The sequence below is a fragment of the Rossellomorea sp. FM04394 genome (genome assembly GCF_041889765.1).
Lineage (GTDB): Bacteria > Bacillota > Bacilli > Bacillales > Bacillaceae_B > Rossellomorea > Rossellomorea aquimaris_B.
Map to the genome: position 1 here is coordinate 3289949 of NZ_CP168654.1, position 57671 is coordinate 3347619.

Genomic DNA, 57671 nt, shown 5'->3' on the forward strand with positions numbered 1-57671 from the left:
GTGAATATCGGGCTGACCTCATTCTTGTCATAAATATACTGTCTTTACTATTAGAATAAGTAACATTTCTTTGTTCTTCATCTAATTTGAACAGTTTCTCAACCTCTGCATTTATCATAGAAGTAGTATAAGGATTTCCATCTTTTAATGCTGATAAGATAGGAATTACCAACTCTTTTTGAGATGGTAGGGAATCAGCTATGTATTGATCATATTCAATTACATGAGGAACTGATTGACTATTAATAATCTCTATTAATGCCTCTTCATTCTCTGGAATACCATTTGCTCTAATAATTTCGTGTATTTGATTTGCAGACATTCCTTTTTCATTTAGTCTTTTAATGAAGGACAAAACTCTAATTGATTCTTGATTAAAGTATTTGTTCTTTCCTTCTTTAACCATTGGAATATACTCTTTAAACTTCTTTATCCAACTTCTCCCTGTACTTTCAACCCAGCCAACCGTTTCAGACAACTTCTTCTGATTTATATAACCTTTTTTCACAAATAGCAGCCCCTACTAATTTTAGTTATATTTTACCATAATAATAGACTATGTAGACTCTATTACAATGGTGTTTTGTTAAAATACAGTATAGTAACTAGATGTCTCCAGGTTATAAACAACCTTCCTACCAAATTTAACCACCCTTGAAGAAAAATGGTGTCTGATCATTAACGCTTCATCGTACCGAGGGTCTGACCCCATTATTACGTCCTTTTCACCGTACGAAGACACTTCGGAATCATTATCTGTCCTCTTTCACATAATTCTCCATCCAATTTAAATAACCCCTACTATGTTGCCAAGCAGATTAATGAATTGGGGTTATATCCTCGGTACGTTATAGCATTAATGTATCTAGGGACTGACCTAAAAGACGTGTAAAACGGGGTCAGACCCTCGGTACATTAAAGCATTACCGTATCGAGGGTCTGACCCCAATATTTACTAATATTTCAGACTTCACTTTATGACTCAATAAAAATGCACTCCTATTATTCTTTAACGATATTAACCTTTAAATCTTGTATCATTGTTTCTTTTATACTTTTTTCACCTAGAAGCCAATATCAATTCCTACAAATCCCAGTTTGGAGTTTTCAACATATAATCTTCCCTAATAATTAAATCATAAATTAGATCCTCCCCACCTGTTTCGTTTAATACGTGTTCCATCGCATCTTCAAATGAAGTACCGTGTGTAAGCATTAATTGCCTTCCTTTATCTAGAAATTCTTCATAACTATAGTGCATGTTACTTTGAAGTTCTCGTATAGTACACTTTGCTACTAGAGGGTGTTGATAATTAGATGTTGAAAACCCTTCAACAATCCTGTAGTTCCCTTCTGTGCTCCTTTCAGCTCCTTCTAAGCTACCCGATTGTTCATTCCAAGGTGGCAGTTGACCAAACTTCTTTTTATAACTTTCTAGTAATATTCCTTCAACTAATTTTACATCTCTTTTAAATTGTTCATCATTAAAATATGAAAGCTCAACTTTTACTCCTTTGAAGACTTCTTCAACATTTTTACGTATCACGGGTTGGCAAATAGAAGGCATCGTTAGTATAGAATATCCAATTTTCTCATTGTAATTAAAATAATTAATTATCTTTTCATATTTGCAACTAGTCGGACGTGTGCGTATAATGCCGTTGTGTTGTTTAAACCTTTCAGCTAAGTTAACTGCTAGTCCTATATATAAAATTTCTTTTGTTTCAAAATTCCAAAAACTATATATACCAGAAGAAGCCCATCCCCAGTCTAATAAAATCGGACTGCACAAATCATTTAAAGCTTCTACTATAGATGTGGCATCATCTTTAGTATAAGCATCTTGTATGATAGTACCAAACCTCGCTCCAAAGATATAACTTGTTGCTGGGTCGTTATTTAATCTAGACCTATTAATTATATCCATTATATCCATAAGACCACATCCTCCTCTTTTAGTTATAAAATGCATTAAATTACTTATTTCTCAAAAATCCCTAACATACCTAAAATATAAAGGTACTATCTTACAATAAAGCAATTGCTACTAAACTTCTTCTTACTAAATATGATATTATATAATTATCCTAAAAACTCATCCAGTATAACCTTTATTTCTTTAGGTGTTTCAACTACTACATTTTGTTGCTCTTCCACCCACATGCAGACAAACCCCATTCCTCTTAAAGGTTTTTCGCAGATGAAACCCTTCAATGTTAAATATTAAGCTACAGCGATGTTAACTGTGTCTTCGTTCATTACAAATTTGTCTGGTTTCTTTTGAATACTATTTTTTATGGGCATACAACTTTTCCCTTTCATTAAAAAATTAATCCGGTCCGTCCTAGTCTAAAGGTATGTATCTTTCTTTTAATCGATGTTATTAGATCATCAATTGATTTTAATATACTAACATAAACTCCGACACTAATATGTAAAAATAATCCAAATGCCTCAATAGATAAATTTCATTCTGCTTTTAAATACTAAATTTCAAGTAGCGTTAGACCGACCCAATTATATTCTAGTAGAATGTGATGTAAGGTGTCTTTCTTTTTTAGGTTGGATAGGGCTAGCTATACTTCTTACCGCTCTTATCCCTGATTCTGACTTCCTTGGATGCAGAAAAATTTTATCAGCAGGGGTTTTCGAATCTCCTATTTATTTTCCTACAAAAAACCCCTTTTACAAAACGAACGAAAGGGGCTGCCTATCACAATTATTTTACCTATTCCTCAACACTCTCCTCCGTAACCAACTTCAACGGTACCGGAATCTTTTCTTTCACTTTCTTCCCCTGCAATACATCAGACCCAGCCTGAACGACCAACTGACCAATCTTCTCAGGCTGCCGAGCAACAGTCGCAGATAGGTTACCATTCCGAATGCTAGTCATCGCATCTTCATTCCCATCAAATCCAACAAACATGGGGGTCTGACCCTTGGTACATTAAAGCATTACGGTATTGAGGGTCTGGCCCCCAGTACATTGATACTTCAACACACCTAAGGTCAGACCCCATTACCCAGTCTTTAAACCGTAGCAAGTGGAATCCCGAACTTTTAAAAGCACCCTGGATAACACACTATTTAATTTCTATGTAATCTTTAATTGGTTTCTGAAGTTCATTATTATGAAAAGCGTTAACAAAGTTGGCCTGAAAGTAAATTAGATTCTCTGAATAATATCCAAATCCTTTCCAAACTGAATACCCTAAATATAGGAGTAACAGAATGATTAATACCGTAAATAAATTGTGACCATATATATATATTAGTATGCATACAGTTATTATAGATAATACAATTGAGACCAAAAGCGCTCCCAAACCATGGATGGTAGATAACATATATCTATATCGCTCAGAAACATAATCTCGATGATCTTTATCGCTTAATATTAATTGTTTTTGCCAATGAAACTCAAACATAAAGTATGCCTTATGATGGTCAAACCTATTTTTTTCAATGCCTTTAATTCCTTCTGGATGTTCAATGATATCGAACAATTTTTCCATTATTTTCGAAGATTGTTTGCTGAATATCCAATTAACTGAAAAATACATTTGGTGCATTAAATAGCCCAATACAATTCCAACAAACCCTAAAGAAATCATTATTCCAAGTAACTGAGTAACAGTAAATTCATTCCCTAAAAACAAGTTATTACCGTATGAAAGATAGCAGACATAGCTAAAAACAATAAACACCCATCCAGGAATACCCCATCTAATCAAATATTTCGTCTCAAAATTCATCATACTTACTCTCTCCTTTGTCTAATATACTTTATACGACAAAAGAACCATTTCACCTTCTTTACCTCCTACAAAATTATTAGGATTAGTTCTCCGATACATTAATGCTTTAACATACCGAGGGTCTGACCCCAATTTCAAGGCTTATAGTCTTCCTCAATAGCGCACGGTTGTAAAAAATACTTTCTAATGAATAGTATCGTTGTACGGTGCATTACATAAATCTATTATTATTTATCGAGAGTATTCAACATCAGCGCCAATTAATTAAGATTATCATCCTTGTAATAAAAAAACTGCCTGTATTTGTTTTATGATTTAAAGAATAACTGATTACTAAAGCTCTTTGGATATCCCTTTTTACAAAACCAAAGGGTATTTTCCTTTTGGCTAGTTCCTTAATAGACCAGTGCTTTATCAACTTACTGTCCTTTTTCAGGAGCAAGATACAAGGCATAGAAACAACTAACCGTTAGTTTCGTAGTTATTTATCCTTCGAAGTTTCAATCTAAATAGGATATTATTAAATATAAAGATACAAAGGGAGGGATTGATATGGAAGAAATTCAAGAAAAAATGCATCTTCGCTTAATAGAGAAAAAATTACAAAGTTTTTCGGGATTTGTTTTTGAAGAACACGCAAGGTTTTTATTGAAAATTATTGATTCTAGATTTACGTTTACAAGGCTTCGCATAGATGGAAAGATTGATGGTTATAAAAGAATCGCAACGAAGAAAAAATTTGGTAAAGAGAAAGTTATTGAGATTTATTCAATGTATGGTAAAGAGGCGTGGACTAACCCAGACTATAAAAAAATAGCCAATGACCTTGATGATGCAATAGACTATGCAAAGAAAAGAGAGTATCGTATTAAAAAATGGAGTCCGGTTATAAACTTTGAATTAGAAACAGAATTCAGACATCAAATGGAAGAAAAATGTGAAGAGTTAAATATTAATTTTGAAGAAATTAATCCAACCATACTTACCACTAAGCTAACTACACCAGATAAAATATTTACTGCTGCCTGCTATTTCAATGCAACTGATTCTCCTACATTGCCTTTTTCAACCTATTCATGTCATCAACTAGGTAAAAGAGCCTTAGAAAGTATTTATGAAAACCAAGGTAAACCTAATACTGATGAAAAATTCGAATTGTTGAAAGAAATTGTTTCCACAATTCTTAAATTCTCATTCTTAGATAATAAGGTGAAATATAATATAGAATTTTACCCAACAGTAGGTAAAAAAACCAATATCAATAAGGATTTTATTTATAGTTATAAATTATTCGATCGCTCCTTTTTACCAGTAGAAAACGTAAAGCCGGGAAATTATTTCTCCAAAGATAAGGATGGTTATATTATTTTACAAATACCAAACTTAGTTCCTATATATTCCCTTTGTATTGAACTTGAAAAACAATTAGAGAAAAGTGGAACTTTCAATATATCTGAGGCATTAGAAACGTGTTATAAATATTCACAAGGACTTTCCTTTAAAAAAATAACTTAAAAAAATACGAAAAAATGTATTCTAATTAATTCATACTTTTCATCGGTAACTTTATCTATTTTTCTTAGTTTCTGCTGTTCATTAATAACTGACAAAAATAATCTATTTCTATTTAATAAACGGTGTAAGTGGCATCATCCACTTTACCAAACCTTAATTCACCACTGTAAAAAATCCTTGTCACTTGGGTTCACAAAAGGGAAAATTTGATCATATATAGGAATATCGGGGTCAGACCCCCGTTCCATTAATGTATCACTGTTACGAAGGTCTAACCCCAATATCCTCCTGTACGTCAAACTGCTCATCCATAAACACAATCAGCTCGTCTCGACAACTCGATCAAGCTGAATCGCTCCATCGCCACGTAATCCATCAGTGTCATCAGCAAGCCTCGCCCCCACCTGCCAACGAAACGTCCAATCAGCGCCTCCAGCCTATCTACATCCTTAACGTCTCTAATGGCGGGGGTTTTGATGTTGTTGTTCTCTAAAATCTATTCTTTCTCTAAGTTCTTAAGTCTGTTTGCAGGTCATTTCCGCACCCGATTCACATGCTTTTCGCCGCAAGAAGACCTTCCGGAATCTGGTCAATTCCGGAATCTCAAATTCGTTTTTCACAAATATTCCTACCCAATACAAATAATCCCCACAAGTGACATTCTTCCTCAACCTATACGTAATTACATGCCCATACTCATACTTCTCAGACACCGACCATTTACTCGAAGGCTGAATCCGCGAATGCAAATACTCATTAATCTTGTTCCCTCTGTAAAATATCACATCTCGAAACTTTCTAATTGATCTGATATACTTGCTTTCCCCAAGAACCATACACCCGACCTGAGCCTCTTCATTCAAAAGAATCCACGCATACAGGAGAATACTTTCTAGGGGATAGTATTTATTTAAGTCCAACCCACTTTGTATTAATTGTCTTGATCCACTCATTTGTTTCACTCCTGTATCAATCTGTATTCAACTTTTATATAGAGAGGTGGGCTGGGAAAGGATACCCTTGGAGTGCAAACCGGAGACGGTTCTTACTTTACTTTTTGGGCAAATCCTTGGGGATCGTCTAAATGAAAAGGTAGTGACGGAACCGTCCCCACCTACTTTGAAACCAAGCATAAAAATACTATTTGGAGCATAGATTAGAAACTTAAAAATTATGAATACACAATTTTACTTTTGTTCGAGACAACTAAAGTGTGACATACATAAACAACTTACCTGTGACTCTAGGAAAAGTATAAGAAAAGGCCCAGAGCATCTTATCTGTTATCGCTCTTGGCCTTATAAGCATTAATCTTCTAGTCCATCCATGTTTCAAAGAATATTTAATTTAGTGATAAATTAAGCATTAAAAACTAATATCGTCAACATGCTTACTCAAGTTATCAAAATGTTTATGTTTATTAATTTGGTCTCTTTCTTTCTTAGCTTTTTGATTTAACTTTTGCTGCCTGTATTTCTCATTTGCTTCGTTTACCGCAAGAACTAATGTGTCTCTATGATAACTCTTTACTTCTTCAATTGTTGTGCCATTCAAGAAAATCTTTTCACCACGGACTTCTGCAATACCTGGTCGATGCATCATGGTAAATCGAGGAGGGTGATTCCAACTGGCAATAAAATATTTTGACCAATCATATTCAGGTCTTTTATTGAGTTCAAAAGGAATGCTATACAAAGCTGACCCTCGTGATCCATCCTTTTTGGGAATAGTTACTTCATCTACAATAATCCCTAGAATTTTCACATCAACATCTTCATCTTGACCTTTCTCACTGATTAAAAGTTCAGATTTAGATACACCAAGTCTTTTCGCTAGTCTTTCTTTTGCATCCACACTATTGTTTTTCTTCTTTCTTGAGATTCCAAGTATGGTTGTTAAAAGATCAGTGTAACTTAGCTCAAATTTCTTACTATTAATGTCGTGATTTAAGTCAACGTATAAGTTTCCCTTAAGAAATTCAGGTGATACTGAATTCCAGTCTCCACCAACATATATTGGAATGAATTTTTTAATATGTTGGTTCATTGATACGGATGTAGCCATTAATTTTGCTTCGTAGCCGCTTCCACCTAGTCGACCATCAGCTTTTCTTTTATAGCCCTCAGAACAGACCACTAATACATAATCGGATTCTGTAATCGCCTTCTCCATATAAAGAGCTAATTCGTCCCCTGGTTTTAAATCCCATTGATCCAGCTTAACTTCAAGACCATCCTCTTCTAACATTCCAGCGATTTGTTTGACAAATTGTTTATGCTCATCACTTTCCCAAGAGTATGATATGAAAATCTTTTTCAAATTACCCACCTCATTTTAAAATTAATTAGTGATAATTATAACGGTTTTCAATAAGAATTAGGAATATTTTTCAATATTAAATACAAAAAATGGGGTCAGACCCTCAGCTCATTATCGCTTCACTTTGTCGAGGGTCTGACCCCTAAATCATTTGGAGCAACCGCAAACAAGAAAAGCTGAATTCTTTTCTCCACTAATTTTATCAACAAAGTCACCAAAAATACAAACAGGGACAAGGCGGTAGCCTTGTCCCTGTTTAACACTATTCGCAGTGAACCTAACACTCTCTCACCTTATATGTGCCAGTCCCCCCGCTGTTCTTATCTAAGCACGCAATAATGCTCCATTTGGCTCTTTTAACTCCTGCTCTACTATTTGATTCACCTTAGAGAAGTGGTCCAGAAATTGTTGTGCCAGCTCTTGTTCCTCCGTGCCACTTTTCAATGAAACGATGTCGCGCAGAATCTGAGCCATCCACGAATTATCAAAATAACGATACTTACCTGTATTCCAAGTCGTTTTTTGAGGGGATTTTTCATTGACATAGTACTTCCAAAAAGACATCTGCTTCGATTCCTCGTCTGAAAGTTTGAGTCTGTAATGGGAATGGGCAGGAATATTTCCATCTTCACAAAGTTTACCGATGAAATGATCCTTCACCATATAGACACCTAATATCCGTCTGTCTTTTTCAAGCATGCCGGGATCGACAGCTGTCAGCAGGACCGCACTGTTTTGGTGTAAGCGACTGGGCTTGTTTGGCTTGCCCTTATTATTACCACTTTTAATTTCACCAGAGGAAACCGTCCAATCTGAAAAGGTGCTACTCTGTTCTTCTGTATCGCACCTGTAAACCATCTGCGATTCGGGATGAAGTTTATGATTTTTCATAAGTTTTTCATGACCCACTCGAAGCTCCTGGTATTTTCTTTGTCGTTCCTTTTCCTCTTGCTTCTGCATTTCTTCCTCTTTGAGTTCCATTTCCTGCTCGTGTAAAATTTTTTCAAGTGAATTGGCAGCACTTTTATCATGTAGTTTCAAGTGTTGTCCAAATACATCCGGGTAAACAAATTTTTTATTTTCCGAGGCGAAATGTATTTCAACTACCGTATCATTATGTTTAACGATACTTCCCATACCAAACCGCTCATGTGTAACTTTCTTATTGATTAAATTCAATATATTAGTCCTCCTTGTATAATAACTCGGGTACTATTGCCTGAAAAGCTCACAAAAACTGTTTGAATTTCCCTTCGAAATAAATAAGATAGATAACTAAACGTTCAATGTAAAAAATCACCAGATAATAATCATACCATTTTTTTGATAAAAATACAACTTCAGTGTTGACAACCTATTTTATTGCGAGGTAAAATGTAGTTTTGTTCAAATCTTGATGACTGGTACACCCCTTAGTTTTTTGGTTTTTCTCGTCAAAATCCCCGGTTGAAGATCACTTTGGAGGAGAAAATGAAGAGCAGGTTTGTTATCTTAAAGATGATTATTTCTGTTGCCTTAATCACCTGAAAAACAGGGCGACCCCCAACTCAATTGGAGCAAACGCAAGCAAGAAAAGCTGAATTCTTTTCTCCACTACTTTTATCAACAAAGAAAAAAACCTCATTCGTCCAAATACACGAATGAGGTTTACCACCACAATTTATTCTGAAGAGTCTTGTATATTCTCCTCCGTCACCAACTTCAAAGGCACCGGAATTTTCTTTTTAACTTTCTTCCCTTGCAACACATCAGCCCCAGCCTGCACAGCCAACGAACCAATCTTCTCAGGCTGCTGAGCAACAGTCGCAGACAGATTACCATTACGAATGCTAGTCATTGCATCTTCATTTCCATCAAATCCAACGACTAAAACGTCACGACCAGAACTCTGGATCGCCTGTAGTGCTCCCAATGCCATTTCATCGTTATGAGCAAACACAGCTTTGATATCTGGGTTAAACGGGGACGGATCCAATTTGACTTTTTGCATTAATCTGGAAAAGCGCCCTTTCAACTAATGACCTTATCAGCCATTGATGATAAAGACCTGAATTCTCCTCTTCACCTAGTAGAAAATACACTCTTCCAAGTCCTCGACCCAGAACTCCTCCGTATGAACTACTCAAACATCATGATTACATCCATCCTGCCTATGAACTGCAAACCGGGGACGGTTCTTACTCTACTTTTTGGGTGAATTCCGGAGATGGTCGAAAGGAAAATGGTGGAATTCAGGCTCAATTGGCTCCATGATTGCTGTTATTATTTTCGGACTTATATTTATACTAATGCACCAAGGTACATTCGATTGGATAAATCTGGTTAGTCGTATAGTTTTTGTCCCTAATTATCTACTTTACTTTAAATCTCTCAGTTCTATATCTCTCACTTCCTTCCCTACCTCACTACCTCTCCCTAACAGGCACAAAAGAACCATAAACACCAATAAACGTCATTTCCTTCCCCATAAATCGGGTTGTATGAACAGTAAAAAAAACATAATCATGATACTCTGAATTACTTTTAATCATTTTCTCCCCTAACGCCTTCAACGTTTTATTCTCTAAAGGTTGGTTCGCACCAACTCTTTCACTGACAACACTCAACAGCCACTCTGGGTACATATCCTCTGTAGGCTTTGTCACATACATGCTGCTCAATAAAACCACCATCACGGCAACACTAACGATGATCCACTTCTTCATCACGATCCCCCCTATAGGAACAGGCAGAATGCTCATCCTGCCTGTTAGTTAATACATATATGTTAGAAGAACACTGGAGATGTATTCAATCAAACCGACATCCCCCCTTAAAATGAAACATACTGGCACTTTATCTAACTCATGTTTAAGATAACCTTCTCCATTTCCCTACTGCACTGTACAGAACGGGTATGAAAACAAGGGTGAGCAGTGTACTGGTGGTCAGTCCGCCGATGACCGTGATGGCGAGCCCTTTCGATATCACACCTGAAGAGGATGTGGATAAAGCCAGTGGGACGAGTGCCAGGATCGTAGCAAGTGCCGTCATCAGAATGGGACGGAAGCGGGTGGTACAGGCTTCAATCACTGCATGCTCTAAGGCCATTCCGCTAATGCGATTGGCTTCTACGCGGTCCAGCATGACCACCGCATTGGTGACGACGATCCCGATTAGCATCAGCATCCCGATCATTCCGCTCATGGATAGGGTTTCATCTGTGATCAGGAGGGCTCCCAGAGAGCCGATTGGGACAAATATCAATGAAGAAAGGATCACAAATGGAGTGATGACTCCCCCGTATGTGATGGTGAGCGTTAAGAACACCAGTCCTATGGCAATCATCATGGCCTGACCAAGGTCACGGAATCCTTCTGTCATCATGTCTTGTCCGCCACCGACTTCCCATTCCACTTCTTCTGAGATGGGTAGTGAGGCCACATCTTTTTCTACTTGTTCCGTGACGGCTCCAACTTCCTCACTGGCACTTTCTGCTGATAATGTGTTCGCAAGTTTGCCGTCTTTATGCTGAATACTTGCTGGAATGAACTGTTCCTCGATCGTTGCGAGTTCGATTAAAGGTTTTGGCCCCTGTGGTGTGAGGATCTCCGTATTTTCCAGTTCTTCTTTGTCACGGATGAGCTCGTTGTATGTTACCACTACCTCAAGCTCTTTGCTGTCAACCTCCATGACACCCGCTGACAGTTCATTCATTTTTTCCTTTAGCTGCTGGTGGATACTATATTGATTGACGCCTAGTTCAACGGCTTCATCTGTTAATTCCAATTTGTATTTCGTTTGAAGCTTTTGTGCTGAGCTGGACACATCCGTTAATTGGTCATGTTCTCGTAGTGCACCTTCCACTTGATCGGCAGCATCGAGGAGAGCCTCTACATTCTCACCGTAGAGGGTGATATCAATCGTCTTTCCAGATGGAGGTCCTTCCTGCTGTACCTCCTGCATTCGAACGGTGCTGTCTTGGTATGATGCTGAGACCAGTTCTGTTATTTCTTCTTCCAGGGCTTTTCGTTCTGATGTCACGGTGTACCCATCTTTTAATTGAATAAAGAAGGTGGCTTTATAATCAGCCGATGCTTTTTGATTTAATTGATTCGTGTTATTGACGGATCCGACAGAGCCTTGAACGTACTCTACGGACGCTTCGTTCATGAGCATGTCTTCTATTTCTTTGGCAAGCCTATCGGTTTCCTCAAGTGTTGTGGACACTGGAAGTTCAATGTCTGTCTCTAGTGCACTTGCCGGACCACTTGGCAGAAAGGACTTGCCGATGACAGGGACCATGAAGAGGGCTCCTGACAATAATACAACAGCACTTACCATGACCATCTTTTTATGGTTCAGTGAACCTTTTAATAACCGGTGGTATGCTTTTTGAATCCATCCCTGCTTCTCTTCATGGCGTCCTTCTTTTAAAAGCGCCAAAGCCAATACCGGGATTAGAATAAATGCTACAAGCAGGGAAAGGACAATGGATGTCACCACGGCAATCGAGAACGGTTTAAAGAACTCTCCTACAATTCCCCCTACAAAAGCCAAGGGCAGAAACACTACAACGGTGGCCACCGTAGACGACGTGACCGCTCCTATGACTTCTTTGGTAGCGTCCAGAATGAGCTCCCGTTTTGACTGCTCTTTTTTCTTATGCATCCATTGGAACATGTTCTCGATGACGACAATACTATCGTCGACAATCCGGCCGATGGCCACTGCCATCCCACCAAGCGTCATGATGTTTAAGGAGTATCCAAAATAGTCAAGAACGGCAATGGTCCCTAATATTGAAATCGGTAATGACAGTATGGCAATGAATGTGGCCCGGAAATTTCTTAAAAACAACAAGATAATCATGATTGTAAATAAGGCACCGAATCCGCCTTCCTTTAATAGGGAGTTGACGGATTTCTCTACCTCTTTCCCTTGATCAGTGATGGTGTATACTTCAAAGTCATACGAATCATTGAAGTCTTCCACCTCTTCTTTTACAAGCTCAACCACCTCAGCCGTATTCGCATCCTGTGTTTTCGTTACATTTAACAAAAGTGCCGGTTTTCCATTATACCTGGTGATGCTGTTCTGTTCGTCAACTTCTTTGATTTCAGCCACATCACTTAAGGAAATGAACGTTGATTTCTGAGGCTGGGGCTGGTTCCCTTGTTGAGGGACAGGGATTTGGATCTTCTTCATCTCTTCAACGCTGGAAATGTCCCCTTCTATACTAACCGGGATCTTTCCTTCTTCATCCAGACTTCCAAGAGGCAGCTCGTGGTTTTTCTCGTTCAACACATTGATGATGCTTGTCACGGTTACCCCGTTCTCAGCTGCTTTTTCTTCGTCTACTTCTACGACCAGCTTGGTTGTGGATGTTCCAGAGACTGTTACGTCACTCACACCTGCAATGGTTTGAAGCTGTGGTGCAAGACTATCCGTTACATCATCTTGTAACGCTGTTAATTCATCATCTGCAAAGGCAATTTGATAGATAGGCTTTGCACTGGCTGATAACCGTTTATACGTAAGAGTGGCATCTTCAGGCAGCGTAAGCTTACTGATGGCTGATTGAATGTCACGTTCCCGTTCATCCATGTCTTCATCAAAGTCATAGCTTACTTGAATCATGGCACTGTTTGCCCCTGTTGTACTCGTTAATTCTTCATAAGGGGCCAGTTGTTCAACCGCTTCCTCGATTGGCAGTGTGATATCCTGCTCCACTTCTTCGGAGGAATGGTTCGGATAACCCACCTGTATCATAAGGGTTGGAATCTCCACGTCAGGGTAGGTTTCCAACTTAATCGTATTTGTTGATAGTAAACCAGCTGCTACCACCAGGATCGTTAACACAAGGATGGCAACACTATTTTTCAAGCTGAAATCAATCCATTTTTTCATCTTCCGCATGTCCCCTTTCGATTATGATTTCACTATAAAAGAGAAATGTGCCCTGAATATGACCAAGAAACATAAAAAAAGGCAGACTCTATAGAAGAGTTTGCCGTTATTTCGGGAGAACGATATGAATAGAAGTTCCTGCTCCAACTTCACTTTCAATGGAGATTTCACCTTCATGAAGGTCAATGATTTTCTTGACAATGGCCAGCCCTAATCCACTGCCCTGTCCTGAAGGGACCCTTGCTTTGTCCACCTTGTAAAACCGGTCAAAAATAGACGGAAGATCCTTTTCAGGAATCCCCATCCCCGTGTCCGAAAAAACAACGTGGATTTTGTTTTGCATCTCCCTTACCACTACTTTAATTTCGCCACAGAGATTGGAATATTTGATACTGTTGGTTAGTAAATTATGCCATACCTGCTCTAATTGCAATCGATCTGCTGTGATTTCTGCTTTTTCAACCTTCTCTAAATTCAACTCAAGTTTTTTTTCAAGCCATTGGGGCTGATGGCTTAAAAAAACGTGCCTGATTTGTTGATCGAGGCGAAAGGTTTCTTTCTCCAGTAATGAATCCTTATTTTCCAACACGGACAGTTTTAATAAGTTCTCACTCAGCTTTGCAAGTCGTTCACTTTCTTTTTGAATAATAGTTAAGTAATGATCCCGCTGTTCTTTTGAAAACTCATTTTCCTTTATCGCAACAGCAAATCCCCTGATTGATGTCAAAGGTGATTGTAAGTCATGTGAAACATTGGATATAAATTCTTTTCGCATCGTTTCCAGTTTCATCAGTTCCGTAGTCATTTTGTTAAAGCTTCTGACCAATTCGCCGATTTCATCTTTTTGCTTAATGGAATTAATTTGCTTGAAGTCACCTTTTGCGATTTTGGTTGTCAACGCGGTCAGCTTTTTGATTGGATTGACTAATTGGTAAGCTGCCAGTAAATAAAGTAAGCTGCCAATCATCAACACATACAGTAATACGGTAATCAGAGCCTCTTTAATAACATCAATGCGATCCATGATTCTTGGCTTGAGAAAGAGCGCATATCTCGTTCCCTCCACTTGAAATGGCAAACCGATTGTCACTTTCTTTAACAACCTTTTTTCCGTGGATTTCACCCGATACACTCCTCCATTCAGCACTTTCCGGACGTCAGAAGAGGCTGCCAATGGTTCATCCGTATGTTTTCCAAACACCTTCACTTCTCCATCTTCTGAATAGAGGGCTATCGTCATGGCTGGTATACCCGCTAAATAGCTTTCAAGGTTCTCTTGTCCCGTCGTTTTCTGTAACTGAATGATCCCCTTTCCAGCCTGGATCATTTCTTCCTCCAACTCATTTAACACACGTTCTTGATAATAGCTGAAAGTGATAAAAAAAGCGGCTGTCAAACTTATTCCTACAACCAAAATGAATGTGACTACAACGCGAACATATAACGTGTTAAACATCCTTCAATACCTCTAAACGATAGCCCAGTCCCCTGATTGTCACGATATCAAAAGCCGTTTGTTGATTTAATTTTTTTCTTATTTTCTTAATATGTGAATCGACGGTTCGATCAAAGCCTTCAAAATCACTTCCCCAAACTTCTTCTATTAACTGGTCTCTTGAGAACACTTGACCAGGATGACTGGCAAGTTTGTACAAGAGTTGAAACTCTTTTAAAGGGAAAAGGACAGGCTCATGATTAACGGTCACTTCCATCCTGTTCGCATCGATGATGACATTTCCAATGGTTACTCTATCTGCCGTATTGATTTTGTATCTCCTCAACAGCGCTTTAACCCGCATCATTAACTCATGTGCATCAAATGGCTTGACAATATAATCATCCGTCCCTTGCTGAAAGCCTTTTACTTTATCTTCGCTCTCACCCTTAGCCGTAACCATTAAAATCGGCAGGTCATATAACTCCCTTATTTCCTTACAAAGCTCCCAGCCGTTTTTATTTGGCATCATCACATCAATGATACATAAATGAATGGTGAGCTCAGATAAAAGATTCGCAGCTTCTACACCATCGTTTGCTTCTACAACTGTATATCCCTCTTTTTTCAAATAGATCCCGATCAGTTCCCTGATGAAATGATCATCATCTGCTACTAAAATGGTGGCCAAGATAACACCTCATTCTGAAAAAGTATCTTTATGTACAACCAGGAGTAAGAAATTTTATATCGATTGTCACCATTATAGTATAGGTGATGAAATAAAAATAATATCACTGCATATTATTCATTTGCTTTATTGCGCACTCAACACAATGTCTGATTCATCTGCATGAGGAACGTTTTCCTGATCAATAGAAGTTTTTATTATGTTTATGGTACATTGGAAATGTGACGTGAGTATGACCCATTAGATCTAAATGTAGTTGTTTCATTGCGCAGGAAGATTCTACAAAGTCTGCTCAAAATCGTGTATCGAGGGTTTGACCCTAAAATCTTCAAATGAAGAACTGCCACTGATTTTTAATCATCGGGATTGTCTGGTGGAATGTCAATGTATGAAACAGCCCAGTAATCATTCTCATCGTAAATTCCTCCAGGCGTTTTCGTATGTATCATTAAAATCCCCTCCTCAAAAAGTTTATTAATGCAATACCAGTTTTTCATTCTATCTGCATTATTATAGATTCCTGAGTTGTTCATCTTTTTGCATCAAATCCGATAGATGAAGAACTATTTGGTAGCTACAATTGATGCCACGTACCAAGGGTCTTACTCCATTATCCAAAAGAAAAAGCCCCTTCCGCACAAACACGCGAAAGGAGCTTCCCACCTAGTCTATTCTTCTGTTGCCTCTATATTCTCCTCCGTCACCAACTTCAACGGCACCGGAATCTTCTCCTTCACTTTCTTCCCCTGCAACACATCAGCCCCAGCCTGAACAGCCAACTGACCGATCTTCTCAGGCTGCTGAGCAACAGTCGCAGACAGGTTACCATTCCGAATGCTAGTCATCGCATCTTCATTTCCATCAAATCCAACGACTAGAACGTCACGACCAGAACTCTGGATCGCCTGCAATGCACCAAGGGCCATTTCATCATTATGAGCGAACACCGCTTTAATGTCTGGGTTCCCCTGGATCAGGTTCTCCATCGTATTCAAGCCTTCGGTACGATCAAAGTTTGCCGTCTGCTTGGCCACGACATCTAGCTTTTCATCCGCGATGTTGTGGAACCCGGCTCCACGCTCACGTGTGGCGGATGCTCCAGGGACACCTTCTAGTTCGGCAACCTTTGCTCCTTCACCAAGCTGTTCGACCATATATTCTCCGGCCATTTCGCCGCCTTTTTCGTTATCCGAGCTGACGAGTGTAGCAACGTCTCCTTTTTCCGCTGAGCGGTCAAGGGTGACAACGGGAATACCCAAGCTGTTGGCAGATTGAACGGCAGTGGAGATGGCCGCTGAGTCCGTCGGGTTGATGAGTAAGACGTTGACGCCCTGCTGGATGAGGTCTTCTACGTCATTGATTTGCTTGGCGGCGTCATTCTGTGCATCAACGACGACGACTTCCATGCCTTGTTTCTTCGCTTCGTCTTCTACCCCGTTTTTCATGGAGACGAAGAATGGGTTATTCAGTGTTGAAACGGATAGTCCGATTTTGATGTCTTCCGGGTTTGAGCTTTTATTTGGCTTGGCCCATTCCGGCGGCTGCAGGGAGCAGGCGCCGAGGAATAGGAGTGACAAACTGATTAGTAGTAACCATGCTTTTTTCATAGTATCCCTCCTACGCTGCTTTCTTTCGGTCGATGAGAACCGCGATGATGATGACGACACCCTTTACGACCATTTGGAAGAAGGATGAGACACCGAGCAGGTTCAGACCGTTGTTTAACGTTCCGATGATGAGTGCACCGATCAATGTTCCGACGATCAGTCCGCGTCCGCCTGACAGGCTTGTCCCGCCTAGTACGACGGCGGCGATGGCATCAAGTTCATAGGATGTACCCGCTGTCGGCTGGGCTGAATTCAGGCGTGACGTCAGGATCGCTCCAGCGAGTGCTGCCAGTAGGCCTGCCAGGGAGTAGATCATCACTTTGATGCGTGGTACTTTGATCCCTGAGATGAGGGCTGCTTTTTCATTTCCACCGATGGCATAGGTTTTTCGGCCGAACGGGGTTTTGTGCAGGATCACCCACAGGATCGCGAACGTCAGGATCATCGTGACGGCCGGGACTGGGATTCCAAGGAAGTATCCTCTTCCGAACAATTGGAATGCATAGCTGTCGCCAAGTCCCGTTATTGGGTTTCCGTCTGTGTATACAAGCGTTAAACCACGGAACATCGTCATGGTTGCAAGTGTTGCGATGAATGGTGCCATTTTTCCTTTTGTGATTAATAATCCGTTGACCATTCCCATCACGGCTCCGAGGATACAGCCGATCAAGATCGCAAGGATCGGGTCGATTCCCGATACCATCATCCCTGCCATGAGGGCACTGGATAAGGCGAGGATCGAGCCGACGGATAAATCAATTCCCCCGGTCAAAATGACGAAGGTCATCCCGTAGGCAATCAGGGCGTTGATCGCAACCTGTCGTAATAGATTCAATAAGTTCAAGGGTTCTAGAAAACTAGGGTTGATGATGGATACGGTCGCAATCAGCACAAACAGTCCGAGGAGTGGACCGAGCTTTTGCATAAGATTGCCGACGTGATTCGTTTTGAGTGCGTTATTCATGTGCGTGACCTCCTGTCGCCAATGTCATGATTTTTTCCTGTGTTGCGTCTTCCTTTGATAGCTCTCCTGCGATGGTCCCTTCATGGACGACGAGGATGCGGTCGCTCATTCCTAGTACTTCCGGCAGCTCGGATGATACCATCACGATCGCGACGCCCCGGTCGGTGAGCTCGTTCATCAGTTGATAGATCTCCCGTTTCGCCCCGACATCGACTCCCCTTGTTGGTTCGTCGAGGATGAGCACCTTCGGACCGATGCCGATCCATTTGGCGATGACCACCTTTTGCTGATTCCCGCCGGACAGGTTCTTTGCATGGGTCCGGGCTGATTCGGTCTTGATCGTCAGCCGTTTGATGAGCATTTCCACAAAGTCCTGCTCGCTTTTATCGTTGATCAAGCCTTTCTTTGTGAAGCTGTAGAGGCTTGGAAGAGCGATATTATCCTTCAGGGAAAAGTCGAGGACGAGTCCTTCATCCTTCCGATCCTCGGTGATGAATCCAAGACCGAGCTTTACTGCTTGATCTGGTGTTTTAATGGTGACCGGTTTCCCGTTCACGAGGATTTCGCCTTCATATCGTCCGTCGAGTCCGAAGATGGTGCGCATGATTTCCGTTCGGCCTGCTCCCATCAATCCTGACACGCCGACGATTTCTCCTGAACGTGCTTCGAAGCTTACTTTCTCAAACAGTCCCTTTTTGGTAAGGTTCCGTACTTCAAGCATCGTTTCTCCTGGTTTGGGATCCCGTGCCGGGAAGCGGTCCGTCAGTTCACGTCCAACCATTTTCTTCACGACCTCATCGAAGTTCGTCTCGGGGATCGGCGTCGTATCCACCGTGCGTCCATCCCTCATGACCGTGATGGTGTCACAAATCGTAAAGATCTCTTCCATCCGGTGGGAGATGTACACGATCGACACGCCTGCTTTTTTAAGCGAACGGATGACGGTAAAGAGCGTCTCGATTTCCCGGTCCGTCAAGGCCGCCGTCGGCTCGTCCATGATGATGACTTTTGCATCCGTCATGAGGGCTTTGGCGATTTCGATCATTTGCTGCTGCCCGACCGAGCACTGTCCGGCTTCTTTTGTGAGAGGGATGGAAATGTTCAGTTTCTTAAACTGCTCATTCGCAACCGCTTTCATTTTTCTTGTATTGATGAGACCGAATTGTGTAACCGGTTCCTTATTGATGAAAAGATTCTCAAGGACGGTCAGCTCCGGCCAGACGTTCAGCTCCTGGTGGATGAAGGCAACGCCGAATTCCTCGGCCTGCTTCGGATTATCAAACATCATTTCCTTTCCGTCGATGGTGATCGTTCCCTGATCCTTCTTGTGAAGACCCGTCAGGATGTTCATCAGGGTCGACTTTCCGGCACCGTTTTCTCCCATCAGGGCATGGACTTCTCCGTGCTGGATCTCGATGTCGACGCCTTCAAGGACCTTGTTCGCCCCAAATGCTTTATGGATATTCTTCATGCTGATCTGCATGCTACTACCCCCTTTGTTTTAAAAAATGACTCCCGCGTGAAGGATACAATTCGCGTACGGTGTGACTTCCCCCGTTCGGATGACGGCCTTCGCTTTATGGGTTTCTTTCTTGAAGTCTTCATGGGATACATACTGGATCCCCTCGAACCATGAGGTCATTTGTTCTTTAACCCCTTTATTTGTTTCGACTTCTTCAGCTAGCGTGACGGTTTCAACAACCATTTCTTCCTTTAACAGTTGGACCACGTCAAGGAAGGATGGCTCTCCCGGTTTCAATGCCAGATCGATTTTGACAACGTCTGACGGAATTGGGAGACCAGCATCGGCTACGACGATTGTATCCGTGTGGCCGAGATCGGCTAGTATTTTTGCAATGTGACTGTTCAAGATGCCATGTCGTTTCATTCTGCCAGCTTCCTTTCCACTTCGTCTCTTGTCGGCATTCCGCCCTGTGCCCCGAATCCGGTCACAGAAAGCGATGCAGCGCGGTTTGCGAATCGAAGACTTTCTTCCATTGATTGTCCTTCAGCCACGGCCGTTCCAAATGCGGCATTGAAAGTATCGCCGGCTCCTGTCGTATCGACGACTTCGACTTTGAAGGAAGGAACGAGGATTTCTTTTGTACCATCATGGTAACGAACTCCGGCTGCTCCTTCGGTGATGATGACTTTATCTGGATATTGTTTCAGTGCTTCTTTCGGCTTCATTCCGTTAAATAGGACATCTGCTTCATGTTCATTTGGTGTCAGGTAGCTGGCACCATCGATGACTTTCTGTGAGATCTTCCTTGCTGGAGCCGGGTTGAGTAGCAGTGGTACTTCAATCTTTTTACAAAGGTCTGCCACGTACTCAACCGTTTCCTCGGGGATTTCCTGCTGGATCATGATGAGATCGCATGTTTTGAGGAAGTCGGCTGTTTTTTCTACGTACTCAGGAGTCACAAGATCATTGGCCCCTTTGACGACGACAATGCTGTTGTCTCCTTCAGCAAGGATGATATGAGCCGTACCGGATTTATGACCTGTAACCGGTTCCACATAGTCCGTATGAACACCGTTACTCTTAAAGTTTTCCAAAATCTCTTTGCCGTACGGATCATCGCCTACACATCCAATCATGTAAACATCAGCCCCAAGCCTTGCTGCTGCAACGGCCTGGTTGGCTCCTTTTCCTCCAGGTACCGTGTCAAAGCTGTCTCCAAGTACCGTTTCCCCTGCACCAGGGCGTTTCGCTGATGTGACCACCAGATCCATGGATGAACTGCCGATCACGGCAATCTTCGCTTTTTTCATCTTTCTTCATCCCTTTCGTGTTGTGTTTCGCTGTATGAGTTCAACCGGAAGCTGAACCGTGGTATCAATGTCTTTTTCTTTTTTTATCAGTTTAATCAGAAGTGCCGCGGCCTGTCTGCCCATTTCGTAAGCCGGCTGCCTGATGGTAGAAAGCGCCGGATAGGAAAGGCTGCTCTGTGGGATATCATCGTAGCCGATGATCTGTACGTCTCCCGGGATCTTCTTCCCGAGCCTCAAGGCCTCATGTAGAATGGCGATCCCGACGATATCATTGCTCGCGATGACCCCGTCCGTATCAGGATAGGTGGCGAACAGTTCCTCTGCCCAACCCTTTGCGTCTTCAAAGGAGAACGAGGTCGTGGACATCACCGTGAAATCAACGTCTGTCCCGCTCAAGTACTCCACGGCTCCACGGAATCGGTCCTGTGCCGGCTTCACGTGTGCCGGCCCCTTCATGACGGTGATCCGCTTCGCCCCTTTTTCAACCAAGGTCTTTGCCGCCAGGCGTCCCCCTTTGCGGCCGTCCGCATAGACAGCCGGATAGTTGTCCGTGGTGCGGTCAAGGAGGACGAGTGGGAGATTCAATTCACTATACAGCTGGTCATGCTCCACATGATTGGTCGCAGAAATCATGCCGACGACATTGTTCTGAACGAAGGTCTGGATATAATCCAGCTCCTTCTGGATGTTCTCGTCACTGTTTCCAAGGAGGAGCCTGAACCCGGCCTCACTCACTTCATCCTCGACCCCTCTCGCCAGCTGCGGGAAGTACGGGTTCGTGATATCCGGAAGCAGCAGTCCGATCAGCCTTGACTCCCGTTTATACAGGGAGCGTGCGACCTCATTCGGGCTGTAATTCAGCTTCTCGATCGCCCCCATCACTTTCTTCCTCGTCTCGGCTCCTACATAGCCGTTATCATTCAGCACCCGGGAGACCGTCGCCACCGACACCCCCGCTTCACTCGCCACATCCTTGATTGTTGCCACGTGCGTCACTTCCTGTTCGTTTGGTTGGTTACTGTGTAACCGGTTACACATAAGGTAACACATAATTGTAATCGCTTGCAACCTTTTCTTCTCTTTCCCCCTCCTTCTACTTTTTCAACGGTTTTTGGGAGTTAGGGTGTAGTTATGGCTATACTGTCTGCTTGAACCGGGGTTCGGTACCCAAAATTCATCTCGAGAAATTTACCAGGTTACCCTAAGCAACTAAATAATATATTGAGGCTGCCTTTTGTTATTCAATACTAAATGACAAGTAGGCGGAGACCGTCCCCACCTACTTGTCATTTCATTTATTCCAATACGCTTTTGCCTCATCTTCAAGAACTTTCAACCTTCTATAATAATCAGGAAATTCGTTTAAATGAGCCAATGCAATTTTCCCGGTAGTAATGGGATCATCCGCCGTAACATTTGTTGGATAGTATTTTTTCCCGTGTTCAAGTTCTGTATTTACGCCCATCCAAAACTCAGTTAAATTAAATTTACTGGTGGTAAAATCGATGCCTAACAGTAATGCTATGGCTGCTGCTTCCTCTTTAGAATAGCTTGTTTTGAAGGAGTTTGGCTGAGTGGCAGTAGGTCTGTACATATTTGTTTCTTCTAGACTTCCACCTGACTTGGCGACATGAACGGCACCATATGGATGGTTGGGAGGAGTATATCCCCTGTAAGCAGGATGACTTACATAGTTATGCATCGCTGGATTGATATCATGATGATATTGATGTGGGCACATGCCGGTAACATGGTACATTTTTTTCATTCCCTTCACCTATATACAAAACCATGATATGCCTGCACACTGGGAAGGTTCTTCTATTCATATGAACGAATGGTCATTCTTCACTTTTGGCAATCAGCCTGTCAATGGTGGCTGATACATCCCGTAAGATCGTTTTCCATTTTTCTTGTAACGAGTTGCTTAATCCTATATGAAATTTTATCTCGTAAGGCTCCACTCCTATAAGGTACCCCTTGATTGTTTCCCTTTGTTGATACAATGATTGAAACAAGTGAAAGTTATGCGCCGATATGTCCAGCGTTTGATATTCATGCAAATGGTCAAGTGGATAAACGGTAAGCTCCCCGGGATTGTTCCCTGAATATACCGCATCCACAATGATGACAAAGGTGGCTTTCTTTATCTCACCCATACAGTAATCAATATCTGACTCTCCAATCAAAAACGATACATGAGGTGTATGATTCAGCTTGGATAGCTCCTCCACCAGGTAAATGCCCACTCCATCATCCATCATCAATTGATTGCCAATACCTAAAACAATTATTTTTCCCATTAAAACACCTTTATCGTTTTCACTTGTTTTCCTGGTCTATAGACATGAGTGGCGCAGGACATACACGGATCAAAGGAACGAAGGATCCTGCCGATCTCTGCAGGGTTATCCGGATCCTGAATGGGTGTACCGACTAAGGCTTCTTCAGCGGTCCCTCTAAAGCCACTATCATCCTTGGTCGAGAAATCCCATGTGGAAGGAGTGATGATTTGATAGAAAGAGAGTTTCTTATCCTGGATCTTTAACCAATGGCCCAGGGCGCCTCTCGTCGTATCCACTAACCCTCTCCCGGATGCCGATTCGGGAAGTTCATATATTTTCTGCACATCTACTCCTGGAATGATTTGCTGTAGTAATGTTTTCATGATTTCCGTGATTTTCTTTGCTTCAAGTGCTCTGGCAATCGTCCGATCCATTGCCGATATTCCGTTGGTATACGCTCCACTCAGAATTAATCTTGCCAACGGTCCGACCTCTGCAGGGAGACCATTGTATCGTGGCGCTTTCACCCAGGAATAGGCTTTTTCCTTGTCCATATCAGGCTCGGTCAATGCTTCAGGTGGCTGAGAGCTATTATTAGTCGATTTATAATAGGAATAATCTATTTTTTCTTTAATGTTATTTTCATCAAATGCTTCCACAGACTCCATTGTTGAGAATAGGGGATCCACATAAAGTGTGCCCAGGTCTTTATAATGGTTAAAAGCTCCGTAGGTTAATAGATTGCCATACCCTCCACCCAATCGAAAATAGTCTGGATAAAAGTGTGCGATGTCATAGACATCGGGGATCATTTTTTCATCAATGAAACGAATGATTTTCTCCAGAATGGAATCAATGTGAGCAACCTTCTCAGCAGTTGCCTGAGTCGTGATCCCTCCAATAAAAACCCCATGATTATGGGGGGCTTTGCCGCCCAGGACCGCCAACATTTCGTGAGCCAGACGACTGAACTGGAGGGAATCAAAGTAGTGCTTCGAGATACGGTCATTGATATTCTTGGGTAATCGAAAATCGACATGGTCCGCCTGGAATAGAGAGTTTTGTTCAATCTTTACATAGTCGGGAACGGTATATTGATAGAAATGGCGGATATGATTCTGTAAAAATTCACAGCAATGGATGATATCCCGCAAATATCTCCCTTGTTCCAATGGTTCAATGTTCAAAGCATCTTCTAGAGCAAGGGATGAAGCCATGGAGTGGGCCGCGGAACAAATGCCGCATATCCGCTGAGTAAAATAGACGGCATCAAAGGGACTTCTTCCTACTAACATTTGCTCAAAACCCCTGAATAAATTTCCTTTTGTTTTGACATCGACGACTTGATTCTGGTCGACCACTACATCAATTTCCATAAAGCCGCTTATTCGTGTCAACGGATTAATGACGATTCTCTTACTCATCCTTCACCACCCTTGTTGTGTCATAGCTGATGAACGGCGCCATGGCATCCGGAAATCCAAACTGTGCACAGCCGATGCATGGCGTATTATCCCCTATCGGCCAATTGACATGACCGTTCCATTGCCTTGTCGGACAATCCACCCTCGTCACGGGGCCTCGGCAACCAAGCTTAAATAAACATGTTTTGTCCCCTAATTTTTCAGCGAATATCCCCCGGTCGAAAAACGGCCTTCTTGGACAGCGGTCATGGATAAGTGTGCTATAAAACATTAAAGGCCGGTCTAAACTGTCTGTTTCCGGCGCCCCATATAATAATAGATGTGCCAATGTCCCCAGGAACCAATCTGGATGGACAGGGCACCCTGGAAGTTTAATCAAGGTTTTGTCAGGCAGGACCTTCTGCAGCCCTACAGATTCCGATGGATTCGGTTTGGCTGCTGACACCCCGCCATGGGTGGCACAAGCCCCCACAGCTAAAATAAAGGATGCCTTTTCCCCGAGCATCCTGGCTGCCTGAAGGCCTGTAAGAGGCTTCCCTTGCCAGCTGCCGATGATATTGTATAACCCATTGTTTTTTAACGCGACGGCTCCTTCAACGGCTAGGATATACTCTTCATCCATCGCCTCCATCAGTTTCTCGATCGCTCGTTCTCCCTCGGCAGCCATTAAGCTGTTGCAATAACGAAGATCGACCATTGAATTAAGCGTGTACTCAAAGTCCGGGTTCTGACCGTTCAACAAGGAAATGATATTACCCGAGCAACCATTCAACTCTAAGTAGATGAGGTTTTTTTTCTTGATCACCTTTCTTTCTAGGTTCTTCAGTGCCGTACTGGTAAGCCTTTCGGCAATGGCTTCATTTGTTAAAGACTCCGGCGGCAAAATTTGTCCTTCCATTAAACCAGCCTCCCTGCAACGGGTAGTGCAGCCAGGATCGATTGTTGACCGGCATGGCAGGAAGCAAATTCCTGCGTATACTCTTTGCCCGCAGTCAAGCCGAAGTGGGTAGCAGCTGCCCAAGCCCGATTAGTTGTCATATCATACACAATGCCATTGACCGCTACATAAGCCGGGTTCCCATTTTTCCCGGTGAATGTGGATAATTCTTCCATTGTAAACGTACGTTGATTGGATGGTGATATAGACGGAGTCGATGAAGGATTTTGTGACTGATTTACATTCCCAAAAGGAACTGAACCTGTATGATGACTGTTCTTAGCTTGATTCGCCAGCCATTCACTAAGAAAATGAATCGTAGAGAGTGCATCCCATAACCGCTGAAGAATTTGCGCTTTCCGCGAAGGATCACTCAAGGTTGATAACGTATAGAGATCCTGCCGGGATTGTGTCACAAGATGATTCACCTGCATTCTGATCATTTCGATGCTATCCATGATGTTTTCCCCCTTGGGCCATTTCCCCTATCCTGTACTTCTGAACGATTAACAAATTCTGGGCAAAAGCTGACCTGACAGGCGATTGAGTCTTCTTGTCGTGCCTGCAGCCGTTCTTAAAAGCAGTTTCCCGGTTTGAACATGGCAGGATGTGATGTGGCCGATCACCCTTGCATCCTTTCCTGTTTCGTGACCCTTCAACATATCAATGGCCTTTTGTTCCTCCTTTGAATCCACGATGATCACCACTTTCCCTTCATTCGCGAGATAAAGAGGTTCATAGCCTAAAATATCACATGCACCTTGAACATCAGCGCGTACCGGAATAGAAGCTTCATCCATTTCAATGGTGAAATGAAAGTCTTCACATAGCTCTACGAGTGTTGTCGCCAACCCACCTCTTGTCGGATCCCGCATGACCCGGATACCTTCGACTCCTCCCAGGAGTTCATGGATCAGGTGGTTCAATGAGGCACAATCACTCCTGACATCGGTGAGCAGCCCAAGCTCCTGGCGTGCACTCAGGATCGCGACGCCGTGATCCCCTATGGTACCGCTGATGATGACGGAATCCCCTTCTTTAACCATTTCAGGTTTCAAGCGATGCTGTTCTCTCATCACACCGACCCCTGTCGTGTTAATGAAAAGGCCGTCCACACTCCCCTTTTCGACTACTTTTGTATCACCCGCAATTATGTTGACCCCGGCTCTCTCTGCTTCCTCCGCCATCGTGTTGACGATTTCTTTTAGAGTCTTAATCGGGAACCCTTCTTCCAGAATAAAACCCGCAGTTATCACATGAGGAACAGCCCCGCTTACAGCCAGATCGTTCACTGTTCCTGTTACAACCAGCTTCCCTATATTCCCACCTGGAAAGATCAGGGGTTTTACTACATAGCTATCTGTTGTGACAGCGATGGTTTGTGACGGGATATCAAGAATCGCAGAGTCAAACTTGGTTTGCTCTGAGTGTCCAAATGATTGGATAAAGACATCTTGTATCAGCCTATGTGTTAATTCGCCGCCTTCCCCATGAGCCAGACTGATTCGCTGCACGGAAGCTACACCTCCCTCATGAATTGATAATGCGCCGCACAGGTTCCTTCTGTCGATACCATACAAGGACCGATCGGATGAGTGGGAGTGCATCCTTTGTTGAACAGCACACACTCTTCCGGAGTAATTAATCCCCGGACGATTTCACCACAGCGGCATTTGGTTTTTCTCGGCTCCCCTACTGAAATATTAAACTTCTTTTTGGCGTCGTACCTCGCATATTTCTCTTTGAGAACCAATCCGCTTTTGGGAATCGTCCCTATCCCTCTCCACGCCTCGTCATGAGCTTCTAAATATTCCTCCAGTAAACGTTGGGCCACGGGATTTCCTTTATCCCTTACAACATATGTATAATCATTGATGATTTTAACCTTTTTTTCCAACTGGTACTCTAGCAGTTTATAAATCCCGCTGAGCAATTGAACGGGTTCAAAGCCGGTAATGACACCCGAAACAGAAAATTCCTCCGCTAAATAACGGTAGCTCTGCTCTCCTATCACAACGGAGACATGACCAGGCAAGAGAAATCCGTCAAGCTTCACTTCGCCTGAATGAAGGAGTGCTCTTAATACAGGCTCCACCAATTTTGTAGTCATCCAGATCGAAAAATTATTTACACCCTTTCTTTCTGCCTCTCGAACGGCAAGAACGAGAATGGGAATGGTCGTTTCAAATCCAATGCCTAAGAAGATGACTTCCTTATCGGGATTTTCCTCTGCTATTTTCACACTGTCTAATGGAGAGTATACAACCCTGATATCCTTTCCTTCTGTCTTAGCTTTAATTAAGGTGGAAGTAGAACCCGGTACACGCATCATGTCGCCAAATGTACAAAGAATGGTGTCAGGCTCTTCGGATAATTGAATCATGGCGTCGATCGACTTTTGATCTGTGACACATACGGGACATCCCGGCCCTGCGATGAGCTGTACATCATCTTTCAATCTCGTTTTTATTCCTGTTTTGGCCAGTGCCATCGTATGGGAACCGCATACCTCCATGAATACTGGAATCCGGCCTTTTTCTTCTTTAAATTTCTTTGCTAAATCAATGACGGCTCCAACAGAATTACGAGTCAGCACCGGATCCGAAAAAAGCTCCATGTTTCCCATCTAACACATTCCTCCATTCTTCTATACTTTCTTTTGCGTATTTCTCATCCACTACGGTAAGGGCCTGCCCTGCATGAAGTAATACATAATCACCGACCCTCACCTCCGGAACAAAAAAAGTCCCTACAAACATCCTCGACCCCATTACATCCACCAGGGCTTCCTGACCTTCCATTTCAATGACTTTTGCCGGTACTCCCAAGCACAAATCCATTCGCCACCTTCATTTTCGTTTATCTTCCTTCAAGCGTATGAGCAGCAATGATGATCTGACCTAATGATAATCCCCCGTCGTGACAAGGGACATTTCTATGGGTGTAGACGTTAAACCCCTCTTTTTGGAGGCCTTCTTGGATCTCCCTTGCCAGGAAAACATTTTGAAATGATCCTCCTGACAGTACGACCGTTCTATTTAATTCAGGTCTGTTCCTGAATAGTTCTAAAACCATCTGTATACAGCAAGACACCAAGGTGGTATGAAATTTCTGAGCGATGGCTGTAATGGGTTGTTGGAATTTATCTTGGATGATTTCATCAATCATCGGGGATAAGTCAATTTGAAACTGATTCGGGCTGTTTCTAATTATATGAAAGGGGTACGTTTCCCCTGTATTTTCAAGTTTCCTTCTATTCATATAATCAGATAATTTGATCGCCGCCTCCCCTTCATACGTGGAAATCGGACATATACCAAGAATGGCACTAACGGCATCAAATAACCGGCCGCAGGTTCCAGCCATCGGCGTATTGATCTGATGGAGGATCATTTGTTCCATAATGTTTATTTCCTTTGCTCTCTCGGGAAAAAGGTTCATACATAATTCCTTCCCATTCTCCGGCCAGTAATGAAGCAGCATCCCAACTGCATTCCTCCACGGTTCTCTCACGGCTTTTTCCCCGCCTGGAAGAGGAGTGTATGTCAAATGAGCAAGTCGTTCATATGATTGTGCGTCTCCATATAAGAATTCGAATCCCCAGATGTTCCCGTCTTCCCCGTATCCCGTACCATCTAGAATGATCCCCATACATGGCTCGTTCAGACCGTTATCTTCCATGCAGGATACATGGTGTGCATGATGGTGCTGAACGGGTATGGTTTTACCCTTGAGTTTTTTTGCAATGGAAGTGGTTGCGTATAGGGGATGCTTGTCGACAGCCACCTTCACTTCTTTAACCCCTAGAAAACCTTTATAATGATGAAGCTGTTTTTCAAATGACGCGATCATTTCTTCATTTTCTAAATCACCCACATGAGGACTCATGACAATGGTATCCCCGTTCCCGACGGAAAATGCATTCTTTTGATTTCCCCCTAACGCAATTATGCGATCCACATCCGATGTGGTCTTAAGTGGCTCAGGAACGTATCCTCTTGCACGCCGTACAAATATTGGATGTTCTCCGTCACACTGAACGACCGAATCATCAATGGGAAAATCGATCCTACGATTATGGGTTAATGTAAAATCACATATGTTTCGTACATGTTCTAAATCGGCATCTTTATATAGAATGGGATGGCCAGAAGGATTGGCACTCGTCATCACGAGACATTCCAACCTATGATCTTTAAATAGAAGATGATGCAATGGAGTATAGGGAAGCATCACCCCGATAGTCGACAAACCCGGGGAGATGGTATGTGGCAAGCCGCACCCTCTTTTTCTATTCAAAATAACAATCGGCATTTCAGGGCTCCTGAGCAAATCTTCTTCGCTACTGGAGATATGACAAAGATCCCTTGCCGCCTCTAATGACTTGACCATAACTGCCAAAGGTTTCTGCGGCCGTCTCTTTCGAATTCTTAACTGTTCAACTGCCCTTTCTTGATACGCATCGCAAGCCAGATGGAAACCGCCGATTCCTTTGATGGCCACAATATTTCCTTGTTTGATCAACTCGACCGTCCGGGTGATGGCTGATTGATGTTCAGCCAATGATTCCCCGCTTTGGTTATAAAGTGTGACGGTTGGTCCACAATCCGGACAACAAATCGGCTGTGCATGGTGCCTTCGATTCAATGGATCCTCATATTCCACCTGGCAGTCATGGCACATAGGGAAATCCTTCATTGTCGTTTGCGGGCGATCATATGGGAGACGATTGATGATCGTATAGCGTGGGCCGCACTGAGTGCAATTAATAAATGTATAGTGATGACGCCGATTACAGGGGTCCATCATTTCCTCCAAACACTGCTCGCAAATCCCCGCATCCGCTGGGATCCAGGGAATAGCCTTCCCGTTTTCCCGGCTGGGAATAATCGTAAATCCTTTATAATGGGCAAGTGGAATGGGATGAATGTTTATATCACTGATTTTCGCCAATTTCGGAGGATGTCTTTTTATTTCATCCACCATATTCCCTAACTGCCCTTCCTCTCCTTCAGCCAGGATGATGACACCATTCAAGTTATTTTGGACCGTTCCATTGAAACGATATTTTTTTGAAAGCTGATAGATAAAGGGGCGAAAACCGACTCCCTGCACTTTTCCTTTCACTGTTACTTTTATGGCTGTGTACATTTTTCATGAGCATCCTTTATCCAATTGACCCAATCTTCCATCCCTTCACCCGTTTTAGCGGATAATGCTTTCAACTGGGCCTGCGGATTTATTTCTTTTAAATTTTTTATGGCTTCCTCTATATTGAAAGATACATACGGCAGGATGTCGATTTTATTCACGATCGTTAAATCGGTACGTCTAAACATGACTGGATATTTGGGGATTTTATCGTTTCCTTCAGGGACACTTAAAACCACCACTTTATAATCTTGTCCTAAATCATATCCAGAGGGGCAAACCAAATTCCCGATGTTTTCAATGAAGAGAATGTCTATCGAATCCAGGTCGAAATCCGGAAGCGTTTTAGCAATCATCCTGGCATCAAGGTGACATCCTCCCACCGTATTAATCTGAACCGTTTTGACGCCCAGCGAACGTATTCTTTCCGCATCCATTTCCGTGGCAAGGTCGCCTTCTATCACAGCCATACGGAACTCATTCCTTAAGGCCTTGATCGTTTCTTCCAACAAAGTTGTTTTGCCCGCTCCTGGAGAACTCATCAAGTTTATGACAAGCGTTTGGTTTTTTTTGAATGTTTCCCTATTGAATGCAGCAGCCAAGTTTTGATCTTTCAATACATCTTCTTGCAGCTTGATTTTCACCATTCATCACTTCCTTCATATGATTCAACCCGAAACGTTTCACCTGAAACAAGTAAACAATCAGGCAGCCCGCATTTTTGACAGAGCGCCACTCTATAATCAGGTGTAAACTCCAGCAAACACGTTTGGCATCTTGCTTTCGCCACTTCACGCATCATTTCTAATTCCGTCGTTTCATCGATAATGCCCAAACCCTGTTTCTGAAAATGGAAAAATGCCAACTCCAGTGCATCAGGCAGTACATTGGATAAATCACCAACAATCACATGGATTTTAGACACTTTCCTGATCCCATTTACTTTGGCATCTTCAGAAACTATCTTAATAATCTCAGACATAAGCGACATCTCATGCATTCTTAACACCTCTCACTTTCATATTTATGCTCGTCTCCATTAAAAAGAACAGCCTGTACCAATCCGCACTTGAGCTAGTTTAAGTGAAGGTAGAAGCTAAGGAGATCATGAATAATACTGTTCGAATCACGCAAAAAAGCCTATCATCGGCTCAGAAAAGCGGATGATAGGCTTTGGAACTGTTATGTTAGGATAGTGCCCCTCATGGATGGGCAATGAATTTCTCTACAAACCTAAATAGAGAAATTGAGCATTTCAGTACCTTGATTTATTTATTGAATTCATTAACTGGAAGAAGTATTGGGGTTCATGGGTCTTATTCAGGTTATACCATGAATGTAAGGCATCTGGTGTAAATACATCTATTTTTTTCAGTACCTCCATGGCAAATTCCAAAGGAGCTATTCCTGATGCAGTAACTAAATTCGCATCAGCTACCGCAGGTCCCGACTCATAGAACGTTTCTCCTTTATAGTGAGGACATACCATTTTAGTATATTCCAAGTTATTACTTGTATGCTTTCGAGTATCTAAGTATCCCATATTCGCGAGGCCGTCCGTTGCACCACAAATGGCAGCCACAATCGCGCCAAGTTCTAAAGCTTGGCCAACCCTTTCCAAAATCGGTTGATGAATGTCTTCACTCCAAGTCGTCCCCCCTGGTAAGATTAAAAGATCTTCCCTTTCAAGAGTACATTCATCAAGGGAGATATCCGGTTTTATGCTCAGTCCCCCCATCGTCGTAATCATTTCTTTAGTAGCCCCTACTGTCATGACTTTTATAGGTGCTGCCTCTTTTTTGAAATATCTTCCTGAGTTTAGTTCAGCTATTAAATACCCGTATTCCCAGTCCGACATTGTATCTAATACATATAGAAAAGCATTTGTTGTTTGCATCCCATAACACTCCCATCACCATTTATAGAGCCATTATAATAAAACTTCCCTGACAAGTAGCGTCAGGGAAGTCATTAAACTTGATGAAATTCTATTAATTCCGACAGAACTTCAAAAAGTCTTTTTTTAAGACTTATTGGCTCAATCACTTTAATCGATGTATTGTACGGTAAAAGTAAATAAGGTACATATGTATGTATGATCTCTTTTTCCAGAAGAAAAACTGCTTGATTGGAGGTCCGTTCTTGTACATAATGTCCTAAAAGCCAATGTTGACAAATATCATCCAATGCACTTTTTCCCCCATGAAGAACCAAAGACATAATCCCTTCCTTATCTTCAATCGTTGGAAGAAGGTTTTTCACGAAAAAGTCACGTGCTGAAAAATTCTCCGGTCGGATAAACGTATTTTCGGTTAGCACCAGACTTTCCATTCGATCCACTCTAAAACTGCGGATATCATTCCGAAGATGACAAAATCCAATCACATACCACTTGTTATTCCAATAGATCATTTTGTACGGATCGACCAATCTAACGTTTGATTGCTTTTCGCCACTTTTATGGTAAAGAATTCTGACTGAATACCCATCAGCTACGGCCTGCTCCAACTCCTTCAGTAAAAGTTCCATAGAGGGTGGACGTAATCGACTTATGACTTCAAGACTGGTTACATGTTGGTTGATCTTTGCTTCCTGCTCTTGATTGGAGTGGTGGCTTAGTTTAGAAATGGCCCTATCGAGTGCTTCCCCTCCATAATACCCGGCTTCTTCTGCAAAAACAGCCGCATGAAAGAGTGAAGTTTGCTCCTCAAAATCAAAAAACAGAGGAGCCTCAACAAAATGGTTCAATAAAGAGTATCCACCGTTATGTCCTGGTTCTGAAACGATCGGTACGCCACTTGTTGAAATGGTATCAATATAACGATACACCGTCCTTATATTCATCTCTAGCTTTTCTGAAATTTGTTGTGCTGTCATTTTTTCACCTGAACGAAGCATCCATAGAATGGCTAACATATTGTCAATTTTAGGCATATGATTCCACCTCTATATTCATAATCATCTTAGAATACCAATTATTTCAAATATGATACTATTGAGCAATCCCCCTTTGGAGGAATAAGCATTTTATCTATATTTTTGAAATTATAAACCAAGCGTTTGGTTACTTATGTATCAGATTTTTTAGTTCTGTTAAATAGACGGAAAAATTCCCGTTAATTAGTAATTTAATAGAAAAATGGCTGAAATAGACGGAAAAATTCCGCCTATTTACTCAAAAAGTACAAAAATAGGTGATTTTTCTATTTATAAGCGGAAAACCTCCGCTTATTTCCCCCGAAAATAAGTTCCATTCACAATATAACCGGAATAACTCCGCTTATTTTACCGTCACCGATTCTCCTATAAAGGGCAAGCTCTCTCACAAAAAAGACAGCCCTCATCTGGCTGTCTTCTCATCCTTATTGACTTGTACCGAACTCTTCCCATATTTCCTCTAAAAGCTGCTTATCCGTCAGCAGTTCATACCCTGTCAGCGCAAGTGCCTTAGCCCCGATGACAAGCGCACGGTCACCCTCGGTGGATTTAGCCGCTTCCCTGAATTCGTTCGTGTGGACGACGAGGGATTCGGGGCCGATTTTGATGTAGGGGTGGATGGTCGGGACCACCCGGCTGACGTTTCCGGCATCGGAGGAACCGAGTCCCTTTCGTTCTGTATCGTCGAAGTATTCCCCCAGTGACTCGATGGAGCGCTGGAATACTTGATCGAAACGGCGGTTGAGCTGAAAGTGATCCACTTCATTTTGGATTTTGATAACATTCAGTTCTGTCCCCGTGGCAAGTGCCGATCCCTCAGCGATGGCTTTCACTTTCTTCGTGACTTCATTGCATGCTTCCCTGGTTGCAGCACGTATATAGAAGCGGGCTTTTGCATAGTCAGGGACGATATTGGGTGCGTCCCCGCCGTGGGTGATGATGCCGTGGATCCTGACATCATCGGTCACGTGCTGGCGAAGGGCGTTAATGCCGTTGAACAGCTGGATCACACCATCAAGGGCATTGATGCCGTCTTCAGGGGAAGCTGCCGCATGGGCAGACCTTCCTTTGAATTCGAAATCAAGAGGGTCCACCGCAAGGGTTTTCCCTGTCTGCGTTGTACGGTTGAACGGATGAACCATCATGCAGGCATCCACTCCTTCGAACAAGCCTGCCTTTACAAAACTGCCCTTCGCACTTCCGTTCGGACCGCCTTCCTCGGCAGGAGTCCCGAACACGACCACTTCCCCTCCTGTTTCATCGAGTACGGACGACAGGGCGATGGCCGCCCCGCAGCTTGCCGTCCCGATGATATTGTGACCGCAGGCGTGACCGAGTCCAGGCAGGGCGTCATACTCAGCCAGGTAGCCGATGACCGGCCCTTCTTTCCCTGAATGTTTGCGTGCCACAAAGGAAGTCTCATGTCCCGCCACTCCCCTTTCAATGGAGAACCCATTGGCTGCAAGGAGGGTGGTCAAGGTTTCTGAAGCAAAGAACTCTTCGTTTCCGATTTCAGGTTTGTCGTGGATCTGATGGCTGGTCGACACGAGTTTCACAGCCAGTTGATCTACTGCCGAGAGGATGTTGTTTTTACGATCGGCAATCGCTGCTGGTTGACTCATCTCTTTTCCCTCCTAATGCAATTCACTGACCGGCACGAATGTCGGGATCAGGGAATCTTTGTATGTTTTCTTGATATGTTCTGCTACGTCATCTTCCTGATAGAGCTCAACGATCTTTTTAAAGGTCTTATTGTCTTTCTCTTTTTCCTGCGCCGCGATGATATTGATGAACGGCTTGGATTCCGCCCCTTCGATATAGATGCTGTCATCAACCGGAATGAACCCTGCTTCAACAGCCACGCCATTATTGATGATCGATGCCGCAACATCCGGGAGTACCCTCGGTGTCTGGGCAGCGACGACCGGTGTGAATTCAAGGTTTTTAGGGTTTTCTTTAATGGCTTCGAGACCCTGTGACTGATCAAATCCTTCTTTCAGTTGTACCAAACCTGCTTCCTCCAGTAGGAGAAGGGCACGGCCAAGGTTCGTTGCCTCTTGAGGAACGGCTACTTTACTGCCTTTCGGTAAGTCTTCTACCGATTTATATTTTTCCGAATAGATTCCCATCGGCGCGATGATCGTCGAGCCGATCGGTACAAGATCCAGATTATGTTCTTCCACGAAAGAATCAAAATACGAAATCGTCTGGAAGGCGTTCAGGTCGATATCCCCATCGGCCAGTGCCTGGTTCGGTCTCACGTAATCGGCAAACTCCACAATCTCGATTTCAATCCCTTCCTTCGCTGCTTTCTCCTTCATATACTCCCAAATCGGCACCCCGGATCCATTCACTCCGACTTTCACGACTTCTTTTTCACCTGAGCCGGATGCACTGTCTCCCGAGCAGCCGCTCAAGATAAGGGTAATTAATAGAATGGCGATACTTGCCAGGCTGATTGATTTTTTCATATTCCTCTCTCCTAACGTCTCCTGATGATTTTTGATAATGTATTCCCTGCTGTCTGCAGTCCCTGCACCATCACGATTAAAATGATGACGGTCACGATCATGACGGATGTTTCAAATCGCTGATATCCGTAAGCGATGGCCAGATCTCCGAGGCCACCGCCTCCGACTGCCCCGGCCATGGCCGATGCACCGACAAGGCCGATGGTCGCAATCGTGATATTCAGGACCAATGTACTCAATGCTTCCGGAATGAGAATCCCGAAGATGATCTGCCACGGCCCGGCCCCCATGGATTCCGCCGCTTCAATGACACCCGGTTCCACTTCAAGGAGGGCGCTCTCTACCAGTCTTGCAATATACGGTGCCGCAAATACGACAAGCGGCACGACCGCTGCCGCCGTTCCGATTGATGTGCCCACTACCAATCTTGTAAAGGGGATGATGGCCACCATCAAGATGATGAACGGGACCGAACGGAACACGTTGATGATGCTGCTCAATATGGAAAAGACGACTTTATTTTCAAGTAAGTGCCCCTTCCTCGTGACCACGACGATGATCCCGAGGGGAAGCCCAATCAACGTTGCAAATAAAAGGGAGAATGACACCATGGCCACGGTATCCCATGTCGCTTCTATAATTCTTGGCCAAAATAATTCCCAATTAACTTGCACGTTTCTCCACCTCGCTTACGAATAATCTGTTCTTCCAATAATCCAGGATCTCTTCTGTTTCGTTCTTACTGCCGATGATCTGTACGATGAGATTCCCGAACGGCTTGCCCTGGAGTTCCGTGATCTGGCCGAACAATACATTGATGTGGGCATCGAATTTCTTTGCCGTTTCGGAAAGGATCGGCGTGCCCGTCGAATCCCCTTTGAAAATGAGGCGGCAGATGCGCCCTTCTTTGCTGTCATTCAATTTGTCAAGAACCGATGCCGGCAGCTGATCATTCATGACACTCTTCACAAAGTTTTTCGTCGTTGGCGTCTGCGGGTTGGAGAAGATATCGAAGACGCTTCCCTCTTCAACGATTTCTCCATTTTCCATGACCGCGACCTTATCACAGATTTCCCGGATGACCCCCATTTCGTGAGTGATCATCACAATCGTAATGCCATACTCCGCGTTGATTCTCTTTAATAAATTCAGAATCGATTCCGTCGTCTGAGGATCAAGTGCGGATGTTGCTTCATCGCAGAGTAGAATCGAAGGCGACGTCGCCAGGGCTCTTGCTATCCCCACCCTTTGCTTCTGCCCTCCTGACAGTTGATCCGGGTAATGCTTCGCTTTATCTTCAAGTCCGACAAACGCGAGCAATTCCTTTACTCTCTCGCTGATCTTTTCTTTTGGCCATTTTGCAAGTTTCAGAGGATAGGCGATATTCCCTGCCACCGTCCGGGATTGAAACAGATTGAAGTGCTGAAAAATCATCCCGATGCGGTGCCGCTCCTGCCTCAGATCGATTGCGGACTGATCTTTCAGGCTGCGCCCCTCTATGAAAATATCACCCGATGATGGTTTCTCTAAAAAATTGAGACAGCGGACAAGCGTGCTTTTCCCCGCCCCGCTGAATCCGATCACGCCATAAATCTCTCCCTTCTTCACTTCGAAGGAAACATTTTTCAAAGCGGTGAATGGGCCATTCTTCGTCTCGAATACTTTCGTAACATTCTGAACTCTGATCATAAGACTTGCTCCTTTCGCTATGTATACTTCTTGTTGACGATCATGGCTCAAATAAAAAAGTGCCCCCCTTCATAAGAAGAGAGGCACAAAAATATGTATATGTCCCGCTCTTCTCATCTTTCAAGTCACATGACTTGATGGAATTGGCACGGTATTCATAAGAACCCGTTGCCGAGGTATCACAGGGCCAGTCCCTCCACCTCTCTGGATAAGAAGATATCGCTTTATTAAGTTAAAGTTATGATGCGTTTTAGCATTAGGGTAATGGTAAAGGATTTGAATTGGTTTGTCAAACCTGTTTTTGAATATTTTGTATTGTGCAGGACTATTCAACTAGGGTCACTATAACCAGTCTTCAATTGGGCTAATACATTCATTTCGTTTCAATTCACTAATTTACTAGAAGAAAATATTTCTATTATTCTGCCCAACCACAAAAAAATAGCAGAAATTAAAAAAGAGACTTAAAGTTAATTTCCATCTTATGAAAATCGGAGAGATCTTAAATTTGGAGCAAGTACCATGCTGATTTCCACCTTCCATTCGTATGTGAATTCGTTCTTACCACAAGTCCGTTATGAAACTTTCCAGATACTTTGCGAGCAATCTTGGATGTTTTATACATTCAAGAAATGGGAATATTACATTCCATTGCCGTCTGATGAACGGCAGGGGTAATTTTTTCACTAAAAACGATAATCAATCAATGAAATTTAAGGAGGCTATTTTTACTATGAGTCGTTTTACCATTCCACGCGATATTTATTTCGAAGAGAATGCACTTGAAGTGTTACGGTCTTTTGAAGGTAAAAAAGCCGCACTTGTTATTGGAGGAGGTTCTGTTAAACGTAACGGAAACCTCACCAAGGTACAGGAACACCTGGCAGCTGCCAATATAGAAACAAAAGTATTGGAAGGTTACAATACAGAGCCGACCTTTGAAATGGTTAAAAAAGGAGCAAAAGACCTGGAGGAGTTCCAGCCGGATTGGATAATCGGCATCGGCGGAGGATCAGCAATGGATTCTGCCAAAGCAATCTGGCTCTATTATGAGCACCCGGACCTTGCTTTTGAAGATGCAATTAAACCATTCGAACTGCCGCGTCTTCGCAATAAAGCGAAATTCGCCGGTATTCCGACGACAAGCGGAAGTGGTTCGGAAGTATCCAACCTTTCTGTTCTTGCCGATGAAACCACGAACGTGAAATATCCAGTTGCTGACTTCGAACTAACACCGGATGTCGCCATTATCGATCCGGATATGATTAAAGAACTGCCGAAGCACATTGCTGCTTATACCGGTATGGACGCATTCACGCATTCAATCGAAGCATATGTAGCGAAACCGCGCACAATGTATACGGATATCCTGTCACTAGGCGCAGCCGAAGTGATCAAAGATAATCTTCTTGCTTCTTATCAGGGAGACCAGGAAGCTGCTAAGAAAATGCACACTATTCAAGCCATGGCAGGCATGGCCTTTGCCAATGCTGTACTCGGTAATGTGCACAGTCTTGCCCACAAAAGTGGTCCAACGTTCGGCATTCCGCATGGCTATGCCAATGCGATTTACCTGCCTTACGTCATCCAGTTTAACCGTGAGGTCGTGGAAGATTGCTTTGCTGAAATCGCCCGCCGTCTTAACCTGAAAGGCAATAACGATACCGAATTGACTGATTCTCTTGTTGAATATATCTATCAATTGAACAAAGATCTCGGTCTTGCTACTACCCTTCAGGACTACGGTGTATCCGAAGAAGAGTTCAACAAGCATGTTGATACAATGGCTAAAAACGCTATGGAAGATCCATGCACAGGCACCAATCCACGTGAGACTAGTGAAGAACAAATGAAAGAGCTATTTAAAGCCGCTTTCTATGGCAAGGAATCTTTAGTGAAAGCGTAAAGATTAATTGAACAAATAAGCAAAGCAGAGCTTAGGGAATTTACCGGGCTCTGCTTTTTACTGGTGAACATGATTCTTCCCCGCCTTCTATTCTTCCTCTTTTTCTTTCCGATTTACGGCATTTTGGGTGATCGTAGGTAGATACGATAAGCAAAGGTAGAGGAAGGACCTTCACTCTACCTTTGCTTATTCCTCTCAACCCCCATAAACAACTATGCTATACTAAAAGAAAAAACACTATTCAGATTATTAAAAGGGGGCCACGGTCATAAAACCAAACATTATCGACATCGTTCAATCCCAGGTCATCGCTTCCATCAAGGAAGAAAAGGACCTCGACAAAGCCATACAGTCAAACGCCAACATCGTGTTCATCCTAACCGGTAATTTGATTACAATGGACGGGTATCTGAAAAAACTGAAGGAAGCCGGTAAAACCACGTTTATACATATTGATTTCATCGATGGGCTGTCCAATACGAAGAGTGCCATTAAATACATAGCAGAAATCTGGGAGCCCGCTGGCATCATCACGACGAGGAGCAACCTGATCAAATATGCAAAGGAAGAAGGATTGATGACGATACAGCGGCTTTTTCTTATCGACCGCAATGCCCTTGACAAAGGAATTGATATCGCACAGAACTGCAAGCCGGATGCGATTGAAGTCCTTCCTGGTCTCATGCCGTCCATCATTGATAAACTGACGACCATGACTACGCTGCCCATCATCGCTGGTGGCCTGATCAGTAATAAGGAAGATATTCTGAATGGACTAAGAGCCGGTGCCCTCGCCATTTCTTCAGGTGATCCGAAGCTCTGGAACCTGGATTTTTAACCAAAAAAAGAGCTCAACCCTTAAGTTGAGCTCCACCTCTATTTATGTTCCTACTTTTTCTTCTTCCTCTTCTGTCTTACTTTTTTTCCGTGTCCATGGAAGAGGAAATGACGTGATTTCATGCTCTTCAAAGAAGTTTCCTATCTTCGTAATGATGAAGGTTACGAATGTCGCAAAGATGACAATGGAATAGAACCCCGCTCCGATACCAATCCCGATTCCCCCAACGTAGAAAATCATCGCAGCCGACGTCAGTCCTTTCACCCGCAATCCATCTTTCAGAATCACACCTGCTCCGAGGAAACCGAGCCCCGATACGATCTGCGCCGCCAGTCGAAACGGGTCCATCACTTTTCCGCTGTCCGGTTGACTGAGCATATTCGCCCCTTCGATGGAGACGATCGTGATCAATGTGCAGGCCACTGATACATACGTATATGTTTTTAACCCAGCCGGTTTATTTTTCGATGTCCTGTCCCATCCGATGATGAACCCTAATACAGCACTCACCAGAATCCGGAAATAGATATCATGCTGCCAGAAAAATTCCGTTGCTTCATTCATGTAATGCGCCATGCCGCCATCCTCCTTAAATGAAAAAGAGATCGCGCCACAAAACGAATGCCTGATTTCCCCACTCCAAAGTGAAAAAACCATACAGTTCGCTTCATAGGTGATCTCTTCTCCTCTTCCTACCAAGCTTCATTCCTCTTAATATTCCTTTTATCATACACCAATCAGCCAACCATTTCAATGATATATCTAAAAATTCTAAATTTTACAGAATGTGCATTGCCACTCAGAATCCCTCATTGTATGATGGAGTTAGTAAGATTATATAGCGGGTAGAGATGAGGAGAACCCTGTGTCAATTCGAGTGTACGATGATCGTGCACTCCATTGCCATGGGGTTCTTTTCATTTATACATAAATACCAATTTAAAAGGAGGAAATGAAGTTGAAAAACAGACCTATCAGCCCTATAGTCGCCCTTCTTGCTTTGGGAATCGCAGGACTTTTATTGCTTCATGGTCACACCGCAAATGCAAAAGAGACCAGCCCGCCTCTTGTCATAACGGAAATCGTCACCAAATCCGCAGGTTCAGGACAGCCCTATGAGTACGTCGAAATCTATAATACAACCTCAGAAGCCATCAATCTACAAGATTATCAACTCCAATACTTCACGAGTAACTTCTCAAGCCCGGCCAACCGATGGCCCATCGAAGACAAAACCATCCAGCCAAAAGAATCCCTTGTGCTCTGGTTAAAGAAATTCGCTTATCCTGATGTACCGCTGTGGGACTTCAACTCCAACTACGACATGTACCTCACTCCCGATGACGTATACGAAATCAAGCTGACGACTTCCGGTCAGGGTTTGCATGACAGCAGCCTTCGCCAAGTAGGGATTGCGGATGCGGAGGACAATATTCTCAGTACTGCGCTCATCAATGATAGGGTAGTCGATGGCATCACAAACCGAAGTATCATTTACAAGGCAACTAGCTCAGCAGCAATGCAGAAGCTCCGAAACGATGAAGAACCGACTCCTGGCACCCTGCTGGCTGAACAAGTGGCCGGTCCTGCGACACCAACCAACCTGACTGCAACACCCGCTAACCAATCGATCACCCTTGAGTGGGAAGCTTCAGAAGGTGCAGTCTCCTATACGATCTACCATTCTGATGGAACGACTACTTCCACGGACACGACCACTTCAATCATGGATGGATTGGAAAACGGGCTGGCATACAGCTTCCGGGTGACGGCTGTCGACTCGGAAGGAAACGAATCCCCGGCCACAAAAGAAGTCCGGGCTATCCCACAGGAGGTCGTGGACAGTGAAGCCCCTGCTACCCCAACCGGACTGAAAGGAACTCCAGGTAGTGATCATGTCAAGTTATTGTGGACCGACAATACAGAGAGTGATCTTGCAGGATACCGCGTCTACATTAATGGAACACTTTACGGTACAGTCGCATCAGACAAAAAGAGTTTGATCGTATCCCCTCTGGAATTGAACAGGGAGTACTCTTTCAAGGTAACGGCACTCGATCAAGTCGGAAACGAATCGGAAGCTACAGCACCCCTCGTCACAGGACCGACAGAAAACGTACCGACACCCGACCTGCTGATCACCGAATTGATTCCGAACACCGATAACTATGCAGGCTATGATGCCTTCGAATATTTTGAGCTTTATAACAACAGTCCGGACCCGATCGATCTGAAGGGGTATCGATTCGCTTCCTATAACTGGGATGAAGAATTCGGGGAAACTCACATACTGGAGCCTTGGGATACAGTGGTGATTTGGACTAGAAATACAGCCATCAGCCCTATCTCCCTTGAAGCATTCAACTATAACTATTTCTATTCGTACAGTAGCAAGTATCTTCAGGAAGAGGATACGATCGTCCTCGGTGATATCGCCGGCCTGGTCAACGGCGGTAATACCCTGACCGTTTATGACCCTGATGGACTCGAAGTCGTCAGAGCTGAATACTCTGGAGAGGACGTTTCTCTAAAACAAACCGTCACTTATACCTATCCAAAAGATAATACCCGGACCATGGAAAAATTGGCAGCTGGCCAATATCCGACACCAGGATGGGTTGTTGAAAATCAAGCACCGGATCGTCCCGTGTCAGATGAAGAACCACCGCATTCACCGACCAACCTTGAGGCAACTGCGGGCAACGGGGAAGCCGTTTTAACCTGGGTCGCTTCAACTGAATCCGATCTATACCGTTATCACATTTACAAAGATGGCGAACTTGAATACTCCATAGATCCATCCGAGACTGAATTTACACTATATACATTGGTCGGGAATCAAACGTACTCGTTACAAGTAAGCGCCGAGGATACATCAGGAAACGTATCGGAGAAATCAGCGCCTGTACTCGTAACACCGGAACACCAGATCATCACGCAGCTGGAACGGTGGGAACATGAAAAAGATCCTGCCTACCAAGGTCTGTGGGATATCAGTTCGGACGGTCCGGTGATCGCTGGACTTTCTCATGGGCTCGTGCCTCAAGGATTGACCTATTATGCAAAAAAAGATTGGCTGCTTACCGTCAGCTACGTCGATGATGGGATTCGGCCGGGTACCATTACCGTAACAGATCGTACAACTGGAGAATTGGTGAAATCCGTTGTCCTTTACAATACGGACGGGACACCGTATACCGGTCATGCAGGCGGTGTGACCGTCAGTCGTGATCATGGCTGGGTGGCATCCGAGAATCACTTATTCAGTTTCAATTTAAGCGACCTGGTACAGGCAGAAAATAACGGAGAAATCCAGTTCACAAGACAGATTCCATTACCGGTCGAAGCCGCTTATACCGTATATGATGAAGGTATCCTCTGGGTCGGGGAATTCTATGAGGCAAACGCCTACCCGACCGATCCCTCTCATCATATCGAGAACCGGGATGGGGAAATGCATTACGCCTGGATGATCGGATTTGATTTGGAAAGGAACAACGACATGCTTAGTGAAGAGCATTGGAATGGCGTCACTCTCAGCACCTCCTACGGAAGAGCCAACGACAGCGTTCTATACCGATATGAATACCCGTTAAAAGAAGACCCTCATGCCCATGTAACCATTGATGGAAAGCAAGTACCCCTCTGGTTCCTTGATGGCCACACGGCAAAACCGCGTCAGAGCATAGAAGCCATTCCGATGCCTGAGGGAATCGTGGAAGTACAAAAAGAGCTCTACGTCGTGTTTGAATCAGGCGCTGATAAATATCGTTATACGACCACCTATCCGATGGACCGGATGCTTAAGATTGATATGAAGAAGTTAATGAAGGATGATAAGGGGATTGAATAGCACGTAAAAGGAAGTGGCGTTCAATTTCAGGGGGTCCGTTTAGGAAAGGAAAACAAATTGTCATCAATAGCAGTTAAATAACAATGTATTTAGCAGTTAAACCTCCAGAACTAAGGGTCTGGGGGTTTATTTTAATATCTTCTTATTCCGTTTGCGCCCCCGTTAGTGAAACAAGCCTATTATTCACAACGACTAAATACTCTTTCAAATTCACCATCTATTATTAGTTGTTAATCACTCTTTCAATCTCCCCGCCTAATCCTCTTCACTAAAATCATATCGCTTGACCAAAAATATCCCCCACTCACCTGTTTGTTCATTTTTCTCAGGAGAGCTTAAGGATGCTTATACTATACGAGAATAGTAAGCTACATCGGCAACTCTGCCGTGTAAATGCGATTCAGGCAACACCGCTACCAAAGTAAATCCGAGTTTTTCAATTAACTTTTTTGAAAGCATATTATTATTATCTATAGTAGCAAATAGGCGTTTAAGGTGTAATGTGCTTTTACTATGCTCAATGACCGCGGAAACCGCTTCATACGCAAAACCGCATCCCCAATGCTCCCTCATGAAGCGATAACCGATTTCGCCAAGATAACCCACTGCAATTTCTGGGATCATTACATCACCGATGAATTCATCAGTATCTTTTAATGCGACCGTCCATTTCGTTTCAGTACGATTCCTAACCATTTCTAACATTGAGTGTTCATCACGAGGGGGATTAATTCCAAGAAATTCTCTTACCTCATCATTGTTCAACATTTTAATCATATTGGGAATGTCTTTTTCCGCTCTCGGACGTAAAACCAATCGTTCTGTTTGAATTTTCGGTGCTTCTTTTTTCACCATGATTTATTCCAGCCTTTCGTACATTATATAAATAATCTATCGATGAGAACGGTATAGAACTTCATCGTTTGTTATCTCTTATGAAATTTATAATATAATTCGATACCCCGGTTATTTGGATTCCTTCTTCAAGTAACTGCCCTTAATCCTTTTTAGATCAACGCCCTCTTAACTTGAAGATTGGGACATAATACATTATTGTCGTGTATCTACATACAAGTAGCTGAACAGCAACAAAAGGTTCCGATGAGGAATACTTTTTAAACGACTAAAAAGAAATGACCACAATTGTACTCATCTAATTTAAAATGTGGTTATTGCTTTCAAACCAATTCCATTCTCCAGGTCCGTACTTAATTTATCCAACCACCGAATATCATCTCCCCCTTTAGCAAGTGGAGAAGTTCCGCACTGAAAATCATTGTCTAAATAGAGGCTGGCTTTCTCTAGCCTTTAAAGAAAAACTGATCAACCAAATCATAGGGCAGTGGATAAGGAACAATAGTAACCGGACGTTCATTCTGCCTTAAGTAATTGGGAGATTCCCTTCATTGGTGGATGAATCCTATACGCACTTTCTAAAATTGGTTCGAAGAATGACAAGGTGTCGATGTAATAATAAGTCATGATTTCTTACGTTTTCGTTCTAAAAATATTGGGGCTATATTTAGTAAGATAGAAACAATTGTCAAGACCCATAGTGCTCTTGCCATACCAGGTACTACATCCGATAAAGCCGCCCAATCTTCCACTCTTACCCACCGAGATACATAACTGTAATCTGCACACAGTGTTAGTGCTGTAAATGATAATCCTAACGCCATAGCGAGCTTATAGTCCTTTCCTGCTGTATACATATAAAGATTTATAAAAGTTGCTACTATTGCAATAACCCCTAATATTACCCACATACCTATTCCCCTCCAGTATATTTTTATTTATGCCATGCAATAATGTTCTTCCTCTTTATTCCCATAATTTCCACTAACCCGCCATTTAACTTAATACCAATTATTTCAAAATAGAGTAGCATACTCAAGAAAAACTTCAAACAAAAAAGAAGCTCATCTTTTTCCGGATAAGCCCCATTAATTGAAGATTTAATTGTTTAAGAAAGAATTTATTAAGAGGTGCTTATGAGTTCTGATTCTTCTACAAAATACTCAGATTTGCTTGGCATAAGAACCAACTTTACTTGCCAAATACTTATCACAAGCATTAATGTAGAGGCAGCAATAATACTGTACCTAACAGGAATAATTTCACCCGTAAAACCAATCATTAAAATGAAAATTACTTGAAGAAAACTTTGAAAGATACCGTATATGCTTGAAATCCTCCCCATCATTTTTACTGGGACATTATTTTGGTAAAAAGTCATAAACCCAGTGCCGGAAAATGAGTTAAAAAACCCTAAAACCATAAATCCAATAGCTACTGACCAAAAGGAAAATGAAAAAGCATAGATCAGATAGCCGACTGAAACCATAAAAAAACCAAGAGATATTAGGACTCTTATTGACAACTTTTTAGCGACCACCGAAACAGTAGTTGCTCCTAAAATAGAGCCCACTCCGGTTAAACTTATGAGTAAGCCATATTCTATCTCAGATAAATTTAATACCTTTTGAGTAAAGACAACCTCTTGAGCATCCATTCCAAGTGCTACAATCATAAAAAATTGAGCTAAGAAGTACATTTTTACTATAAATAGGTTGCTTTGGCTAAATTTAAATACTTCTTTCCAATCATTTTTCAATATTTTTAAACTAATCTTGCGTATTGTTACATCAACTTCAGTATTTACATTTGGTAATAAATACACCATTATAGCTGAAACAACAAAAGAAAAAGCATTAATCCATATTGATATATTAACAGTGGTAAAGAGTAGGAGTGCCCCAGAAATAGCAGGACCGATTAAAAAGGCACTAGAAGTAATCAAACTTCTGAAAGAGTTAAATTGTTTCCGTCCTTTCTCTGGAACAACATTCGTAATATAAGTAATTGCTGCTGGTTCAAAGAAAGCTTTTGAAACAGAGAGAAATAATAGACATAGATATATAAGCCAAATAGAGCTGACGAAAGGAATGATTGCTACCAAAATTGCACGAATAATGTCTGTTCCAATCATTATTCTGCGAATATTCAAACGGTCAATAATACTCCCAGACCAAAATTTCGTTAACAGCGAAGCTATAGGTCCAATAATCCATAACCCGGCTACCGCAGCAGCAGAGCCCGTTAGTTTTAATACTAGAACATTAATGGCAACAAGATAAATAAAGTCTCCTAAGTTTGATATACCCAATCCAAATAGTAATAAAAATGAATTCTTTTTTTGTGAGAAGCTTGGTTGATTAATATGAACACCCCATTTAGTGATCTCTAAATATATTTTTTCTATAAAGAATTGGAAATCACCTGTAAATATTATTATTTGTCACAAATGATTCATAACTAAAAAGGACCCTCAATTTAGAGGGGCCCCTATTCAATTAACCTGCCCTAAAACTGAACAAAGAAAAAAAGCTCAAGTTCAGCTACCCAATCGATCTTCAGCTATAGCCCCCGTTAGCGGAAGATACAAGTGCCTTTCACCTGAATGTTCTTGCAAGCTCAACCATTTCATCTTTTGATAAAGAAGAACTGTCCATTTGCACGTATGTCTCATCTTCTATCCAAGTTAAAAGACCACCAGTTACTATCTTTCCATTTAATTCTTTACCACCGTTAGCCCATTCTTGATAATAAGCAGGAACATCATTTATTTTTATTTTTTCTCCCTCTGAAAACTCTTCTTCCAATTGACTGATTACCCTTTTGGAGACCTTTCTTTCTTCTATTCCTAGTATTAAATTTTCATCATTTTCATCCATATAATGCAATCTAATGCTGCTTAAATTTCCCTCCTTGTAATCGCGGGTTTTTATTTCCAAAGTCCACTCTTTGGGAACCTTCTTTGGAACGAGCACTTTAAAATTCACCTGTTCCTTTACTTCAGCTATTGTAATGCTGTTGTGGTTATACTTCATTTCATTAGCGAAGGCTATTGAGGAGGAAACAGTACCGAGAAGTAAAATTAGCATTAAACTTGAAATAAGTTTCAATCAAAATACCCCGTTTCTCTTAAAATGTTTATACTATATTATCCCCAATACACTATATTCAATAAAAAAAGCGAATTGCATATAGCAACCGCTCCACAGTGAAATTATTTTTAGTTACCCAGTATCCCTTTTTCTGCTTGTTCAGCAAACGCTCCCGTTAGTTGAAGAACATTAAGATATATTTTGAACTATAATCCTAAAGCTGAAACAACTATAATGATTAACAATAAAATGATATTTAACCAGACCATAATTTTAATGATAAACTCAGACCACAACTTCCTACGCAATCCAAAATAAAAAATAACACCATAAATCAAAAGGTTAAAAACTATACGATATTTAGAAACTTCTTCAATTCCTAATCCGAAAAAATCAATGAATGTATTTATCAAAACAGAGATAACAAATAAAAAAAGATATACCTTAAATTTTCTTTCTTTTCTCTGTGACTCACCATTAGTTTCATACATTTTTTTCTTACCTCAACTTATGTTCTATTTCCTTTAGTTTAACAGTTATGTACTTCAACTATCCTGCCTTTAATTGAACATCAGTACCGGACTGACATCAGGAAATTTCTGTTAATATAAACTTATCATAAGCTGAAACCTATAACGCCTCCGTGGACAAGTTTGTAATATAAAATCGGTAGTGCAAATGCCTGCAAGTTACTATGCAAAATCAAGGGTGAAATCCAAACCATTGGTATCAATAAAAAAAGACGATACAAAATACTATGCGCATTGTACCGCAAATCACCTTGCATTTTAGTGGTTTCTCCCTCTCAACCGAACGAGTTATATTCTCTGCAGGAAGTGGATTTTTTTATTATCCAGTTAAATACTCGTTTATGGAAGAGCTTTAATTAGAGATATTACTTCTTTCCAGTTTGCTTTTTTAAATATAATCGCAATCATTATCAAGGAGATAATTGCAACGACAGTGGATGTAAACGAAAAGCTATCTACCAGATAGTTAAGCCCTACCCATGGTGTTAAGAACAATGCTGCTAAAGGAATAGCCCATCCAAAGTAAAGTGGGGTATCTGAAAAATTAATGTAAGCGGTTAATAAAGCGATCACTAAAGTAAGGACCCATGCCATTGTGTAAATTCTCATTAATAATTTGTTTTTCGCTTTAAAAGCAATCCCAAAACACATTATCCAGATGACGAAATATACAATAGTAACAATAAAATTCGTGAAAGTTGCTGGACTTCCAGTTAAAAACACATGAAAATTTTGATTTATTCCATAAGCCATAGTTAGTATGGGTAACCCAAGACACAATATCACTTTATAATTCATTTTTGGTTCTCCCCCTTTTCTCGCATTCTACCGAATGATATCTAGTGTAATTTTACACCAAAAGAGAAAAACCATCCACTGAATTTTAAAAATTTAAACTCTTCTATACTGTTGATACACCCTCTACAATCTTAATGAATAGTAGACCCTGAATTTTAATTTAAGATGAATTTGCAAATAATTTCAATTTTTCTCTTATGCTATGCGAGTTTCCGTTAAATGGTCCTTTAACGGCATAACAACCTGCAAACCGGGAGGGTACTTATTCTACTTTTTGGTCTACAAATGAAAAAAGAAAAAAGCGATTGCTATATAGCAACCGCTTGAATTAATAACACTCTGTACCTTTATCATGAATTAAAACATTTCATCATAATATTTCTTTGGATCCGAAATGTTATTTGACACAAAAAACGCTGCCTGGCTCTTAAACATTTCAATATAAGATTCGTGATCCATAGCCAGTCCTTTTAACTCATAAACGCTTCCCTCAACACTGACTGTATCCATAGTCAAATCTACAAGAACCGTCATATAGATAACTTTATTGTATGAAACGGTTCCTGTTACTTGTTTCTTTGTTAGATCGACCTTTGTAAAATTGTGCTTCACACCTGTTGGTTTAAATATGGTATATCCTACATTTACATTATTCTTCACTGTAAATACCCCATTGGAATAAATTCTTCACAGGCTAAGATGGTCAAATCCCCTTCAAAGCATCCTTGTACCGCTGATAATAAGCTTCCACATTATTTAACAACAACAACTCCGTATACAAATAAACCTTCATATTAAAATCATTAAAATCAATCGTAGTCAGTTCCTGTATCTTTTTAATCCGGTAATTCAACGTGTTCGGGTGGATGAACAGCTCATTGGCTGTCTGTTTTCCCTTCCCATCATTCGCCAGGTACACTTCAAGTGTCTTTAGAAGATCTGTCTGTTTCTTCACATCATTCTTGATCAATACCAGCAGATCATCACTGTAATAATCCTTTGATGTGTTTTTCTCATAGAGGGTAGGCAAGTATCGATAAATGCCCAATTGAGCAAATTCCCGGGGCATCGATTCAGGACGCGGACTGATGAAGTTAGCCGTTTCAATGACTTCTGACGCTTCCAAGAAGCTCTTTCTCATTTGATATAACGTTGTGTATTCCTTACCGATTCCAATCAGGAAGTTGTAGAATTCTTCCTCTCCTGTTTGCTCTTTCACCTTTTCAACTAGATCTCTGGCTAATTCCAGGGAAGAAGACGGTGTGTCTGCTTTGCCGTAGAGAACGAGGATCACTTGGTATTCCGTTCGTAAAGAATAAATATTTGTATGGAAGCTGGATTCTTGGACCAGCTTCTCAAGTTGGTCCAGCATAGGCTTATATTGCGACGATGCAATCGAATAAACCGCTACCGTGAACCGTTCCGGCAGTGTCAGCTTGACAAGGGATGCATCATGACGGAGTTGGCTTTCGCTTCCGTACTCGTGCTGCAGGAGATGCCACAGTACTTCTTCTTTTCTGTCCTTTTTGATATTGACCTTTGCGTACATATCATTGATCAGGTTTCCCAGGTGTGCGGAGATCTCTTCAAGGAAAGCAAGCTCTTCATTTTCGAGAAGGCGGCTGGATTCCTGAACCCAGATGTATCCCATTGTGTTGCCCAGGTACTTGGCGGCAATGACGACGCGTTGGTGAAATCCTAACTCTTCCATCGCCTGTACCCGGATTGGATCCGTATGTTTCTCGAGTTGGTGGACGATGCCCTCTTTTTTCAGTCGGTCGATGATGAAGACCGGACATTTTTTCGTCAGGATCGTCTTTAGCTGTGTTTGATCGAATTTATTAGAAGAGGAACTGTATGAAATCAGTTCGAAATTTTTGTTTTCGATGATGACGGGATTGCCCATTTTTGAGCTGATTAGTTCCGTCGCTTTATGAATATCTTCTGTTTGGAGGATGATATCTATTGCTTCCATAGGAATCTTACCTTTCCACGAATGTTTGTGATTCCTATTATAGCGTTAAATCCCCCAATAAAAAAAGAAAAGCTCACCCTGATCGGGAGAGCTTATCGTGTTCGATTTATTCTTCATCCATAAACGGATAGACAATATCTGTTGTTGGAGCGAAGTTTTCTTTGATGATACGAGGGCTGGTCCAACGAATCATGTTGAAAATAGAGCCTGCTTTATCGTTTGTACCAGAACCGCGTGAACCACCGAATGGTTGTTGGTTGATCACGGCACCAGTTGGTTTATCGTTGATGTAGAAGTTACCAGCTGCACCGGAAAGACGTCGTTCCAAGTGCATGATCGCTTCACGATCTTGCGCAAAGATTGCACCCGTTAATGCATACATAGAAGCTGTATCCACTGAAGTCAGCGTTTCTTCTAATTGTTCATTTTCGTATACATAAATCGTTAATACCGGTCCGAAAATTTCTTCGGTCATCGTTTTGAAGTTTGGATTCGTTGTTACGATGACAGTCGGTTGAACGAAGTATCCAACTGAATCATCATACGTACCACCGGCAATGATTTCAGCTTCTTCAGAATCAGCCGCATAGTCGATGTAGCTTGTGATAGAATCAAAGGCAGCTTTGTCAATGACCGCACCCATGAAGTTTCTAAAGTCTCTTACATCCCCTACTTTAAGCTTCGCCGTTTCTTCCACGACACCATTTTTCACTTCTTCCCACATGCTTGCAGGGATGTAAGCACGAGAAGCTGCTGAACATTTTTGACCTTGGTATTCGAATGCACCACGAACAAGTGCAGCGACAACTTTGTCTGCTTGAGCTGTTTCGTGAGCGAAGACAAAGTCTTTACCGCCTGTTTCCCCAACTAAACGAGGATACGATTTGTAGTTTGTGATGTTTTCCCCGACTGTCTTCCAAATCGTCTGGAACACGCTTGTTGATCCAGTGAAGTGGAATCCGGACATGCGTGGGTCTGTTAACACCACATCTGATACTTGTGAACCACGTGATGGGACGAAGTTGATAACGCCCTTAGGCAGTCCAGCTTCTTCCAGGATTCGCATGAAGTAGTAGTTTGATAGTACAGCCGTTGTTGCCGGTTTCCACACAACCACATTCCCCATGATGGCAGGAGCTGACGGCAGGTTTCCACCGATTGCTGTGAAGTTAAATGGAGAGATAGCTAATACGAAACCATCTAACGCACGGTATTCTAAACGATTCCAGATGTTTTTCATGCTATCTGGCTGCATTTGATAGATTTGGTTTGCATAATCAACGCCAAAGCGTAAGAAATCCGCTAATTCTTGTGCCGCATCAATTTCCGTTTGATACGCTGTTTTGGATTGGCCTAACATCGTAGCCGCATTGATGACATCGCGGTATGGACCTGAGATCAAATCAGCCGCTTTCAAGAAGATGGATGCTCTGTGCTGCCATGGCATATTGGACCAAGATTCTTTCGCAGCCATTGCCGCTTCTACTGCATCGCGAAGCTCTTTTTCACCTGCTTGTGAATAGGTCGCCAACACATGTTTGTGATCGTGTGGCATAACCACTTTTTTCACTGTATCTGTCTTGATTTTCTCGCCATTGATGATGACCGGGATCTCAACCTCGATACCAGCTTGGCGTTCTAATTCAGCTTTTAACGTTTCTCTTTCTTTCGTACCTGGGGCATATGTATTGCCAGGCTCATTTGTAGGTTTTGGGATGTTGTAAATTCCGTTACTCATTCTCTTCACATTCCTTTCTGATTTCATTCTGTCTGGATGTTACTTGCTGAAGATTCCTTTTAATGCAAATGCGATGTTTGCCGGCCGTTCCGCCAGGCGTCGCATGAAATACCCGAACCAATCCTCGCCATAAGGCAGGTAGATGCGGACGGTATATCCTTTTTCTAACAATTCGGATTGCAGCTGGTTCCGCATTCCGTAAAGCATTTGAAACTCGAAGCGGTCATTCGGGATATTGTGTTCTTTCACTAATCCGATGGTGTAATCGATGATCGCTTCATCATGGCTTGCGATCGCAGTATAATGGCCGTTCAAGAGCTGCTTCTTGATGAGATGCTTCAGATTCGCATCCACCTTTTTCTTCTCCTGGAACGCCACTTTACCCGATTCATTATATGCACCCTTCACAAGCCTCAAATAAGGGGAGAACTGATTGAGATCATCCACATCCTTCTCTGAAACATAGAGATAGGATTGAATCACCGTCCCCACATTGTCGTACTTTTGACGGAGCTTCTTGTAAACGTCAAGGATGGCATGGCACCTCGAGGAATCCTCCATATCGAGAGTGACTGTGATTCCGCTTTCTTTCGCCTTCTCGAGAATCAACTCCATGTTTTCCAAGACAAGATCTTGACTGATATCCAATCCCAGGGAAGTCAGTTTGACAGAGATTTCAGTGTTCAGCCCATGATAGGCAATGGCACTGATACTCTGGATACATCCTTGGACATTCTCCCGCACCACCTCTGTGGAATTGACGAACTCACCAAGATGATCGACCGTAACCTGGAACCCCTCTTCGTTCAATTGCGTAATCAATGGAATCGCTTGTGCAAAGGTTTCTCCCCCTACAAGCTTATTAGCCCCAAATCTTGATCCCCACCGTTTGGCCATCTTATCCAACGCCTTATTGTGAGAAAGAAACAAGAAAAAACGCTTACTGATTGCTTCCATGATTACAACACCTCCTTATAGTGACTGTTACCTCAAGTGTGAGGTGATTAAACGAAGAAATGTAAATCTTAAGAAAATTATAGCTGGAATAGTGGCTCGGAAACAACGTGCTCGGGCCACAAATATTTGTGGGTTGAGTTATGGTGGAAACACAAAAGGGGTAGTTGTTTAGGGGTTGGGGTGGTTGCGATGGTTATCTTCCATATTCAGGATTTACATGCCATTCTGACGATTTACATGGCATATTTTTCTTTTATCTGCCGTTATCACTTTTTATCTGCCATATTTTCGTTATATCTGCCATTCTTCAAAATTCGACAATGACTTTCCCAGAGTGGGGACACAAAAAGAAAAGCAGATGGAATAATTTGAAACTTCATGTAATGGGTTTCCGTCTAATTAGTAAACATATGATAAGGGGAGTTTAAAATGAAAAAGAAAAATGGCATGATACCTTCCATCATCTTCGGTTCTATTATTCTGCTGTCTATTCTGGCCTTAACCCTCTTTATCTTCAATGGAGAATCCATCCTTGAGGGTATTAAAGACGGATTCACAGATGGAGGGCCCATATCAGTTCAAGATTAATTTATATTAGTCAAAAGGGAGAATAAAATGACAAATTTCTTCATCATTCTTATGGGATTTTTTATTGTAACTTCAAATATTTTCGGATTTATTTCATATAAGAAAAAGAAGAGTCTATATTCTGCTGCCTTTACTATAGTTCTTCTAGCAGCTTTATTTGCGTCCATCGGAGGAATGTTAGCAATGTTCATCATTCGAGATCCTTTTTCCATATTTTACGGTCTGCAAGTTGGGTACTATTTACTTATAAATAGCCTGATCGTTTTATTCATTGCAATTGTTGTAAGTGTCGTGAAAAAATACAACATTGAAAATTGAATTACTCAAATTATGAGTCTGCGGGACAAATTGGGGGCGGTTCCGCCTCTACCATTTCCCCGAAAAGTAGAATAAGAACCTCCCCGCTTTGCTAGTGTTTAATTAAGCCCCTAACAACTAATTTCTAATCCTTATATCATTTTATCCGTTAACAATCCCTTGACTGAAGGCAACACATAATCAGGCATCCAAACCGTTCCCCTCAAATCCTCCTCGGTCGTGACCCCGCTGAGCACAAGTGCTGTTTTCATCCCGGCTTCGATGCCCATCCGGATATCCGTCTCAAGGCGGTCGCCGATCATCACGCACTCTTCCGGCTTTAGTTCCAATATTTTTAGAGCTGCCTGGATGGTCAGCTTAGAAGGCTTTCCAATCTGGACATCAATCTTTCTTCCCACAACGGCTTCCACTGCACCAATCATCCCGGCACAATCCGGAACATCGCCAACTTCCACTGGACAGGTTCTGTCCGGATTGGTCGCGATCATCTTCGCACCAAGCTTGATCGCCTGATAGGCAAAATTCAAATGATCGTAATGAAAATCCCGGTCCCACGAGAGCACGACGACATCCACCTCGGATGGAACCATTCCTTCCTTGAATCCGGCAAGCGTCAATTCATCCTTGATCGGCTGCTCACCAATCACGTACAATGTGGCATCTGGATGATGTTCAGATAAATAGTCGATCAATGTAAGCGTCGGATTCAAAATGTTCTCAAGGGTAGCTTTGATATTGAAGCCGTTCAACTTCTCCACATAACGCCGTCTGGATTCAATCGTCTTATTTGTGAGGAACAGCACCTTCTTCCCTTCATTGAGAAGAGAATTGATGATGGTGTCTGCTCCTTCTATTAATTGCGTGCCAAGATATACGGTGCCATCCAAGTCAAAAATATATCCTTTGAGATTTTTCATCTGTACCCCCTCTTTCAAATAAAAAATTCCTTGAGCATGACAATTTCTCCAATTGAACAATTGGATTTCGCCATACCCAAGGAATCTCCTGATCTTTATCCTTGTATCTATTCATTTATACCCGTTGTGTCATCAGATCTTCACCGATGATGACCTTTGGAGTGCCAAGCTTTGCCACCTCTTCTTCATACGGTTCTTGGTCGGATAAGTGGACGAGAACGATTTTCCCGATCTTATCCATATCATATTTCTCTGCAACTTCAACGAGACTGCTATGATTGCCTGCCACATTACGGGCAGAAGTCGCTTCATGGATTAACATATCTAAATGGTCATACTGTCGGATTCGTGCGTTGATTTCCGTATCGCTCGAATACACGACGACGCGGCCGGCACATCGCACTTCAAGCCCAACAGTAGGAACAGAATGAAGGGCCTTAAAGCAGGAAAACGTCATCCCGCCGCCAGCAAGAAGTTCACTTTCACGATCACCGTCAAAGGTTTCAACCTTAATGGTAAAAGCAATCGGCCACTGATCTGCTTCCATCGTTGACAGCCATTCCTGAAGTTTTTTCTCATTCCGATAATCACAAAGGATCCTTAATGGCTTTTTCCTATCTTCAAGCCACATCCCCCACAACAAGGACGGCAATCCATAAATATGGTCAATATGAAAATGGGTGAACACCACTGCATCGAGCTCCCCTAAATCCACCTGCAGCTGCTTCAGCTTCCTGCAAGGATTGCCGCTGACATCGACCAGCACAGAATAGTCATCATTGGAGAAACAGATCGATGTATTGTCGCGTTCGGAACCAGGATAGGCACTCCCCGTTCCTAAGAAATGAATGTCCATCAGATCCCCTCCTATTTAATTCCTGAGTGCATAAAGCTTGATACGAATTGTTTCTGAAAAAGGAAGAAGGCGAGCACTAAAGGCATGATGACCATTACCGTACCGGCAGCGACCATTCCCCACTGTGCCCCCGTTTCATATGATTGTGCAAAGAGGGCCAATCCGACGGTCAAAGGACGGGACTCGACGGAATCCGTGATGATCAAAGGCCACATGAAGTTGCTCCAATGATGGCTGACCGATACCAGGGCGAATGCGATATAGGTAGGTTTCGCCGATGGGATGTAGACATGCCACAGTGTTTGATACCATTTACACCCGTCCATTCTTGCCGCTTCATCAAGATCGAACGGGACCTGCTTGAACGTCTGGCGCATCAGGAATACCCCGAATGCAGAAGCCCAATATGGCATCATGACGGCAAGTTTTGTATTGACAAGCCCAAGCTGGCTGATCACCTGGTAGTTCGGGAACAACAGGATTTCAGGCTGGATCATCAGTTGCAGAAGGAACAGGATGAACAGTACATTCTTCCCTTTGAAATTCACCCGTGCAAACGCATATGCCGCTAGCGTAACGGTGACTAACTGGACAATCAAC

At 42.5% G+C, this 57671-nt stretch carries 52 protein-coding genes, 1 pseudogene and 1 riboswitch (2 of these 54 running past the window's edge); of the genes and pseudogenes, 6 read left to right on the plus strand and 47 right to left on the minus strand.

Annotation, left to right across the window (positions count from 1 at the left end; translation table 11 throughout):
* The 4 genes from ACCB35_RS16640 to ACCB35_RS16655 all read right to left on the minus strand — a co-directional run.
* Positions 1–508, minus strand: partial view of a restriction endonuclease gene (locus ACCB35_RS16640; protein WP_374054552.1) — the 5' end (the start) only. 632 nt of this gene lie to the left of the window's left edge; 508 of the gene's 1140 nt are visible here — the first part of the coding sequence; the start codon lies at positions 506–508; its stop codon lies beyond the left edge, outside the window.
* 576 nt (positions 509–1084) lie between these two features.
* The gene (locus tag ACCB35_RS16645) at positions 1085–1936 is read right to left on the minus strand and encodes a GIY-YIG nuclease family protein (protein ID WP_374054553.1); all 852 of its coding nucleotides are present in this window, start codon (positions 1934–1936) and stop codon (positions 1085–1087) included.
* Between the two features lie 792 nt (positions 1937–2728).
* Complete coding sequence (locus ACCB35_RS16650) at positions 2729–2929, minus strand: hypothetical protein (RefSeq protein WP_374054554.1); 201 nt, start codon at positions 2927–2929, stop codon at positions 2729–2731.
* Between the two features lie 157 nt (positions 2930–3086).
* Positions 3087–3761, minus strand: a complete 675-nt coding sequence (locus ACCB35_RS16655; protein ID WP_374054555.1) for a hypothetical protein — start codon at positions 3759–3761, stop codon at positions 3087–3089.
* Positions 3762–4313: 552 nt separating this feature from the next.
* Between ACCB35_RS16655 and ACCB35_RS16660 the strand changes: the two genes are divergently transcribed.
* Complete coding sequence (locus ACCB35_RS16660) at positions 4314–5276, plus strand: hypothetical protein (protein WP_374054556.1); 963 nt, start codon at positions 4314–4316, stop codon at positions 5274–5276.
* 1365 nt (positions 5277–6641) lie between these two features.
* Here ACCB35_RS16660 and ACCB35_RS16665 read toward each other — a convergent pair.
* The 30 genes and pseudogenes from ACCB35_RS16665 to ACCB35_RS16810 form a co-directional block, all read right to left on the minus strand.
* A complete protein-coding gene (locus ACCB35_RS16665) occupies positions 6642–7595 on the minus strand; it encodes a toll/interleukin-1 receptor domain-containing protein (protein ID WP_374054557.1) in 954 nt (317 codons plus the stop codon).
* A 324-nt stretch (positions 7596–7919) separates the two neighbouring features.
* Positions 7920–8774 carry a malate synthase gene (locus ACCB35_RS16670; protein ID WP_374054558.1) on the minus strand — a complete coding sequence of 285 codons (855 nt, stop codon included), beginning with the start codon at positions 8772–8774 and terminating at the stop codon, positions 7920–7922.
* 481 nt (positions 8775–9255) lie between these two features.
* A pseudogene (locus ACCB35_RS16675) lies at positions 9256–9552 on the minus strand (substrate-binding domain-containing protein); the annotation flags it as partial.
* Between the two features lie 448 nt (positions 9553–10000).
* Positions 10001–10300: a hypothetical protein gene (locus ACCB35_RS16680; RefSeq protein WP_374054559.1), complete on the minus strand. Its 300-nt coding sequence runs from the start codon at positions 10298–10300 to the stop codon at positions 10001–10003.
* A gap of 145 nt (positions 10301–10445) precedes the next feature.
* Positions 10446–13484 carry an efflux RND transporter permease subunit gene (locus ACCB35_RS16685; protein ID WP_374054560.1) on the minus strand — a complete coding sequence of 1013 codons (3039 nt, stop codon included), beginning with the start codon at positions 13482–13484 and terminating at the stop codon, positions 10446–10448.
* Between the two features lie 106 nt (positions 13485–13590).
* Positions 13591–14940, minus strand: a complete 1350-nt coding sequence (locus ACCB35_RS16690; RefSeq protein WP_374054561.1) for an ATP-binding protein — start codon at positions 14938–14940, stop codon at positions 13591–13593.
* Positions 14933–15610 (minus strand): response regulator transcription factor, encoded by a 678-nt coding sequence (locus ACCB35_RS16695; protein ID WP_374054562.1) that lies wholly within the window; start codon positions 15608–15610, stop codon positions 14933–14935. The genes ACCB35_RS16690 and ACCB35_RS16695 overlap by 8 nt, the downstream gene beginning before the upstream one ends.
* Before the next feature lie 668 nt (positions 15611–16278).
* Positions 16279–17217, minus strand: coding sequence for a ribose ABC transporter substrate-binding protein RbsB (rbsB, locus tag ACCB35_RS16700; RefSeq protein ID WP_374054563.1), 939 nt, complete (start codon positions 17215–17217; stop codon positions 16279–16281).
* A gap of 10 nt (positions 17218–17227) precedes the next feature.
* Complete coding sequence (gene rbsC, locus ACCB35_RS16705; protein ID WP_034756545.1) at positions 17228–18181, minus strand: ribose ABC transporter permease RbsC; 954 nt, start codon at positions 18179–18181, stop codon at positions 17228–17230.
* Complete coding sequence (locus tag ACCB35_RS16710) at positions 18174–19664, minus strand: sugar ABC transporter ATP-binding protein (RefSeq protein WP_374054564.1); 1491 nt, start codon at positions 19662–19664, stop codon at positions 18174–18176. Before ACCB35_RS16710 ends, rbsC begins: the two co-directional genes overlap by 8 nt.
* 18 nt (positions 19665–19682) lie before the next feature.
* Positions 19683–20069, minus strand: coding sequence for a D-ribose pyranase (rbsD, locus tag ACCB35_RS16715; protein WP_374054565.1), 387 nt, complete (start codon positions 20067–20069; stop codon positions 19683–19685).
* Positions 20066–20956, minus strand: a complete 891-nt coding sequence (gene rbsK / locus ACCB35_RS16720) for a ribokinase (RefSeq protein ID WP_374054566.1) — start codon at positions 20954–20956, stop codon at positions 20066–20068. Before rbsK ends, rbsD begins: the two co-directional genes overlap by 4 nt.
* A 6-nt stretch (positions 20957–20962) precedes the next feature.
* On the minus strand, positions 20963–21943 hold the full coding sequence (locus ACCB35_RS16725; RefSeq protein ID WP_374057052.1) for a LacI family DNA-binding transcriptional regulator: 981 nt from the start codon (positions 21941–21943) through the stop codon (positions 20963–20965).
* Positions 21944–22247: 304 nt separating this feature from the next.
* Positions 22248–22724, minus strand: a complete 477-nt coding sequence (locus tag ACCB35_RS16730; RefSeq protein WP_374054567.1) for a DUF5661 family protein — start codon at positions 22722–22724, stop codon at positions 22248–22250.
* A 73-nt stretch (positions 22725–22797) separates the two neighbouring features.
* Positions 22798–23259, minus strand: coding sequence for a hydrogenase maturation protease (locus ACCB35_RS16735; protein ID WP_374054568.1), 462 nt, complete (start codon positions 23257–23259; stop codon positions 22798–22800).
* Entirely contained in the window at positions 23259–24665 is a 1407-nt protein-coding gene (locus tag ACCB35_RS16740) for a nickel-dependent hydrogenase large subunit (RefSeq protein ID WP_374054569.1), read from the minus strand. The genes ACCB35_RS16735 and ACCB35_RS16740 overlap by 1 nt, the downstream gene beginning before the upstream one ends.
* Positions 24658–25563 carry a hydrogenase small subunit gene (locus ACCB35_RS16745; RefSeq protein ID WP_374054570.1) on the minus strand — a complete coding sequence of 302 codons (906 nt, stop codon included), beginning with the start codon at positions 25561–25563 and terminating at the stop codon, positions 24658–24660. The genes ACCB35_RS16740 and ACCB35_RS16745 overlap by 8 nt, the downstream gene beginning before the upstream one ends.
* Complete coding sequence (locus tag ACCB35_RS16750; protein WP_374054571.1) at positions 25563–26060, minus strand: cytochrome b5 domain-containing protein; 498 nt, start codon at positions 26058–26060, stop codon at positions 25563–25565. The genes ACCB35_RS16745 and ACCB35_RS16750 overlap by 1 nt, the downstream gene beginning before the upstream one ends.
* Positions 26061–26108: 48 nt before the next feature.
* Complete coding sequence (gene hypE, locus ACCB35_RS16755; protein WP_374054572.1) at positions 26109–27116, minus strand: hydrogenase expression/formation protein HypE; 1008 nt, start codon at positions 27114–27116, stop codon at positions 26109–26111.
* Positions 27117–27121: 5 nt separating this feature from the next.
* A complete protein-coding gene (hypD, locus tag ACCB35_RS16760) occupies positions 27122–28228 on the minus strand; it encodes a hydrogenase formation protein HypD (RefSeq protein WP_374054573.1) in 1107 nt (368 codons plus the stop codon).
* A complete protein-coding gene (locus tag ACCB35_RS16765) occupies positions 28185–28436 on the minus strand; it encodes a HypC/HybG/HupF family hydrogenase formation chaperone (protein WP_374057053.1) in 252 nt (83 codons plus the stop codon). The genes hypD and ACCB35_RS16765 overlap by 44 nt, the downstream gene beginning before the upstream one ends.
* A 25-nt stretch (positions 28437–28461) precedes the next feature.
* Positions 28462–30753, minus strand: coding sequence for a carbamoyltransferase HypF (hypF, locus tag ACCB35_RS16770; protein ID WP_374054574.1), 2292 nt, complete (start codon positions 30751–30753; stop codon positions 28462–28464).
* Complete coding sequence (gene hypB, locus ACCB35_RS16775; RefSeq protein ID WP_374057054.1) at positions 30738–31397, minus strand: hydrogenase nickel incorporation protein HypB; 660 nt, start codon at positions 31395–31397, stop codon at positions 30738–30740. Before hypB ends, hypF begins: the two co-directional genes overlap by 16 nt.
* A complete protein-coding gene (locus tag ACCB35_RS16780) occupies positions 31394–31753 on the minus strand; it encodes a hydrogenase maturation nickel metallochaperone HypA (RefSeq protein WP_374054575.1) in 360 nt (119 codons plus the stop codon). Before ACCB35_RS16780 ends, hypB begins: the two co-directional genes overlap by 4 nt.
* A 255-nt stretch (positions 31754–32008) precedes the next feature.
* Positions 32009–32650 carry a type 1 glutamine amidotransferase family protein gene (locus ACCB35_RS16785; RefSeq protein WP_374054576.1) on the minus strand — a complete coding sequence of 214 codons (642 nt, stop codon included), beginning with the start codon at positions 32648–32650 and terminating at the stop codon, positions 32009–32011.
* A 74-nt stretch (positions 32651–32724) separates the two neighbouring features.
* Positions 32725–33687: a helix-turn-helix transcriptional regulator gene (locus ACCB35_RS16790; protein WP_374054577.1), complete on the minus strand. Its 963-nt coding sequence runs from the start codon at positions 33685–33687 to the stop codon at positions 32725–32727.
* A gap of 428 nt (positions 33688–34115) precedes the next feature.
* Complete coding sequence (locus tag ACCB35_RS16795; protein ID WP_374054578.1) at positions 34116–35312, minus strand: M20 family metallopeptidase; 1197 nt, start codon at positions 35310–35312, stop codon at positions 34116–34118.
* A 12-nt stretch (positions 35313–35324) separates the two neighbouring features.
* Positions 35325–36161 carry a MetQ/NlpA family ABC transporter substrate-binding protein gene (locus tag ACCB35_RS16800; RefSeq protein WP_374054579.1) on the minus strand — a complete coding sequence of 279 codons (837 nt, stop codon included), beginning with the start codon at positions 36159–36161 and terminating at the stop codon, positions 35325–35327.
* A gap of 11 nt (positions 36162–36172) precedes the next feature.
* Positions 36173–36835 carry a methionine ABC transporter permease gene (locus tag ACCB35_RS16805; protein ID WP_374054580.1) on the minus strand — a complete coding sequence of 221 codons (663 nt, stop codon included), beginning with the start codon at positions 36833–36835 and terminating at the stop codon, positions 36173–36175.
* Positions 36825–37850 carry a methionine ABC transporter ATP-binding protein gene (locus tag ACCB35_RS16810; RefSeq protein WP_374054581.1) on the minus strand — a complete coding sequence of 342 codons (1026 nt, stop codon included), beginning with the start codon at positions 37848–37850 and terminating at the stop codon, positions 36825–36827. The genes ACCB35_RS16805 and ACCB35_RS16810 overlap by 11 nt, the downstream gene beginning before the upstream one ends.
* Before the next feature lie 110 nt (positions 37851–37960).
* Positions 37961–38065: riboswitch (SAM riboswitch) on the minus strand.
* Between the two features lie 518 nt (positions 38066–38583).
* Here ACCB35_RS16810 and ACCB35_RS16815 point away from each other — a divergent pair.
* Both ACCB35_RS16815 and ACCB35_RS16820 read left to right on the plus strand, forming a co-directional pair.
* Positions 38584–39756, plus strand: a complete 1173-nt coding sequence (locus tag ACCB35_RS16815) for an iron-containing alcohol dehydrogenase (protein ID WP_374054582.1) — start codon at positions 38584–38586, stop codon at positions 39754–39756.
* A 316-nt stretch (positions 39757–40072) separates the two neighbouring features.
* A complete protein-coding gene (locus tag ACCB35_RS16820; RefSeq protein WP_374057055.1) occupies positions 40073–40594 on the plus strand; it encodes a glycerol-3-phosphate responsive antiterminator in 522 nt (173 codons plus the stop codon).
* A gap of 42 nt (positions 40595–40636) precedes the next feature.
* Here ACCB35_RS16820 and ACCB35_RS16825 read toward each other — a convergent pair whose 3' ends face one another.
* Positions 40637–41170, minus strand: coding sequence for an MgtC/SapB family protein (locus ACCB35_RS16825; protein ID WP_253275541.1), 534 nt, complete (start codon positions 41168–41170; stop codon positions 40637–40639).
* A gap of 382 nt (positions 41171–41552) precedes the next feature.
* Between ACCB35_RS16825 and ACCB35_RS16830 the strand changes: the two genes are divergently transcribed.
* Positions 41553–44447 (plus strand): lamin tail domain-containing protein, encoded by a 2895-nt coding sequence (locus ACCB35_RS16830; protein ID WP_374054583.1) that lies wholly within the window; start codon positions 41553–41555, stop codon positions 44445–44447.
* A 345-nt stretch (positions 44448–44792) separates the two neighbouring features.
* On the opposite strand, the gene ACCB35_RS16835 is transcribed toward ACCB35_RS16830, so the two are convergent.
* The 9 genes from ACCB35_RS16835 to ACCB35_RS16875 all read right to left on the minus strand — a co-directional run bounded on the left by ACCB35_RS16835 (position 44793) and on the right by ACCB35_RS16875 (position 54392).
* Positions 44793–45302, minus strand: a complete 510-nt coding sequence (locus ACCB35_RS16835) for a GNAT family N-acetyltransferase (protein WP_374054584.1) — start codon at positions 45300–45302, stop codon at positions 44793–44795.
* A 623-nt stretch (positions 45303–45925) separates the two neighbouring features.
* Entirely contained in the window at positions 45926–46213 is a 288-nt protein-coding gene (locus ACCB35_RS16840; protein ID WP_374054585.1) for a hypothetical protein, read from the minus strand.
* Positions 46214–46425: 212 nt separating this feature from the next.
* The gene (locus ACCB35_RS16845; RefSeq protein ID WP_374054586.1) at positions 46426–47613 is read right to left on the minus strand and encodes an MFS transporter; all 1188 of its coding nucleotides are present in this window, start codon (positions 47611–47613) and stop codon (positions 46426–46428) included.
* Between the two features lie 286 nt (positions 47614–47899).
* Complete coding sequence (locus ACCB35_RS16850) at positions 47900–48412, minus strand: DUF4367 domain-containing protein (RefSeq protein WP_374054587.1); 513 nt, start codon at positions 48410–48412, stop codon at positions 47900–47902.
* A gap of 851 nt (positions 48413–49263) precedes the next feature.
* Positions 49264–49722, minus strand: coding sequence for a hypothetical protein (locus ACCB35_RS16855; protein WP_374054588.1), 459 nt, complete (start codon positions 49720–49722; stop codon positions 49264–49266).
* Positions 49723–50079: 357 nt separating this feature from the next.
* Positions 50080–50382, minus strand: coding sequence for a hypothetical protein (locus ACCB35_RS16860; protein WP_374054589.1), 303 nt, complete (start codon positions 50380–50382; stop codon positions 50080–50082).
* A gap of 43 nt (positions 50383–50425) precedes the next feature.
* Positions 50426–51697 (minus strand): PucR family transcriptional regulator, encoded by a 1272-nt coding sequence (locus ACCB35_RS16865; RefSeq protein ID WP_374054590.1) that lies wholly within the window; start codon positions 51695–51697, stop codon positions 50426–50428.
* Between the two features lie 106 nt (positions 51698–51803).
* The gene (gene pruA / locus ACCB35_RS16870; protein WP_374054591.1) at positions 51804–53435 is read right to left on the minus strand and encodes an L-glutamate gamma-semialdehyde dehydrogenase; all 1632 of its coding nucleotides are present in this window, start codon (positions 53433–53435) and stop codon (positions 51804–51806) included.
* A 39-nt stretch (positions 53436–53474) separates the two neighbouring features.
* On the minus strand, positions 53475–54392 hold the full coding sequence (locus ACCB35_RS16875; protein WP_374054592.1) for a proline dehydrogenase family protein: 918 nt from the start codon (positions 54390–54392) through the stop codon (positions 53475–53477).
* Positions 54393–54821: 429 nt separating this feature from the next.
* On the opposite strand from ACCB35_RS16875, the gene ACCB35_RS16880 reads away from it, so the two are divergent.
* Together ACCB35_RS16880 and ACCB35_RS16885 are read left to right on the plus strand one after the other, a co-directional pair.
* Positions 54822–54980 carry a hypothetical protein gene (locus tag ACCB35_RS16880; protein ID WP_374054593.1) on the plus strand — a complete coding sequence of 53 codons (159 nt, stop codon included), beginning with the start codon at positions 54822–54824 and terminating at the stop codon, positions 54978–54980.
* 27 nt (positions 54981–55007) lie between these two features.
* Entirely contained in the window at positions 55008–55298 is a 291-nt protein-coding gene (locus ACCB35_RS16885; protein ID WP_374054594.1) for a 3-isopropylmalate dehydrogenase, read from the plus strand.
* A gap of 131 nt (positions 55299–55429) precedes the next feature.
* Here ACCB35_RS16885 and ACCB35_RS16890 read toward each other — a convergent pair whose 3' ends face one another.
* From ACCB35_RS16890 to ACCB35_RS16900, 3 genes are all read right to left on the minus strand, one after another.
* The gene (locus ACCB35_RS16890) at positions 55430–56215 is read right to left on the minus strand and encodes an HAD-IIA family hydrolase (RefSeq protein ID WP_374054595.1); all 786 of its coding nucleotides are present in this window, start codon (positions 56213–56215) and stop codon (positions 55430–55432) included.
* Positions 56216–56330: 115 nt separating this feature from the next.
* Positions 56331–57071, minus strand: coding sequence for an MBL fold metallo-hydrolase (locus ACCB35_RS16895; RefSeq protein ID WP_374054596.1), 741 nt, complete (start codon positions 57069–57071; stop codon positions 56331–56333).
* 11 nt (positions 57072–57082) lie between these two features.
* Positions 57083–57671, minus strand: the 3' portion of a protein-coding gene (locus ACCB35_RS16900; protein ID WP_374054597.1) for a carbohydrate ABC transporter permease. Its footprint extends 221 nt past the window's final position; only the last 589 of its 810 coding nucleotides appear in the window; the start codon falls outside the window, past its right edge; the stop codon is at positions 57083–57085.

Excerpts from the sequence above, each read along its gene's own strand:
- ACCB35_RS16645 (WP_374054553.1), bottom strand. The coding sequence starts at position 1,936 with ATGGATATAATGGATATAATTAATAGGTCTAGATTAAATAACGACCCA.
- ACCB35_RS16650 (WP_374054554.1), bottom strand. The coding sequence starts at position 2,929 with ATGTTTGTTGGATTTGATGGGAATGAAGATGCGATGACTAGCATTCGG.
- ACCB35_RS16655 (WP_374054555.1), bottom strand. The coding sequence starts at position 3,761 with ATGATGAATTTTGAGACGAAATATTTGATTAGATGGGGTATTCCTGGA.
- ACCB35_RS16660 (WP_374054556.1), top strand. The coding sequence starts at position 4,314 with ATGGAAGAAATTCAAGAAAAAATGCATCTTCGCTTAATAGAGAAAAAA.
- ACCB35_RS16680 (WP_374054559.1), bottom strand. The coding sequence starts at position 10,300 with ATGAAGAAGTGGATCATCGTTAGTGTTGCCGTGATGGTGGTTTTATTG.
- ACCB35_RS16685 (WP_374054560.1), bottom strand. The coding sequence starts at position 13,484 with ATGAAAAAATGGATTGATTTCAGCTTGAAAAATAGTGTTGCCATCCTT.
- ACCB35_RS16690 (WP_374054561.1), bottom strand. The coding sequence starts at position 14,940 with ATGTTTAACACGTTATATGTTCGCGTTGTAGTCACATTCATTTTGGTT.
- rbsB (WP_374054563.1), bottom strand. The coding sequence starts at position 17,217 with ATGAAAAAAGCATGGTTACTACTAATCAGTTTGTCACTCCTATTCCTC.
- rbsC (WP_034756545.1), bottom strand. The coding sequence starts at position 18,181 with ATGAATAACGCACTCAAAACGAATCACGTCGGCAATCTTATGCAAAAG.
- ACCB35_RS16710 (WP_374054564.1), bottom strand. The coding sequence starts at position 19,664 with ATGCAGATCAGCATGAAGAATATCCATAAAGCATTTGGGGCGAACAAG.
- rbsD (WP_374054565.1), bottom strand. The coding sequence starts at position 20,069 with ATGAAACGACATGGCATCTTGAACAGTCACATTGCAAAAATACTAGCC.
- rbsK (WP_374054566.1), bottom strand. The coding sequence starts at position 20,956 with ATGAAAAAAGCGAAGATTGCCGTGATCGGCAGTTCATCCATGGATCTG.
- ACCB35_RS16730 (WP_374054567.1), bottom strand. The coding sequence starts at position 22,724 with ATGAAAAAAATGTACCATGTTACCGGCATGTGCCCACATCAATATCAT.
- ACCB35_RS16735 (WP_374054568.1), bottom strand. The coding sequence starts at position 23,259 with ATGGGAAAAATAATTGTTTTAGGTATTGGCAATCAATTGATGATGGAT.
- ACCB35_RS16740 (WP_374054569.1), bottom strand. The coding sequence starts at position 24,665 with ATGAGTAAGAGAATCGTCATTAATCCGTTGACACGAATAAGCGGCTTT.
- ACCB35_RS16745 (WP_374054570.1), bottom strand. The coding sequence starts at position 25,563 with ATGGAAGGACAAATTTTGCCGCCGGAGTCTTTAACAAATGAAGCCATT.
- ACCB35_RS16750 (WP_374054571.1), bottom strand. The coding sequence starts at position 26,060 with ATGGATAGCATCGAAATGATCAGAATGCAGGTGAATCATCTTGTGACA.
- hypD (WP_374054573.1), bottom strand. The coding sequence starts at position 28,228 with ATGGGAAACATGGAGCTTTTTTCGGATCCGGTGCTGACTCGTAATTCT.
- hypF (WP_374054574.1), bottom strand. The coding sequence starts at position 30,753 with ATGTACACAGCCATAAAAGTAACAGTGAAAGGAAAAGTGCAGGGAGTC.
- ACCB35_RS16780 (WP_374054575.1), bottom strand. The coding sequence starts at position 31,753 with ATGCATGAGATGTCGCTTATGTCTGAGATTATTAAGATAGTTTCTGAA.
- ACCB35_RS16785 (WP_374054576.1), bottom strand. The coding sequence starts at position 32,650 with ATGCAAACAACAAATGCTTTTCTATATGTATTAGATACAATGTCGGAC.
- ACCB35_RS16790 (WP_374054577.1), bottom strand. The coding sequence starts at position 33,687 with ATGCCTAAAATTGACAATATGTTAGCCATTCTATGGATGCTTCGTTCA.
- ACCB35_RS16795 (WP_374054578.1), bottom strand. The coding sequence starts at position 35,312 with ATGAGTCAACCAGCAGCGATTGCCGATCGTAAAAACAACATCCTCTCG.
- ACCB35_RS16800 (WP_374054579.1), bottom strand. The coding sequence starts at position 36,161 with ATGAAAAAATCAATCAGCCTGGCAAGTATCGCCATTCTATTAATTACC.
- ACCB35_RS16810 (WP_374054581.1), bottom strand. The coding sequence starts at position 37,850 with ATGATCAGAGTTCAGAATGTTACGAAAGTATTCGAGACGAAGAATGGC.
- ACCB35_RS16815 (WP_374054582.1), top strand. The coding sequence starts at position 38,584 with ATGAGTCGTTTTACCATTCCACGCGATATTTATTTCGAAGAGAATGCA.
- ACCB35_RS16825 (WP_253275541.1), bottom strand. The coding sequence starts at position 41,170 with ATGGCGCATTACATGAATGAAGCAACGGAATTTTTCTGGCAGCATGAT.
- ACCB35_RS16835 (WP_374054584.1), bottom strand. The coding sequence starts at position 45,302 with ATGGTGAAAAAAGAAGCACCGAAAATTCAAACAGAACGATTGGTTTTA.
- ACCB35_RS16840 (WP_374054585.1), bottom strand. The coding sequence starts at position 46,213 with ATGTGGGTAATATTAGGGGTTATTGCAATAGTAGCAACTTTTATAAAT.
- ACCB35_RS16855 (WP_374054588.1), bottom strand. The coding sequence starts at position 49,722 with ATGAATTATAAAGTGATATTGTGTCTTGGGTTACCCATACTAACTATG.
- ACCB35_RS16865 (WP_374054590.1), bottom strand. The coding sequence starts at position 51,697 with ATGGAAGCAATAGATATCATCCTCCAAACAGAAGATATTCATAAAGCG.
- pruA (WP_374054591.1), bottom strand. The coding sequence starts at position 53,435 with ATGAGTAACGGAATTTACAACATCCCAAAACCTACAAATGAGCCTGGC.
- ACCB35_RS16875 (WP_374054592.1), bottom strand. The coding sequence starts at position 54,392 with ATGGAAGCAATCAGTAAGCGTTTTTTCTTGTTTCTTTCTCACAATAAG.
- ACCB35_RS16880 (WP_374054593.1), top strand. The coding sequence starts at position 54,822 with ATGAAAAAGAAAAATGGCATGATACCTTCCATCATCTTCGGTTCTATT.
- ACCB35_RS16885 (WP_374054594.1), top strand. The coding sequence starts at position 55,008 with ATGACAAATTTCTTCATCATTCTTATGGGATTTTTTATTGTAACTTCA.
- ACCB35_RS16890 (WP_374054595.1), bottom strand. The coding sequence starts at position 56,215 with ATGAAAAATCTCAAAGGATATATTTTTGACTTGGATGGCACCGTATAT.
- ACCB35_RS16895 (WP_374054596.1), bottom strand. The coding sequence starts at position 57,071 with ATGGACATTCATTTCTTAGGAACGGGGAGTGCCTATCCTGGTTCCGAA.